The sequence below is a fragment of the Desulfovibrio sp. TomC genome, assembly GCF_000801335.2.
GTDB lineage: Bacteria > Desulfobacterota > Desulfovibrionia > Desulfovibrionales > Desulfovibrionaceae > Solidesulfovibrio.
In genome coordinates, this window is the sequence record NZ_JSEH01000005.1 from 108,250 (window position 1) to 165,920 (window position 57,671).

The window sequence follows — 57,671 nt, forward strand, 5'->3', positions numbered from 1 at the left end:
CGACGAGGACCTCGGACCGGCCTTTCCCTCCGAAGCCTCGGGCATGGACGACGTGCCGTTCTAAGGCTTTTCCGGGTGCCTCCCCTGCCAGGGCAGGGGAGGCCGGCAAATGGAGCCGGTGCGACTGCCGCTTTTGGGCTGGTCGCACCGGCTCTGTTGCGTTGGAAGGCGTTTAGGCGGCGAAGCCGCCGTCGATGGCCAGGGCTGTGCCGGTGATGTAGGCCGCCCCCGGACCGGCCAGGAAGGCGATGCCGGCGGCGATGTCCTCGGGGCTGGCGAAGCGGCCAAGGGCCGTGTTGGCCTTGAGCACGGCGGCAAAGTCGCCGGAATCGGGGCTCATGTCCGTGGCCGTGGGGCCGGGCTGGACCACGTTGACGGTGATGCCGCGCGGGCCCAGGTCATGGGCAGCGCCTTTGGCGTAGCCGGCCACGGCCGCCTTGGTGGCGACGTAATCGGCCAACCCGGGAAAGGCGGCCCGGGAGGCCACGCACGAGCCCACGATGATGATGCGCCCGCCGTCGGCCATGACCGGGACGGCGGCTCGCATGGCCGTGGTCACGCCGCCGATGTTGACGGCGTACTGTCGGGCCAGGGCGTCGGGGTCCACGCTGGGATCATCCAGGCGGCCCGGCGTCAGAACCCCGGCGTTGTTGACCAGGATGTCCAGGCGGCCGAAGTGGGCGACCACGTCGGCGATCAACCCCCGGACCTGGGCCGGGGCGGCTTGGTCGGCCTTGAAGGCTGCGGCCCGGACCCCGAGAGCGGTCAACTCCTTGACCACGGCTTCGGCCTTTTCGGCCGAGGCTGCGTAGCTCACTGCCACATCCGCGCCTTTATCCGCGAGCGCCCGGGCCGTGGCTGCGCCGATGCCGCGCGACCCGCCGGTGACCAGGGCGACTTTTCCAGTCAGTTCCTTTTGCATACGACAACTCCTGTATGCGGTTTCCAAACTTCTCCCATAGGTATGGCCGGGAGACAGTCTGTCAAACCGCAGCCGGGGCATTGCCCGCTAGCGCCGCAAGAGCCGCAGCCCATTGGCAATGACCAGCAGGCTGGTGCCCATGTCGGCAAAGACGGCCAAAAGCATGGAGCCATAGCCGAGGAAGGTCAGGGCCAGCACGACTCCCTTCAGGCCAAGGGCCAGGGCGATATTTTGCTTAAGCGTCGCAACGGTCGCCCGGGAGAGCCGGATAAAGGCCGCGATCTTGCGCAGGTCGTCGTCCATGATGGCCACGTCGGCCGTTTCGATGGCCGCGTCCGTGCCGGCCGCGCCCATGGCAAAGCCGATGTCGGCCCGGGCCAGAGCCGGGGCGTCGTTGATGCCGTCCCCGACCATGCCGATCAGGGCCGCGCCGCCGGCCTGGGCCGCCTGGGCTGCCAGGGCATCCACGGCTGCGGCCTTGTCCTCGGGCAACTGGTCGCCCTTGGCCGCGTCGATGCCGACGGCCTGGGCAATGGCTGCGGCCGTGTGGGCGTTGTCCCCGGAGAGCATGACGGTTTTGACCCCAAGGGCGTGCAGTTCGGCCACGGCCTCGCGGCTGTGCGGGCGCAGGGCGTCGGCAGCGGCAAAAAGGGTCAGGACGCCGGTGGCGTCGGCCAGGAGCACGGCTGTCTTGCCGGCGCCCTCCAGGGCGTCCAGCCGGGCTTCGATGGCCGGCGAACACAGGCCGAGTTCTTCAATGAGCCGGTGGTTGCCCAGGTGGTAGGGCGTGGCCTCAACCATGGCCCGCACGCCGCGTCCGGGCAGGGCGGTGAAGTCGGTAACGGGCAGCAGGGCCACGCCGTCCTCGCGTCCGGCCCGGGCCACGGCCTTGGACACGGGATGATCCGACCGGGCGGCCAGACTGACGGCAATCGACCGGTTGACGCCAGGGTCGCCGGCCAGATTCTCAACATCCGTAGCCACCGGCCGGCCGGTGGTGATGGTGCCGGTCTTGTCTAAGACAAGCGTGCCGATGGCGTGCCCCTGTTCGAGAAACAGGCCGCCCTTGATCAGGATGCCGCGCCGGGCCGCCGCGGCCAGACCGCTGACCACCGACACCGGGGTGGAAATGACCAGGGCGCAGGGGCAGGCGATGACCAGGATGACCAGCGCCTTGTAGATCCACTCGGCAAAGGATGCGCCAAGGACCAGCGGCGGCAGCACGGCCACGGCCACGGCGGCCGTAAAAACCGAGGGCGTGTAGAGAGCGGCGAAGCGGTCCACGAACCGCTGGGTGCGGGCCTGTTTGCCCGGCGAGGCCACAACCGCCCGGGTGATGCGGGCCAGGGTGGAATCGGTGGCCAGGGCCGTGGTCTGGTAGTGCAGTTCGCCTTCCTGGTTGACGCTGCCGGCAAAGAGCGGATCGCCCGGAGCCTTTTCCACGGGCAGGCTCTCGCCGGTGATGGCCGACTGGTCCAGCGACGACCGGCCGGCCGTGACCATGCCGTCCAGGGCCACGCGCTCACCGGGCCTCAGGCGCACGGTGGTCCCGACGGGCACGGCGTCGGCCGGGACCACGGCAAAGCTGCCGTCCGTCCGGCCCACGGTCGCTTCCTGGGGGGCCAGGGCCAACAGGGCGGTGACCGCGTTTTTGGCCCGGGTCAGCGAGGCGGATTCGAGCTTCTCGGCCACGGCAAAAAGGGTCATGACCATGGCCGCCTCGGGGAACTGCCCCAGGAACAGTGCGCCGGTTGCAGCCACGCTCATGAGCGCATTGATGTTGAGGTCGCGGTGGCGCAGGGCAATAAGCCCCTTTTTGTAGATGGGCAGGCCGCTTAAAGCGATGGCCAGCAGGGCGCATCCAGCCGGCAGCCAGGGTGTCCCCAGCCCGAACCATTCCAATAATTCCGAGGCCACAGACAGGACCAGGGCCACGGCCAGGGTGGGGGAGAGCCAGGACGTCGCCGCCCCGGCGCGGGTGGCCCCCGCCGTCCCCGGGACCACCGGCACGGCGGTCATGCCGAGATCGGCTATGGCCAAAACGATGGGCCCGGGGTCTGGCAGATCGTGGCAGACAGTCAGTTCCCGGCCAAGCAGGTTAAAGGCCAGTCCCTTGACCCCGGGCATGGGCTCCAGGGCCTTTCGGAGCATGCGTTCTTCGGTTGGGCAGTCCATGGCTTCGATGCGGTAGGTGTCGGTATGGGCGGCCTGGGGCAGCTCGGCGGACGTTGTCCCGGCGGTCGGCGCGGCGCAGGAGCCACCGCAACAACAGGGAAACGGATTGACCGCCTCAAGGCGACCCAGGACCGACGGCCCGGCAGCCGGGGCATGATCCTGGCCGTGGCTGGAACCAGGCCCCGGGCTGTGATCGTGGGCACGGTCGTGGCTGTGGATATGGCTCTGGGGCTGGTCATGGCCGGGGCCATGGTCGTGGTCGTTATGGGGCATGGACATCCTCCTTGCTACTTCGACTCCGATGAGACACCTTGGAGCTGGTACAGGGTCAAGGGATATTTTCAAGGAGGCGTCCATGCGTATCGGCGAATTGGCCAAACGGTCGGATTGTCTGCCCGAGACGGTGCGGTATTATGAGCGCGAGGGCCTGCTCCCCAAGCCGGACCGGTCGGAAGGCAACTACCGGCTCTATGCCGAGGGGCATCTGTCCCGGCTGCTTTTCATCCGCAACTGCCGGGCCTTGGAGATGAGTCTGGGGGAAATCCGGGCGCTTTTGGCCATAAAGGACGGGGCCGGGGCGGATTGCCGGGAGGTGTGCGCCCTGCTCGAGGCCCATATCGGCCATGTGACCGAGCGGCTGACGCGTCTGGCCGATCTTCGGGAGCAGCTTGTCGGGCTGCGGGACCGGTGCGGCGGGGTGACGCCGGTTGCCAGCTGCGGCATCCTGCAGGGCCTGACCGAGCCTGTGCCCGGGGGGCGTGTTGACGCCAGCCCGGCCGAAGGCCACGTCTGTCTGGGGGATAGCGGCAGCTTGTGCGGCCGGGGGCGCTGAGGTCCGGGCGTGCGGCCAAAACCCTGGTTCGCCGTCCAGGCGTCGGCCATAAAAAAAGGCGGGACCAGTTGGTCCCGCCCGGAAAAAACCAATGCGGCTGCGGAAGGGACGTTACTCGCCCAGGGCCTTTTTCACGGCCACGAGCACCGCTTCCGGCTCAAAGGGTTTGCGGATGGCGGCAACCGCCTTGCGGATGGATTGGTCATGGCCGTCCAGTCCGCTGATGACGATGACCGGAATGTCCTTGAATTCTTCTTTCTGCGAATACTTGCGGTAAAAGCGCGGCCCCCACTCGTTGGGCATTTCCAGGTCCAGGGTGATGCAGTCCGGGCGTTCTTTTTCCAGGACTTTGAGCGCGACTTCGCCGTCGGACGCGCTGCAGGTGTCGTAGCCGTTGTCGGAAAAAAGGGTCGTCAGATACGCGATGATCTGCGGATCATCGTCGACCACCATGATTTTCTTCGCCATACCCGCCTCCTTGTGGAATTGGCCCGGAGGATGGCTTCGTCCCGGGCGTGCCGTATCGCATCCTGTTGGTATCTACCGCGAATCACGTCTGTTGCCAACCGTGAATTGCACCGATCCCCCAATCCAGGCCTGACGCCGTTTTTAGACCTCGGGCGGCCCCAGGATGTCACGGAGTGCGGCCAGAAGGGCCAGCCGGTCGATGGGTTTGTCAAAGACTGCCCGAGCGCCGGGAATGACATATTTGAGGCCAGGATGGCCGGTGATGACCACAATGGGGATGTCGCGGCCGGATTTCTCCAGGGCACGGTTGAATTTGGGACCGGTCATATCCGGCATCTCCAGATCCAACGTGATGGCGTCCGGGCGTTCGGATTCAATAGCGGCCAGGGCCAGCCTGCCGTTTCGGGCGGAGATGGTGTCGTAGCCTTCGTCGGAAAATACGTCTTCCAGGTAGGCGACAATATCCGGATCGTCGTCCACGATCAGGATTTTCTGAGCCATGATGGGGGCCTCCGGCGGCGTTGGTGTGCCTTGCCGTTATGGAACGGATTGCCGGCGGCAGGCAAGGAAAAAACGTCGGCGTCGGCAGGGGAATGCCTCAGGTGCGTGTGACTCCGGGCTCCTGCCAGACCGGCAGGCGGATGGTGAACATCGCGCCGCCTTCGGGACCAGGGGCGGCCACAATGTCGCCGCCGTAATCCTTGATGATTCCGTAGCTGATGGACAGCCCCAGGCCGGTTCCCTTGCCCACTTCCTTGGTGGTGAAAAACGGCTCGAAGATGCGTCCGAGCACCTCCGGGGGGATGCCGGCCCCGTTGTCGGCGATGCTCGCGGTCACGAATTGCCGCTCCCCGATCGTTTCGACGCCGGCCGTGATGGCGATGCGCTTTTCACCCGGCCGGCTGGCGGAGCCGTAGTGCTCGTCCACGGCGTCGCGGGCGTTAAGGAGCAGATTCATAAACACCTGTTCCAGCGGGTTGGCCTGGGCGGCAACCGTGGGCAGGCCTTCGGGAATGTCGAAGGCGACCTCGATGTTGCGTACCTTGAGCTGCTGGGAAAAAAGCTCGAACGTGCGGTGCAGGACCGTCCCCATGTCCACGGCGGTCAGGTTGCGGTCGGCTTTGCGGCCAAATTCCCGCATGTGGTTGATGATGCCGGTGGCCCGGGCGATGTGGCGGCTGATCCCCTCGGCCATTTCGGTGAGCGTGGCCTGATCCACGCACTGGCCCTTGCGCACCTTGCGCACCAGCAGATCGGAAATCGTCTGGATGACGGTCATGGGCTGGTTGAGTTCGTGGGCCACGCTGGTGGACATTTCGCCAAGGGTCGCCATCTTGCTGGCCTGGATGAGCTGCTGTTCGGTCTCCAGGCGGTTGGTGATGTCGGTGACCGAGGCCAGATAGACCTGGCTGCCGGGAAAGGCGGCGGTGGAGACGCGCAGCGCGGCAAAGAAATGCTGGCCGTTCTTGCGGCGGTGGCGCGCCCGGTCGATGGGGCGTTCGGCCCGGATGGCCGCCTCAAAGGGGGCAAGGTCGGGTTCGTCGAAAAGGGCCAGAAACGACGTGCCGAGCAGTTCTCCCGGTTCGTAGCCGTACAGCGCCTGGGGCCGGGTGTTGCATTCGAGGATGGTCAGGTCGTCCAGGCTCAGCACGAAAAGGGCGGTGGGGATGCAGCTGAAGATGGCTTGGTATTTCTTGCGCGAGCGTTCCAGTTCCTCTTCCAGGAACTTGCTTTGGGAAATGTCCAGGCTGATTTCCATGACCGAGGTGACCTTGCCGGACTCGTCGGTCATGGGCGAGGTGCTGACGAACAAGGTCCGTTTGCAGCCGTCGCGGTCGAGGGTGATCTCTTCGGTGGAATGGGGCAGGCCGTCCTCAAAGGTGCGGATGACCGGGCAATTGTCGCACGGCTCCTCGCGGCCCTTGTAGGCCTTGTAGCAATACTGGCCGGGATGGACGTGAAACTCGTCGGCAAAGGCCTGATTGTAGCTGAGAAGACGCAGGTTGCTGTCCTGCACCGTGATGGTGCAGGGCACGTGTTCGAAAAGATCCTGGTAGCGGTTTTTCTGGCGCACCAGCTCGGCCTGTTTGGAGAGGACCTCCCGGCCCATGCTGTCGATGGCCCGGCCCAGCTCGCCCAGCTCGTCGGCCTGGCGGATGTCCACCCCCCGGAAGGTGCGCCCGGCCGCAATGGTCCGGGTGGCCTGGATCATGGCCCGCACGGGGCGGTTGACCAGCAGGTGGGTAAACAGAAACAACACCAGGAAGGTGCCGCCGGCCACGGCCAGGGCAGCCAGGAAGTTGCGTTCGGTGTAGTTGGCCAGGGTGGCCTCGTTGGCGGCCTGGGACACGGTGATGTCGAGCAGCCCGAGAATTTTCTTGTCGGCCGGGTGGACGTGGCAGGCGTCGTTGACGCAGGCCGGTTCGTTCTCGATGGGTCGCAGAATGCCGATGCAGGGCTGGCCGGATTCATCGGTAAAAAAACGGGTGCGTTCGCGCAGGGCCAGATGGACCTGGGGCGGGGCCGTGCGGTGGCAGACGTAGCAGCCCTCTTCCTTGATGTCGGTGAGCTCGTCGATCTCCGAGATCAGGTTGGAATACTTGATCTGGCCCTTTTTATTGTAGACGCGGATGGACAGGATGCCCTGCTGGGTGCCGATGCTTTTGATGATTTCCCGGATGGTGTCCGGGGCATAGGTCAGCATGGCGTAGTGCAGGCCAAGATTGATGGTGTTTCCCAGCCGGTTCATGTCCGACATGGTGGCTTCGGTGGTCAGGGTCTTCATGGCGTTGATGTTGAGCGACGACCACAGAAAAAAGAAAAACATCAAGGCCACGCCGGAGACGATGGCCAGCTTGGTAATGAGCGAACAGCGGATGGTGCGCAACAGGCGCGGCAGGGCCTGGGCCAGATCGGCCAGCCCCAGGGGCAGGAAACGGGGCCTCATGGCGCAACCCTCCTTGTCCTTCAGACGGCCGAGGGGCGGCGTCCACCCCGGTATGGACCGGCCCGGGCGGGTCCGGCCTTGGGACGCCGGACGTCAGCCGGCGGCCACGATCACGGAAAAGGCGCTGGCCCCGGCCCAGACGCCGTCGCCTTGGCCCAGATGCATGTCGCGCAAGGCATCCAGTCCCACCGTGGCGGAAAGCTTGGTGCCGTCGGTCAGGACCACCACCACTTCAGCCGCGTCCCCCCCCTGAGTCACCCGTTCCACCACCCCGCGAAAGCGGTTTTCCGCCCCGGTTGCATCTTCGGCCGGCGCGGCGTCCAGGGTCACCCACGGGGCCTTGATCCGGGCCGTGGCCAGTCCCCCCTCCCGCAGGCCGAGACTCTCCAGACTTTTGGTGGAGATGATGGCGGTCAGCAGATGGCCGCCCAGGGTGCGCACGGTCAGGCGCGACTGGATCTCGCCGATCTCGACCGTGGCCACTTTGCCGAAAAAGGTGTTGTGCACCCCGGCCGAGCGCCGGTTCTCCCGGTCCAGAAAATGCTTCTCCATCCGTTTTTGTTCTTCCTCGGGCAGATCGAGGAAGGCGGCGGTGGAGTTGGCGGTCAGATGCCCCAGAATGCGCTGGACAACGGTGAGCGGCACGCCGTTGTGCAGCAGTTCCACGGCCCTGGAACGGCGCAGGGTGTTGGGGTTGGCCAGATGCTTGGGGATGCCGGCCTCACTGGCCCGGTCATAGATGACCCGGCGCATGTAGCCTTGGTCGAGATGGAAAATACCCCCGCGGTGGGGGGTGTAATCCGGGTCGCGCAACAGCTGCTTGAGTTCGGCGTGCAGCTCGCCCGGCAGATAGACCTCGCGCCGGGGTTTGGCGTCCTCGCCCTTGCCGCCGCCAAGGAGCACCTTGCGGTAAGCCAGGACGAAGTCGGTCCGGTCATCGATGGCCAGGATTTCTCCGAGTTTGGCCCCGGTTGCACGCAACAGTAAAAAGACCAGTCTGGCTCGGTTTCGGGAGACGACCGAACGTTTGCCTTTGGCCTTGGACACCCAGGCGGTGAAGGCGGCGTCGAGGCGCTGCATCTGTTCGGCCGAGAGGAAATTCGGCTCGTGCGGCTCGGCCGGGGCCACGGAGGAGTCATCGTGCATGGGCTGTCCCATATCATCCAGGATATGCTCAAGGTCAATGCCGCTCAACGGGGCCTCCGGGTTTCGTTTATCACGAAATGAAAAAAGAAGGTGACAATTTTCACAAAAGCGGTTAGTTTTATTGTCACGCAAGTTTTGCAACTCGTGACAAGTTTGGCTGACACTGTCAAGAGACAGTTTCTGCCAAAGCTGCCTGCGGGTTGTGTTGGGCAGGAACTCACGCGACCACGGACCAAGGGAGGTGCGCGGGCAGGAGCACGACGTCTATTGCCAACCGGGGAAGGGCGAACGCAACACGTAAGCAGAGGGTCGAAGAAGGTATGAAAAACGGAAAACGGCGCATGAGACAGCTGCTGGCCGTCCTGGCCATTTGTGGCGTGGGCGGTTTGTCCGCCTTGCCGGCCAGCCGGGCAATGGCCAGCCAGCCAGGTAGCGACAAACAGCGGGCCGACATCGTCACCATTGACGGAATGCAGGCCTATGGTTCCCTGTCGCAGCCCAAGGTGGTCTTTCTCCACGACAAGCACACCACAGCGTTGGGCAAACAAAAAGATTTTTACAAGAAAGAATGCGGCACCTGCCACACGTCCGACAAGGACGGCGTGATGCAGCTGGGCTTCAAGCGCGACGGTGCGCCTGTGTCCGGCGAAAAGCTGCGCGACGTCTATCACAATGGCTGCATCAGCTGCCACAAGGACATGGCGGCCGCCGGACAGAAGACCGGCCCCACCGATGTCCAGTGCAAAGGCTGCCACAACGCCACGCCGGATGTCGCTTCCAACTGGCAGCCCATCACCGTGGACAAGCGCCTGCACTACCGGCACGCCGCCACTCAGGAAAAAGCCGAGAACAAATGCGGCTCCTGCCACCACATTTACAGCGAAAAGGCCGGCAAGACCATTGCCGCCCCCAAGCCGGAAGACGTCCCCGGGTCCTGCTCCTACTGTCACGGCGAGACCACGACCGTGGACGCCAAGCGTCAGCCCAAGGAGATCCGCTCCCTGCGTCTGGCCGCTCACGGCGAGTGCGTGACCTGCCACAAGGCCACGGCCGCTGCCGGCAAGGATGTGGCCACCGGTCCGGTCACCTGCGCCGGCTGCCATGGCCCGCTGGACCAGAAGGCCATTGCCGAAACGTCGCTTAAAAAGGTTCCCCAGGGAGCCGATCTGCGCATCAAGCGCGGCCAGCCCGATCTGGTCATGGTGCGTCCGGCCGTGGCCGAAGCGCCCCTGATCGTTGACGGCAAGCCGGTCAAGCCCTACGCCGGCATGCCGGCCGTGCCTTTTGACCACAAGTCCCACGAAGCCCAAAACGAGACCTGCGTTTCCTGCCACCATGCCTCCCTGACGTCCTGCGCGGCCAAGTGCCACACGCCGGCCGGCAATAAGGACGGCGGCTTCGTCACCCTGGAAGCGTCCATGCACAAGGTCGGCGCCTCCCAGAGCTGCGCCGGCTGCCACGCCGTCCTCCAGAAGAAGCCCGAGTGCGCCGGCTGCCACGACTCCCGCGTCAAGGGCGTTGGCGACGTTGCCCAGTGCGGGTCCTGCCACGTCAAGCCCGAAGGCGACCTCAAGGAAGCCGCGGCCGTCATGATGGCCAAGCCGGCCGCCAAGGAAACCGCCGCCGCCGAAGCCGACATGGCCAAGAAGCTCCTGGCCGGCAAACGCGACGTCACGGCCACCTTCCCGGCCGAGGACATCCCCGAGACCGTGACCATCGGGTCGCTGTCCAAGGACTACGAGCCGTCGGTCCTGCCGCACCGCAAGATCGTCCTGTCCATGCTCGCCGGCATGAAGGACAGCAAGCTGGCCGGGGCCTTCCACGCCGCCGATGCGGCCGTCTGCCAGGGCTGCCACCACAACAGCCCGGCTTCGACGACTCCGCCGCGGTGCAGCAATTGCCATCAGGCCGTCGAAACCACCACTGCTTCGGCTCGTCCGGCGCTCAAGGCCGCCTACCACACCCAGTGCATGGGCTGTCATACGTCGATGGGAATTGCCGGCAAGGTTGTGGACAAGGCTGCGGATGCCAAGCCTGTTCCTGTGGCCACGGATTGCACCGGTTGCCACAAGGACAAGAAGAAATAGGACCCAAACCAGCAGAGGTCTCGCTACGATGAAACGAAGACACTTTCTGGGCTTGCTGGGCGCAGCCGGGGTGACCATGGGCACGGGCGTTTCGGCCCAGGCCGCCTCCAGCGCCGATGTCAAGGGCCTGCCCAATGCGGGCGGCGTGCTCTTTGACGCCACGCGCTGCATCGGCTGCCGCAAATGCGAAGCGGCCTGCAACCAGGTCAATGAGCTGCCCAAACCGGCTAAGGCCTTTGACGATCTCTCGGTGCTCGATACCATTCGCCGCACCGATGCCAAAACCTATACCATCGTCAACAAATACGTTCCCGAGGCCGGCAAGCCGCCGGTCTTTCGCAAGAGCCAGTGCAACCACTGCATGGAGCCGGCCTGCGCTTCGGCCTGCTTCGTGGCGGCCTTTAAGAAGACGGAAACCGGCGCGGTCGTGTACGACGAGTCGGTCTGCGTCGGCTGCCGCTACTGCATGGTGGCCTGTCCGTTCAACATCCCGACCTACGAATACGACAAGGCGTTTACCCCGCGCGTGATGAAATGCACCATGTGCTACCCGCGCCTGCTCGAAGGCAAACTGCCGGGTTGCGTCGAGGCCTGCCCCAAAGAGGCGTTGCTCTTCGGCAAGCGCCGCGAACTGCTCAACATCGCCTGGGACCGCATTGGCGGGACTCCGGGCCGCTACGTCGAGCATGTCTACGGCGAGCGGGAGATGGGCGGCACGAGCTGGCTCTACATCGCGCCCAAGCCGTCCTTTGCCGCCATCGGCATGGATGAGAACCTGGGCACGGCCTCGGCTCCGGAACTGACCTCCGGGGCGCTGGCCGCCGTGCCGGCCGTGGCCGGCATCTGGCCGGTGCTTTTGACCGGCCTGTACGCCATCACCAAGCGCAAGGACAAGATCGCCGAGGCCGAGAAGCAGGCTGCCGTGGCCGCTGCCATTGCCACGGCCAGCGCCGATGCCGCCGCCAAACTCTCCGAAGAGCTGGCCAAGGCCGAGGTCGCCAACAAGCGGCGCATCGAGGTCGAGGTCACAAAGGCCCTTGAAGCCGCCGCCAAGGCCGCCGAAGAAGGGGAGGACGCCTAATGTCGACGGAACACACCAAAAGCGGTACGCTGTTTACGCCGTGGAACATCCTGGCCGGCATTATCCTGGCCGCCGGCGTCGTGGCCACCATCATGCGCTTTACCATGGGCATCGGCTCGGTCACCAACCTCTCGGACAACAACCCCTGGGGCATCTGGATCGGCTTTGACCTCCTGTGCGGCGTCGCCCTGGCCGCCGGCGGCTACACCACCTCGGCCGCCTGCTACATCTTCGGGTTCAAGCGCTTTCACGGCGCGGTGCGCCCGGCCATCCTGACCGCCTTCCTGGGCTACGCCCTGGTCGTCTTTGCCCTCAACTACGACGTGGGCCGGCCCTGGCGGCTGCCCTATCCGATCTTCTACCAGCAGGGCACCACGTCGATCCTGTTTGAAGTCGGCCTGTGCGTGTTCATCTACCTGACGGTGCTTTTCCTCGAATACCTGCCGGTCGCTCTCGAGTGGAAGCGGGGCTTTGACAAGTACCGGGGCATCCTTATCAAGCTCACCATGGGGCTGACCATCTTCGGCGTCATCCTCTCGACCCTGCACCAGAGCTCGCTTGGCGCGCTGTATCTCATCGTCCCGTCCAAGCTGCACCCGCTCTGGTATACCCCGTACCTGCCGGTGATGTTTTTCATGTCGAGCATGTTTGCCGGCATGTCCATGGTCATCACCGAGGGCACGATCTCGCACAAGTACTTCCATCATAAGATGGACGGCGAGTACAACGAGGGCTACCTCGACCTGCAGTTCGCCTTTGCCAAGGCCTCGGCCTGGGTCATGGCCGGCTATCTGGCCATGAAGGTGCTCGGTCTGGCCATGGACAACCGCTGGCCCTACCTGTTCACCGGTTACGGCGCCTGGTGGCTCTTCGAGGTCGTCGGCTTCGTGGTCCTGCCCTGCTACTGCTACGCCGTGGGCTACCGCGATCGCAACATCGGACTGGTCCGGGTGGCTGCCCCCTGGACCGTTATCGGCATCATGCTCAACCGTTTCGACGTGAGCCTCATTGCCTTTAACTGGCAGTTGCCCAGCGCCGATCGCTACTTCCCGAGCATTGGCGAGATCACCATCTCACTGTTCGTGATCACCCTTGGCATCATCGCCTTCCGGTTCATCGTCACGCGGATGCCGATCTTCTACGTCCACCCGGCTTATAAAGACTCGTCCCACTAGGATAGGGGAACTACGCCATGTTTAATACGCTGCAAGACCTGATGCTCCACAACAAGAGCATCACCTACGTGCTCATGGGCGTGCTGCTGATCTGCTTTGTCGGATTCTGGCACTTCCTCACGGACAAGGAAGAGCGTAAACGCCGCTACTAGGCTGATCGGACCGCGATCACCAAGGAGAACACCATGTATGCATTCCTGACGGGTCCGATGCTGTGGCTGTCGTTTGCCATATGCATCCTCGGCTGCGCCTGGCGCGCCTACAAATACGTCAAGGGCTTAAGTTGGCAGCTTGACCGGGTGGCCTACGGCCACTACCCCGATCTGGCCTTCAAAGGCGCGATGAAGTCCATCTTCCATTGGCTCATCCCGTTCGCCTCGTGCAGCTGGCGGGCCAAGCCGGTCTTTGCCACGGCCTTCTTCCTGCTGCACATCGGCCTTGTCGTCGTGCCGCTGTTCCTGTTTGGCCACGTCATGATCGTGGCCGAACGCTTCGGCCTGTCCTGGCCGACCATGCCGGCCGGACTGGCCGATGTCCTGACCATCCTGGCCGTGTTGGCCGGCGTGTTCATCCTGCTGCGCCGCTTTGCCTTAAGCGAAGTGCGCATCATCACCACGCGCCACGATCTGATGATCATGGCCATCAGCCTCGCCCCCCTGGTGACCGGCTTTGTGGCCGCCCACCAGTCCGGCGACGGCAATGGCTGGCTTCTGGCCCATATCATCACCGGCGAAATCTGGCTGATTGCCGTGCCCTTTACCAAGCTGTCCCACGCGGTGCTGTTTTTCTGCTCCCGGGCTCAGATCGGGATTGATTTCGGCGTCAAACGCGGCGGCCAGCGCGGCAGCGGCATCGTCTGGTAAACCGGCCGGCGGGACATCGCCAAGGAGTGAAACGTCATGCCTGAAGGGATTTTTTGTAATAAGCGGCCGATCAACACGGAGGAGGAGCTCAAGGCTCTGCTCTCCGATACGCGCGGCACGAAATACTACGAGGAAATGCTGTCGCTGGAGGTTGACCGCGAGAAATTGTGGGCCACCATCCAGAAAACCTGTAAATCGCGCACCCAGACCTGGCTCGACGTCTGCGCCCGCTGCGGGTTGTGCGCCGACTCCTGCTTCCTGTATCTGGTCAACGACTGCAAGCCCGAGCAGGTGCCGTCGTACAAGATCCAGTCCACGCTTGGCGAAATGGTTCGCCGCAAGGGCGATGTGGACAACGAGTTCATGCGCCATGCCATGGAAGTGGCCTGGTCCCAGTGCACCTGCTGCAACCGCTGCGCCATGTACTGCCCGCACGGCATCGATATGGGCGTCATGATGGGCTACACCCGCGGCCTGCTCTATTCCCAGGGCTTTGTTCCCTGGGAGTTGAAGATTGGCGCGGGCATGCACCGCGTCTACCGCGCCCAGATGGACGTCACCACCGAAGATTGGGTGGAGACCTGCGTGTGGATGGAGGAGGAGCAGCAGGACGATTGGCCGGGCCTTGAAATCCCGGTGGACAAGGAAGACGCGGACATCATGTACACCTGCAATGCCCGCGAACCCAAACACTATCCCGAGGATCTGGCCGAAGCGGCCATCCTGTTCCATATTGCCGGCGAGAATTGGACCGTGCCCAGCGAAGGCTGGGAACAGACCAGCCTGTCCATGTTTGCAGGCGACTGGGAAGCCTGCAAGCTGCAGGTGGAAAACGTCTACGCCGCCATCGACCGCCTGAAACCCAAACGGGTCATCGGCACCGAATGCGGCCACGCCCACCGGGCCACCGTCATCGAAGGCCCGTACTGGGCCGGACGTCCCGACGGCCAGCCGCCTGCGCCGTACATCCACTACGTGCAGTGGGTGGCCGAGGCGCTTCGCACCGGCAAGCTCAAGATCGACCCGGCCAAGCGGATCAAGCAGACCGTCACCTACCAGGACTCCTGCAACTACATCCGCAACTGGGGTCTGGCCGAGACCGCCCGCGAGATCCTCTCCTACCTCGTGGAACCGGGCTATCTCGTTGAAATGACGCCCAACAAAGAGCATAACTACTGCTGCGGCGGCGGCGGCGGCTTCAACGGCATCGGCAAGTTCCGGCCCCAGCGCAACAAGGCGCTGTTGACCAAGCGCGATCAGATTTTGGCCACCGGAGCCAAGCTGGTCATTGCGCCCTGCCACAACTGCTGGGACGCCATCCGCGACCTCGAGGAAGAGTACCACATCCACATTGACTGGTCCTTCCTCAAGCCCTTGCTGATCAAGATGGTCATCGTGCCAGACCACCTCAAGCCCCAGGAAGAAGCGGGCGACGAGGAATAGGACGGGGTGCGCCAGTGCAGGCAACCTCCACCTCTAACCTGAAATAGGGGTTTGGAATGTTTGAAAAGATACTCTTTGCGACCACAGGTTCGCCAGGCTGCGACAGCGCCGCCCGCGTGGCCTTCGACATGGCCCGCCAATACGGCTCCAAGCTGACGCTGTTCCACGTGCTCGGCATTCCGGGCAAGGGCGACAGCAATGTGGTGATCGATATCCGCAGCGGTGAAGAAGTCGACGTCGATGCCGAGTACATCGAGGGCGTGGCCGAAGAGCTGCGCACCACCTATGCCAAACAGCTCGAAGGCCTTTCCGGCGTCGAACTGGAAGTGGCCGTCGGCGTGCCGTCGCGCGAAGTGCTGCGCATCGCCCGGGCCAAGGACGTCGATATGATCGTCCTGTGCGGTCCGGCCGAAGGCCAGGAAGCCGGCTTTTACAAGCGCGGCGTGGTCGGCGACACCCTGCGCAAGGTGGCCAAGGCCGCCCGGTGCCCGGTTTTGACCGTCAGCCGCCCGTCGGCCTCCTTTTGGGGCGGGTTTTCCAATATCGTCTTCGCCACGGACTTCTCCAAGGCGTCCGAATCGGCCTTCCAGTTCGCCAAGACCGTGGCCCAGGCCGTGGACGGAGAACTGCACCTGTTTAACTGCGTGGATTTGAGCCGCTTCCAATCGGCCATTGCGCTGACCCAGGATGGCATCGAGGCCAAGCTGGCCGAAGCCCGGCGTCGGCTGCACCACGAATATGCCTTGCAACTTGGGGATTTCAAACGGTTTACTTCCGAGGTATGGGAAGGCACGCCGTACGTCGAAATCGTCAAGTTCGCCCGTGAACGCCAGGCCGACCTGATCGTTCTGGCCCACCACGCCCGCGACGTCGATCCCGACGAGCGCCCCTTCGGCAGCACGCTTGAGCAAGTCATCGTGCGGGCTTCCTGCCCGGTGGTGAGCGTCAACCGTCCCGACAAGCTGCCCCAGGCGGCCGAGGCGTAAGCCCCCACACCTCCCGGGGACGCAAAAGGAGAAAGGGAACCATGCCCAAGACCATCCTTATCGTGGACGACGATCCCAATATCCGGGAATACCTGGAGACCCTGCTCACCGACAACGGATACGAGACCATCGTGGCCGAGAACGGGGAAAAGGCCCTGGAAGTGCTGGCCGCCCAAACACCCGACCTGATCACGCTCGACATCGAGATGCCGGACAAGACCGGTCCGTGGTTCAACCGGGCGCTGCAGCGGGGCAAGACCTACGCCAATATCCCGATCATTGTCATTACCGGCCATACGGGGCTTAAATACGTCATCCCCAACGCCGTGGGTTCGCTGGGCAAGCCCTTTGAACAAAAGGAACTGCTCGATCTTGTGCGCGAAACCATAGGCTCGTAATCCCGATTCCCCGGGGCGCGGCAACCGGCCGTGTCCCGGGGAAACGGATCATGAGCCACAAAACGCGGCTTGGCCCGCCCTGACCGCACACGCGGTCCAGGCGACGCCGGATCGTCCCGGGCTGTACTGGGGACGTCGGACGCCTGCCGGTTCCGGTCTCACGACTGCTGCCGGCGAAGCGGCCAAGGCGACACAGGACCCACGGCCATGAGCGAACGCCTTTTGCTCGTCGATGACGAGGAAGATATCCGCCGCTTCCTCGGCATGTTCCTCGCCGACCTGGGCTATGAGGTCCATGCCGCCGAGAACGGCGCCCAGGCCCTGGAAATGTTCGATGCCGTCGATCCGGCCATTGTCCTGACCGACATCAAGATGCCGGGCATGGACGGCCTGGAGCTGCTCAAACGCATCAAAGCCCACGCCCCGGAAACCGAAGTCGTCATGATCTCCGGCCACGGGGACATGGATCTGGCCATCGGCTGCCTGCAGTACGAAGCCGCTGATTTCGTCACCAAGCCCATCAATCACGACATTCTGGACGCGGCCTTAAAGCGCATCGAAGAGAAGCTGGCCCTGCGCCGCCAACTCAAGCAGTACACCCAGAATCTGGAAAAACTCGTCCAGGAAAAGTCCCACCGCGTGGTCGAACTGGAGCGGCAGGTCGCTGCCGGCCAGATGGTCGAGACCATGTGCCAGGCCATCTCCGGCCTGTCGGCCGATTTTGGCGACAAGGCCGGCTACTTCAATGAAATGCCGTGCTTTGTGGCCGTGCATAACCGCTCGCTCGAAGTCGTGGCCACCAACCAGCTCTACAAGGACCGCCTGGGCGAAATGGTCGGGCACCACAGCTGGGAAGTCTACGTGGGCCAGGCGCTTCGCGGCTTTGACGGCCCGGTCTGGAAGACTTTTGAAACCGGCAAGGGCCAGCGTTCCCGCGAGACCATGCTGTGCAAAAACGGCCGGGAACTGCCGGTCATGGTCCACACCTCGCCCATCAGCACCGTCGACGGCAAGCCCGAGCTGGTTCTGGAAATGGCTGTTGACGTCAGCGAAATCAAACGCCTCCAGGAAGAACTGCGGGTCACCCAGCAGAAGTACATGGACCTTTTCGAGGCCACGCCCTGCTATATTGCCGTGCGCGACCGCGACTACCGCATTGTGGCCAACAACACGCTTTTCAAGGAAGATTTTGGCGAAGGCGTTGGCAAACTGTGCTATGAAATTTTCCGCCACCGCGACGGCCCCTGCCCGGATTGCCCGGTGGACGCCACCTTTGCCGACGGCGCGCCCCACACCCTGGAAGCCGTGGTCACCTGCCTGGACGGGCGCACCAAAAACGTCCTGACCTTTTCCGCGCCCATCCGCAACGGCAACGGCGACATCACCGAGGTCATGGCCCTGTCCTCGGACATCACCCGCATCCGCGAACTCCAAGACCATCTCACCTCCCTTGGTCTCATGCTCGGGTCCATTTCGCATGGCGTCAAAGGCATGCTGACCGCCCTGGAAGGCGGCGTCTACCGCCTGGAATCCGGCATCAAGCGCAATGACGCGGCCCGCATCGCCGACGCCGGCGACACCATCAAGTCCCTGGTCGGCCGGGTGCGAAACCTCGTTCTCAATGTCCTGTACTACGCCAAATCCCGGGATATGGCCGGCGATCCCGTGGATATCAGCCACTTGGCCACCAACGTCGCCCAGGTCGTCGAACCCAAGGCCGCCCGGGAACACATCGCCTTTGCCTGCGACATCCCCCCCGATTTGGGGCTGGTTTCCCTCGATACCGCCAACCTTTCGGCCGCCCTGGTCAACATCCTGGAAAACGCCATCGACGCCTGCGTGGCCGACACCGCCAAGGAGTCCCACGCCATCAGCTTCAAGGCCACGGCCACCAGCGAGGCCATCCTGTTCGACATTGCCGACAACGGCATGGGCATGGACCAGGAAACCCGCGAAAAAGCCTTCACCCTGTTCTTCTCGTCCAAGGGCCTCAAAGGCACCGGCCTCGGCCTTTTCATCGCCCACGACGTGGTGAAAAAACACGGCGGGGTGATCGACCTGACCTCCGAGCCTGGGGTGGGGACGCAGTTTCATATAGTCATTCCGAAGGGATAGGCAGGAAGAAAAGGCGAAGAGTGCCTCCGGCGGCCGGGGGGGATCATCCCCCCCGGACCCCCTGAAAGGGGGCGCGGGAGCGCTTGGCGGCTATGCCGCATGGTTGGTCGCAATTGGGCCGCCGACACTCCCCGCGAAGCGCGGGGAGCACGGCGGCCCCAATTGCGTCCAACCGGTTCGCCCAGAAAGACAAGAGATGAGTGAAGGTAAGGCGGTGATTGGCTTCACTCTGTCTGGTTGCTCTTTTTCCAATGAAATGCGGCCACGCCTGTAACCCGCTTCCCAATTCTCCACCCCTTTCGAAGGGTCCGGGGGGGCATCCCCCCGGTGGGGTTCGGGGCAACGCCCCGATTCTCTACGATTTTCCCCCTCTTCCCTTTTATCGCCCCACATCCCTCAAAACGCATACGGCTCCTGCTGCCGCCATTCGAACATGTACGCTTCTTCCGGGACAAGCTCCTTGGTTTCCACGGCGTCAGCCGTCAGCAGAGCGGCCGGGGCGACCGAGGAAAAGCTGATGCCCGGGACCGTGACGTCCTGGCGTTGGGCTTCCGGGATTTCGGCCAGCGGGCCATAAGCCACGACCCAGCTTTTGTCTGCGGGCGCGGGTGTTCCCTTGGGGAGTTTGACCCGAAAGCCCACGGCCGTGCCGTCGGCGAAGCAGCACCACACCGCCAGCCGGTAGAGGACGAACTGGCTCTGGACGTCGAGTTCCGGGCTGCGGTGGACAAAGCCGCGCACGGCAAAGGGGCGGTCCAAGGAGGCGGAGGGGCCTTTGGCGGCGATATCGTAGAGTTCGCCGGTATTGATGGGGATATAGTCCTTGCCGCCAATGGTCAGGCGAGCGGCCGTCGGTGTTTTCTCCGGGGCCGGCAGGGAGGCGGGTACGTTGAAGGGATCGCTGTCGATGCTGGCGGAGAGGGTCTGGAAGCCGCCTTCGGTGAGTCCGGCCATGGCCAGGAGCAGGAGATAGCACAGGCTGCGCCCCAGGTTTGGCCGGGTGACGGGCCGGGCGGCGGCATAGGCGCCAAGCACGGCCAGGACGACGGCGGCGGCCAGGGTCACGGGTTTGAATTTGGGATTTAAATACATCCAGTAATTGCCGGCCAGGGCCAGCCAACCCATGAAAGCGGCCAGGACCAGCATGGCCAGGCCGTCGGTGCGGCTGGCCAGGCGGCGCAGGGTGTTTTTCATGGTGCGGCTCCGGTCATGACGCCGAGGATGATGCAGGCGACCAGGACAATGGCGGCCGGGACGACGGTCAGGATGGCGACGAGGCGCGGGGCGAAGACCTGCCGCCACATGAGCATGAGTTTGAGGTCGAGCATGGGGCCAAGGGCCAGAAAGGCCAGCTTGGCCGCCTGGGGGAAGGTGGAAAACGAGGCGGCCACGAAGGCGTCGGCCTGGGAGCACAGGGACAAGACGACAGCCAGCCCCATCATGCCCGGAATGGCCAGGGCCAGATCGTTTTCCATGGCCATGACCACGGTGACGGGCACGTAGGCCTTGAAGGCCGCCGCCACCATGGAGCCGAGGATCAGCACCTTGGCCATATCCAGAAAATCAGCCATGGCGTGGTGCATGGCCGAAGCGATTTTTTGGCCAGGGCTGGGCAGGAAGGCGGCGAGAGGCACGGCGTCGGCCAGGGAGCCGAAGGGCGATCCCGGGACGGTTGGCGCGGCGACGTGGCTATGGTCCAGGCCGTGGTCCTGGCCGCAGCCGCAGGCCGGGACCGGGGCGGCGACGGACAAAAGCAGGGCCGAGGCTTTGTTGCCGCCGGCCCAGTAGCCGACGACCAGCCCGGCGACGATGACCAGGGCGCAGCGCCACAGGGCCATGGTCGGATCCCCCCGGAAGGCGACCAGGGTGGCCAGGATGGAGACCGGATTTATGACCGGCGCGGCCAGCATGAAGGCCACGGCAGCCCCGGGCGGCACGCCTTTGCCGATCAGCCGCCGGGCCAGATAGACCACGCCGCATTCACAACACGGGGTCAATGCGCCAATGCCAAGGCCGGCCAGGGTCGAGGCCAGCCGGCCCTTGGGCAAGAGGCGCTCCAGGCGGTCCTTTTGAACAAAGGCTTCCACCAGTCCCGAGGCCACCGACCCCAGCAGCAGGAAGGGGATGGCCTCTAAGACGATGGAGAGCGTAGCCTGGGCAAAGAGGTCGAGGTTGTGCAGGGCGTTCATGCGGGCATAGGGGCGGCCTCAAGCCGGAACCCGGCGTCCGGGTTGTCGGCGCTCAGGTTTCCGGCCGCCGGCACAAAGCGCACGATGCGGTGGTGGAAAACGGCCAGGGACGGGCGGTGGGCGATGCTGACGATGGAGGCCTTGGGCAGCCGGGCGGTCAGCAGGGCGTAGAGCTCCATCTGCGAGGCCTCGTCCAGGGCCGAGGTGGCCTCGTCGCAAAAGAGCCAGTCCGGGGCCAGCAGGATGGCCCGGGCAAAGGCCAGACGTTGCTGTTCGCCGGCCGAGAGTTCCTGGGTCCAGTGCCGCTGTTCGTCAAGCAAGGTGGTCAGGTGGGGCAGACCGCAATCGGTGAGCGCCTGGGCGATGCGTTCGTTGCCATAGGTTTCCGGGGCGTCGGGGTAGGCCACGGCCGCAGCCAGGGAGGCAATGGGCAGATAGGGCCGCTGGGGCAGAAAGAGCGTGCGCTGGGCTGCCGGCATGGCCAGGGTTCCGGCGGCAAAGGGCCACAACCCGCCCATGGCCCTGAAAAGCGTGGATTTGCCGCAGCCGGCCGGGCCGGCTACCATGACCCGTTCGCCCGGGGCCACGGTCAGGGCGGCGTCGGCCAGAAGCGTGCGCCCGTCCGGCAGGGTCAAGCTGGCGTCCGTCAGGGAGAGGCCGGCTCCGGCCGGGACGTCGTGACGGGAAAACCCTTCGTTTTTCCTGGCTTCGAGGTCGGCCAGGGCGGCGGCAAAGCCGGTCAGACGATCGACCGTGGCGCGCCACTGGGCCAGCCGGGTGTAGGCGTCGATGAACCAGGACAGGGAATTTTGCACATGGCCGAAGGCCGAGGCGGTCTGCATCAGCCCGCCGAGTTGGATGGCCCCGGAGAAATAGCGCGGCGCGGCCACCAGGAAGGGGAAGATGACTGCTGCCTGGGAATAGCCGGCGGAGAACCAGGTGAGCCGCTTTTGCTGGATCATGATCGCCCACCAGTTGGACACGACGTGGGTGAACCGGTCTCCCAGTCCCCGGGCTTCCTGGGCCTCGCCGCCATAGAGGGCTATGGGTTCGGCGTTTTCCCGCACGCGCACGAGCTGGTAACGGAAATCGGCCTCGTAGCGCTGCTGCAGGAAGTTGAGGCGAATAAGCGGGCGGCCGATCAGGTGGGTGAAAAACGACCCGAAGCCGGCGTAGAGCACGGCGGCCCAGAGCATGGAGCCGGGAATCTGGATGTCCAAGATGTGGATGTCGCCGGACAGGCCCCAGAGGATGACGGAAAACGAGGCCAGACTGACCACGGATTCGAGCAGCCCAAGCGTCAGGGCCAGGGTTTGTTCGACAAAGCCGCCGATGTCTTCGCTGATGCGCTGGTCCGGGTTGTCCGTGCCGTTTGTTTCAAAGCGCAGCCGGTAGTAGTTGTGGTCGGCCAGCCAGGTCTTGGCGTAGCGGTCGGTGAGCCAGCGCCGCCAGCGGATTTGCAGCATCTGGCGCAGATAGATCTGGTAGACGGCGACGATGATGAACAGGACGGCCAGGATGGTAAAGCGGCCGAGGAGCCGGAAGAATGCGTCGACGTTTTTGTCCTGGAGGGAGTTGTAAAAGAGGTTGTTCCATTCGTTGAAAAGCACGTTGAGATAGACGATGCCAAGGCTCATGCCGATGATGACGGCAAGGAGCAGGCCGGATTTCACGCGCTCTTCGCTTTTCCAGTAAGGCTTGGTCAAAGCCCAGAGGTCGGAAACAAACTGCCGCCTGGATGCGGGCATGGGGACGCTCCTGTTTGGGGGTGAGGTCAGGGCCGGGGCTGCCCCGGCAAGGGGGCGGGCCTGCGACCAACGTCGCAGCGACGGGCGTGACGGGCGCGCCGGGCGGACCGTATCCCTCTAGTCACTGGCGCGGCGGGAAGCAACCGAAGCGGCAGAAAAGGCCCATGAAATTTCAGACAGACTTGGCCGTGAGGACGTCTGGCGCAACGCAACGGGCCGGCTCCCGAAGGAACCGGCCCGTTGTCGTTGGCGCGAAGCGGTGCGTCGGGCCTAGAAGCGGTAGGTCAGGCCGAAGGACACCTTCCAGGTGTCGCTGCCCTCGGCCTTGTTGACCAGACGGCTGCCCCAGACGCTTTTCTGGAAGTTGCCGTGGGCCCAGCCGGTTTCGACCCGGGCGTCGAGGTTTTCGTAGATGGCGTACTTGGTGTCGAAGTTGGCCCCAAGGACATGCTCGTTCCAGGTCAGGTCGCGGCCCATCTGGAAGTACGGGTTGGAACCCAGGGCGGCGTTTAAGTCGCGGATGGCCCGGGGCGAGTTGTTGCCGTGCAGGTAGGTGAAGCCCAGGCGGTGTTCGAGCTTCTGGATGAAGGTCATGTTGACCAGGGCCGCGCCAACGCCCATGGCCCCGACCGGGTCGATGCCCATGTTGGAGTTGCGGGCAAACACCTGGCTGTCGTCAAACAGGAACGAGCCGCCCGGACCCCAGTTGGGCCGGGAGTGGGGCATGCGTTCGGAACCGTTGCGGGTGGAGCCGTCTTCGCCGGTGGACCACCAGCCGTAGATCTGGGGGGTCAGCACGTCCCAGCCGGTGTATTCCGCGCCGAAGTCAACAAACCAGCCGTGCCGCTTGCTCTTGCTGCGATCGTCCATGGCGCCCTGGCCGTAGATCACGTCGCCGTAGAACTTGATCGGGTCAAGGGCCGTGATTTCCAGGGCGGAGCCGGCCCAGAGATAGGGGTTCTGGCTGTTCTTCCACTTGGTCGGGGCGATCAGGCTTCCGGCCGAGAGCAGATCCTCGGCGTCGGTGGCTTCGCCGAAGGAGGAGGCAAAGGTCGTAAAGTAGTTGGCGTCTCTGCCGGCCACGATGGCGGCCGCCCACGGCGTGGCCTTGAGGCCCGTGACGGTGATGGGCAGGGCCAGGAAATACATATCCAGTTCGTCGGCGACCTGGGTGGTGGTGGGGTCGTAGGTCCGGTTGCTGTCGATGAGACGGGCGAAGCCGGCCTGGACGTTTAAGGTGTCGGGGATGAGGTTGCTGTTGACGACCAGTCCGGCGGCCCAGTCGGTGAAGACAATGCTGTCGTTAAACAGTTTGCTCTGGGGCAGGGCGATGGGCTGCAGGCCGGCCGAAACCTCGACCTTGGTCTCGGGAATATTGAACTGGAGGAAGGCCTGGTAGACCTGGATGGCCACTTCGGGGTTGGCGGCGGTGTAGGTGCCGTTGCCCCAGGTGTTGTCCACCTTGGTGGCCAGACGGAAGCGAAGGTTTTCGTTGGCGATAAAGTCCGTGCGCACCCGGATGCGTTCCCAGATCTCGAAGGTGTCTTCGGTCTTGGTTCCAGCCTTGTTCCAGGTCGGGGTGTTGGACGTCCAGCTCGGGTCGTTCCAGCCGGTGAAGTTGTGGCCGGTAAAAAAGACGCCGTAGACGCGCGAATCACCGGTCATTTTCACTTCGGTCGCGGCCTTGGCGACGCCGGCGGAAACCGCCAGCAGGGCAACCGCCAGGATCAGCAGGGACAAACGTCTCATGGCTCCTTCCTCTCGTTGCAAAGTGACAAAACACAGGGACTTGCTGCGGGAGCCGGCCCGATTGCCGGATCACTTTTGCCGCGGGCCGGCCGCAAGGACCGGACCCGAGAGACGGCGGGCTGTCTGGCGAAGACGGCGGGCGGTCTCTTTGGGCAGGCGCGGCAGCTGCAATCGCGGCGAATCTTGGGCGAGTCCCGAAGCACAAACACTGGGGCGGCGCTCAAACATCGAAGGGAAGCGCGTCTTGCGATACGCGGCGATGTTTCTTTGCCGTCTACACCATGCCGACGCACAGACTTCCGGCAAAGTCACCGGATGGTGAACGACTGGTGTGTCCGGAGAGCGGACGCCGGCGGCGGCAGGAAGGAGATGTTGCTGCGGTTATCGTAAATACTGCAACTATTCCAGAGTCCAGCCTCGCTTGGGAAAAATTTCCTAATAGAGAAACGCTGCTTCGTAAAGGGCTCTTTTCCCGGAGCGGAGCAGGCCTGGGCCGCGGGCGGCGTCGGGGCCGTCCTGTGGCGGGGTCGGGGAAGCGGCGACGAAGACGATCGGCCGGGCCAGGGGAGGGCCAGCGGCAAAAAAACAGGGACCAGCCAGGCAGCCGGTCCCTGGAACAGGACAATGGCAGGCGTGGAGGCTAGACGTCCACGCCGGCGGCCTTGACCGCAGCCATGCCGCCCTCGACGCTGACCACCTGATGGAATCCGGCGTCGGTCAGGATGACCAGCGCCTCGTAGGAGCGCGCCCCGGTGTTGCACATGAGCACAACCGGCTGGTCCTTGGGCACTTCGGCCAGGCGCTGGCGCAACTGGCCTTGGGGAATGTTGTGCCAGCGGCCGGGATGCTTGTCTTCCAGCGGACCGCCCTGGGTGTTTTCCCGGCAGTCGATGACGTGGATGCCGCTTGCGGCGTCATCCCAGAGCTGGGCGAATTCCGTCACCGAGATGCCCTTGTTCTGGCCGGTCAGAATGTTGTCCGCGGCGTTGCCCACGGTATTTAAGATGTCCATGGCTGCGGCAAAGGGCGGCGAGTAGGCCACTTCCACGTTGGAGATGTCCGACACGGTCGGGGCATAGGGCAGCATGGCGGCCACGGTGTTGATCTTGCCGATCAGCGCATCGCCCATGACGCTGACGCCTTGCAGGCCAAGGACCCGCCGGGTGCCGCGCTCGGCCACCAGCTCAAGGGACATGAGGCCGTGCTCGGGGTAGAAATGCGCCCGGTCCACGGCCGTTATGTGGGTGGCCACGGCGTCGTAGCCGGCCCGCGTTGCCCCGGCCAGGGTCAGTCCGGTGCCGGCCACGCCCAGATCGAAGAGTTTGACGCACCACGAGCCGACCACGCCGGCAAAGCGCGAGGAGGCGCCGGCCAGATTGTCGCCGATGATGCGGCCTTGCCGGTTGGCCATGGACCCGAGCGGCAGGTACATGGGCTGGCCGGTGACCAGATTTTTGACCTCGATGCAGTCGCCGCCGGCGTAGATGTCCGGGTCGGAGGTGCGCATGAATTCGTCCACCAGCACGCCGCCGCGCTCGGATACGGCAATTCCGGCCGCCTTGGCCAGCTCGGAGTTGGGCACGACGCCGACGGACACAATGACCATGTCGGCTTCGATGACGCCCTTGTCCGTCACCACCCGCTCGACCTTGCCGTCGCCCTCAAGGCGGGCCACCTGCTCGGACAGGTGAAAGACCACGCCCTTTTCCTCCATGTGCTTGCGGGCCATGGTGGACAGCGCCGGGCCGGTGACCCCGGGCAGGATCTGGTCGAACAGTTCGATGACCGTGACGTCCAGGCCCCACATGTCGGCAAAGGCCACCGCCATTTCCAGGCCAATGAATCCCGAACCGATGATGGCCACCGAGCCAACGCCCCCGGCCGCCACCGCCGCCTTGATGGATTCAGCGGCTTCCAGGCTGTCCACGGTATGCACGCCGGCCAGATCAAGCCCAGCGATGGGGAGCTTTCGCGGCCGGCTGCCCATGGCCAGAACCAGCTTGTCGTAGGGGATGGTCTCTTCGCGGCCGGTCGGCAGATGTTTGGCCGTCACGGTCTTGGCCGCGCGGTCGATGGCCGTCACCTCGGTCTCGTTGCGGGCGTCAACATCCTTGACGTCGTGGAAGAATTCCGGATTGCGCACCATATGGAAGGCGGTCGATTGCAGGCCGGTGATGTCGCTGACTTCGCCGGAGACGTAATAGGGAATGCCGCAGCCGCCGTAGGAGATGCGCGGACTGCGGTCGAGCATGATGACGTTGCTTTCCGGCTCAAGGCGCTTGAACCGACAGGCGGCCTTGGGGCCAAGAGCCACGCCTCCGATGATGACGACTTGCTGCGGCATGATGTGTCCTTGTGTTTCGTGTTGTGGTCCAATCAGGCGTACGGCCCGCTGCGGGGCCGGAGTCGGAAAAAAACATACGCGCCTGCTCTGAAACACTGTTGTTGCAGGTGCGTACCAGAGGGCGGCGTCGTGGGCGAAACAGGAATAAATTAGGCCAAAGTACGGCCATGTCAATGGTCGGGCCTTGCCGGGAGCGGCTGGGGACTGTACCCATGGGGAGGGAAAAGGAGGGGTTTTTTCGTGGAGCAAGCCCTGGACGCAACGCTTTTCATCGTGGCGACGCCGCTTGGCAACGCCGGGGATTTTTCGCCCCGGGCCGCGGCCGTGGTGGCCGGGGCCGACGTGGTGCTGGCCGAGGACACCCGGCGCACCGGACAACTGCTCAAAACCCTCGGCATTTCGGCCAAACGGCTGATCAGTTTTCACGAGCACAACGAGGAGGCCCGACTGCCCCAGGTCCTGGCCATCCTGGCCGAAGGGGCGACGGTGGCCCTGGTCTCCGACGCCGGCACGCCGCTTTTGGCCGACCCCGGCTACCGATTGGTGCGGGCCGCCCGGGAGGCCGGCTACGGCGTCTCCCCGGTGCCCGGACCCTCGGCCGTGCTGGCGGCCCTGTCGGCAGCCGGCATCGCCCCCTATCCGTTTTCCTTTCTGGGCTTTGTGCCGCGTTCGGCCTCCGAGGCCCGGGCCACCTTTGCCCGGTTTGGGGCCACCGGGGCCAGTCTGGTCTTTTTCGAGCGCAAAAACCGGCTCGGCGTGACCCTGGCCGCCGCCCTGGAGGCCCTTGGCGACCGGGAGTGCGTCATCTGCCGCGAACTGACCAAGACCTTTGAGGAGTTCCTGCCGGGTCGGCTGGCTGATTTTGCCGGGCGCGATCTTGAGCTCTTGGGCGAGGTGACGGTGGTCATCGGGCCGGGCAAAGCGGGCAGGTCGAGCGAAGACGAGGCCCGGGCCGTTGCCGCCGAGGAGGCGGCAGCCGGGCTTCGACCCAAAGAAACGGCCAGACGGGCGGCGGCGCGGCTTTCGGGATGGACCCTGAAAGAGGTTTATGCCATTTTGATGGACCAGGAAAACGGGTAAACCGGGAGGACGCGGCCGCATGGCGCAGCACAGGGGGGATTTTCCGGAATCGTACTGCGTGATCGACGCAGACGACCGGGAGTATCTGGTCGGCGTGGTGGGAACCGGCCCGGGGTTCGACACCATCCTGGAGATCGTGGCCGGCGAGGAGTTTCATGAATTTCTGCCGCCCATGCATCTGGCCGGCGTGGTGGGCCTGGCCCCGGACGATCCCCGGCGCAGTGGGGCGCTTTTGGCCGGCGTGCCGGTCTATGCCGGGTATGCCGAACTTTTTGCCGCTTTCCCGGACATCAATCTGGTCGTGGAGCTGGGCAGCGGGTTCCCCCCCCGGGAGCTGGCCGCCGCCATGCCCCCGGGGGCTTCGCTCCTGGACCGCACGGGTTCGCTGTTCCTGTGCGCCCTGAGCAATGCCGTGTCGGTCGGGGCCCATTGCCGGATGCGTCTGGACCATCAAAAAGTGTTGCTCGAAGCCATTGTGGACGAGGTCCAGGAGGACATCGCCCTGCTGTCCGCTGCCGGAACGGTGGTCGATCTCAACCGCAATATCCTGCGCCGCCTGGGCAAGGCCAAGGACGAACTGGTGGGGCAGCCCTGCCGGGTCCTGCAAGCCGGTCCGGATGATCCGCCGCTGTGCGATCCCGACGATGTGGCCTGCCCCTTCCGGATAGCCCTGGCCACGGGCAAAAAGGCCGAGCGCCTGCATACTGCCGTTTCGGCCGACGGCCGGCTGCGCTACTACCGCACCTACACCTATCCCATTGCCGACCCGACCGGCCGCATCGGCCACGTGGTGGTTTTTCGCCGCGACATCACCGACCGCACGGTGGGTGAAATAAGCGCCCGCCAAGCCGAACGCATCGAGACCATGGGCCGGTTGTCGTCCTATCTGGCCCATGAACTGCGCAATCCCATGTTTGCCGCCGCCGGCTTTGCCCGGCGTCTGGCCGGCATGGAGGCATTGCCCGAGGCGGCCCGGGAGCGGGCCGGCATCGTGGTGGAGGAACTGACCCGCATGGAGGCCATGCTCAAGCAGTTCCTGGAATTTGCCCGGCCGGTGGGGCAGGTCACGGGCGAGGCCGATGCCAACCGGGCCGTTGTGTCGGCGGTGGAGGCGGTGCGGCCCGAGGCCGAGAGCCGGGGCGTGGGCATCGCCGTGGCCCTGGTCCCGGGCGTGGCCGCCGTGGGCTTCGACCCGGCGCTTTTAAAGCAATGTCTGGTCAATTTGCTGCGAAACGCCGTGGACGCCATGCCGGGCGGCGGGCTGGTCACCGTCACCAGCGGCCGCGACGCCGACCGGGTCCGGGTGCGGGTGGCCGACAGCGGACGCGGCATCACGAGCGAGAACCTCGAAAACATGTTCAGCCCTTTTTACAAGGCCGAACATTGCGAATACGGCCTGGGGCTGGCCATGGTCAAAAAAGTCGTGGATGATTTCGGCGGGGCCGTGGAAGCCGTGGGCCAGCCCGGCGGCAGTTGCGCCATCACCTTGCACCTGCCGCCGGCCCTGGCCGGCTCGCCGGTCCCCGGCGAAACCGTGTTTCCTGCCCCCGCCCCGTCAGGAGGCCCACAATGAGTGAGCACAGCCCGGATTGTATAGATATCCCCCGTCTGCGGCAGCGCTTCGATGATGATGAAGCGCTGTTGGCCGAGATTTTTGAAGTCTTTACCAAGGAGACCCCGATTCGCCGGGCCAGCATCGAAGCCGCCCTGGCTGACGGCGATCTTGAGAGGCTGACCGGCCTGGCCCATTCCCTCAAGGGTGTGGCGGCCACGCTTTTGGCCGAGCCTTTGCGCCAGGCCGCCCAAACCCTGGAAAAGGCCGCCCGGGCCGGCGACGAACCGGCTGTCCGGGCCGCCGTCGGTCCTGTCCTTGATCTGCTTGAGCGCACCATGGCCTGCCTGCCCTGACGTTGCGTTCTGGGTTTCTTGGTCAGAGGCATACGCCCCGTACCGGTCCGGTACGGGGCTTTTTTCTGTTTTCCCTCTGGGTTGTGTCTCTGAATACGTGTAAGTGAATCATTTTATGAAGCGAAACATTTAACTGTTGTAGCGTGATGCGATTTGCGATACCGGCGAATGAGTTGATCGTTGTCGTCGGCCTGCTCCACAGTGCCTGCAAGAGAACGGCACGCGGTGCGGCAGGGGCAGTCCATCGCTCTTTCTGGCCCGGGGCGTTGTGCCGGTTGCTCATGTTCTTTGTCTTCGGGCGGATGTCGGCAGCAAGGCGAACGCGTTATTCCGGAATGTTGTGGCGGTGTCTGCATGGGGCAGGAGAAACCGGGCTTTGGCCAAGCCGGTTGGGCACACAACGGAGGGGGTATGGAGATACTGCGTTTTGTCGCACTGGCAACGGTGGTCGTGTTGGGTTGCTTTGGATGTGCCATTAAAAACGAGGGGGCAATCTATTACCGCAAGACCGTGTCGCAACCGGTGGGCCAGACAAGCAAAGCAGGCGGTTCCGATGAGCTGGTGTTTGCCAAAAAGTATGCGCTTTCCGGAATTGGCAACGACACCTTGAGCAAGGATGATACGATCTCAATTTTTTTGAACCATGCCTGCATTGCCTCCTTTGCCGAGCTCCCCAATGTGGGGCAACTCGAAACGTCTAAGACGACGCGGGGGGAAATCGCTATCGTGGCCAAAGTCACGGAGATGGCGACCAGCACATCCATGGATTTTACCAGCAAAGCTTCCGATGCGGGACGGCTGGTCTACTACAATGACGACGTGCGGCGGCATCAGCCGCTGAATCTCTCCTTCCTGCCCATCTACGGACCACAGAAATACAATGGCCATCCGCTGGCCATTCAACTCTACATCCTTGAACTCGATGAAGGAAACAAGGAACAGTATGCCGGGCTGCTCGGCACCCTGGCCGGCCTTGGCTCCACGATCAATCCGGCGGCGGCCCCGATTCTGGGTGTTCTGGAGAAACTCGGCACCGCCTTTTTGCAAGGCAACCGCAACGATATTATCTTCCGTTATCACTTTATTTTGCTCCCGGAAGGGAACTCCCAACGTGTTGCCTACCCTGTGTTGGAGGCTGGAAACTACGTCCTGATCCGCAAGGAAAATCGCCAGACTGCGCCGAACTGGGACGCAATGCGCTATGACCAGGGCAGCGGATTGGTCCATTGCCTGGGTGCGCAGGCCCTTCCGGCCGACGCCGGCTGCGTCAGCCCGCAAAACTGCGACGACACGTATCTGACTCTGACCATTCTCAAAAACGTGGCCAAGGACACGAACATCACAGAAGCGGCCAAGACGCTCTCTGAGTTCATCACGGCAGAGTATGCCGAGTCCCAGGGACTCAAAGGCGTGAAGGAGGCCCTGGACGGCCTGAAAAATTTGCAAATTGCAAGCGGGCACCAGGCGCGCCTCGACGATCTCAACGCCCAGCTCCGGCTCATCGGCTCCCTTGACAGCGCAACCAATCGGCTTGGTTTCGCCCAGGCCTGTTGGAAGCTTGTGAATCGGCTGGACAAGGAGATCACTGCCACCGCCAGAGCGGAATCCAGCCAGACGACCACCGCCTCAGACACCCTGAAAAAGGCCGAATTGGAAGCGATCATCACCAAGACCAATGCCTTGAAGTGTTCGACTTCCACAGTTGCGTTGGACACGTTCAACGCCGGTACGCTGCTCAAAGAGATCCAGGCCAACTATGGGGCGGCGGTTGGCGCCAGCCAGTAGCTCTGCGATTGTCCGCCATCCTCTCCAAGCCCGCCTCGGCTCTGTCTGAGACGGGCTTTCAATTATTCAAGGATGTTAGGGTTGTTTTCTTGAGGTCGATTACGCTTTCGTAATCGAACGCGCAATTTTCGTAACCAGCCGCCTCTTCCGGGGTCGGTCAAACCCGCCAGCCCGCCCGGAGCCTGCTTCTCCGATTGTGGCACGATACCTGCTATAAGAGGCCCGCGAGCAGACGGCCACCCGGCCGAAAAATCCTGGAAATATCATTATATCCCGGGTGGTTGAAAAGGCTGCTGCACAGGCTTTGAAAAGTACGTCGCCCCATCCGGTTACCGGAACGGCAGACAGCACAATCGGGCGAAGATTCGCCCAACCCAAGGAGAAGGGGAGCTATGTTCCAGATCGAAGAAGGGCTTGCCGGCGTCACCACCTTCCCGCGCATCCGCGCCAGGGGACGCTACCTGTTTGCCGGTGAGGACAAATTCTTCATCAAGGGCGTCACCTATGGTCCGTTCCCGGAAAACTCCCGGGGCGAACCCCTGCCCGAAGACGAAACCGTGGCCCATGACTTTGAACTCATGCGCCGCGCCGGCATCAATTCCATTCGTGTCTATTACGTGCCGCCGCGCCACTTCCTGGACATCGCCGCCCGGTTCGGCATCCGGGTCATGATCGGCGTGCCCTGGCCGCAGCACCTGTGCTTCCTCGACCAGTGGGAAGTCAAAGAAGACATCAAGAAGACCATCCGCGAGTCGGTTGCCTCGCTGGCCGGCCATCCGGCCATCCTGGCCTGGCTGATCGGCAACGAGATCCCCAGCCACATCGTGCGCTGGCACGGCGCGGGCAAGATCGAGACCTTTCTCGAAAAGCTCGCCACCATCGTGCGCGAGGAAGACCCCGAGGGACTGGTGACCTACGCCAATTACCCCTCCACCGAATACCTGCGCCTGCCGTTTTTGGACTTCCTGTCCTTTAACGTCTACCTCCACGACGAAAAGGCCTTTCGCTCCTACGTCAAGCGCCTGCAAAACGTGGCCGGCGAACTGCCCCTGGTCCTGTCCGAATTCGGCATGGACTCCATCCGCAACGACGAGGAGCACGTGGCCGAGACGCTGGCCTGGCAGCTGCGCGCCTCCTTTGAACTCGGCGTGTCCGGCACCATGGTCTTTGCTTGGACCGACGAATGGTTCACCGGCGGCCATCTGGTCGAGGACTGGAAGTTCGGCATCGTGTCGGAAGTGCGCAAGCCAAAGCCGGCCTACAAGGCCGTGGCCGACGTCTACCGCCAGAAACTGCCGCATCTGCCCGCCGACGCGCCGTTTATCTCGGTGGTCGTTTGCGCCTACAACGCCGATTCCACCATGGACGGCTGTCTGGCCTCTTTTGCCAAGGTGGACTACCCCAACTTCGAAGTGATCGTGGTCGACGACGGCTCCACCGACGCCACCGGCGAAATCGCCGACCGCCACGCCGCAGCCGCGCCCTATATCCACGTGATCCACCAGCCGAACCTGGGCCTGTCCGCCGCCCGCAACGTCGGCATGAACGCGGCTCGCGGCCCCATTGTGGCCTACACCGACTCCGACTGCTACGTGGACCCGCACTGGCTCCACTACATGGCCTGGGCCTTTGAAGACCCGCGCTTCGTGGCTGTTGGCGGCCCCAACCTGCCCCCGCCCGACGACAACCGCACGGCCGCCTGCGTGGCCGTCTCCCCTGGCGCGCCGACCCACGTCCTTCTGACCGACGAGATCGCCGAGCACATCCCGGGCTGCAACATGGCCTATCGCAAGGAATATCTGGCCGGCATCGGCGGCTTTGACGCCACCTACCGGGCGGCCGGCGACGACGTGGACGTGTGCTGGCGGCTCCAGGACCAGGGCCATGTGATCGGCTTTTCCGCCGCCATGTTCGTGTGGCATCACCGCCGCTGCACCATCTCGGCCTACCTGAAGCAGCAGAAGGGCTACGGCCGGGCCGAGGCGCTCCTTATTCCCAAGCACAAGTTCCGCTTCAATATGCTCGGCAACTCCCGCTGGGCCGGCCGCATCTACGGCGACATCTCGGGTGCGCTGTTGGCTGCCCGTCCCATCGTCTACCACGGGGCCTTCGGCATGGGCCTGTTCCAGACCCTGTACGAACCCAAGGGCAGCCTGGCCGCCTATCTGCCCCTGTCCATGGAATGGATGGCGCTGGCGGTTGGCCTGCTGCTGGCCACGCCGTTCTCCTTCGTGGCCGGAGCCGTCGGGCTGTCCATGGTCGCCGCCACCCTGGCCTTTGTCGGCTACCGGGTGAGCAAGGCCCGCCTGCCCAAGCGCCACGACAACCTGGCCTCGCGCCTGACCATCGCCGCCCTGACCCTGGCCCAGCCCGTCCTTCGCGGCTGGACCCGCTACGCCACGCTCATGACCCTCAAGCGCAGCGCCGGCGTCAACGCCTGCCCGCTGCCCCTGGCCGATACCGCCGGCTGCGATGAGTCCAGCCTGCCGCGCATCGGCATCTTCCGCCGCCTGACCGGCACGGCCGGCATCCTGGCCCACCGTCTGGCCTTCCATCGCTTCTTCTGGAACAACAAGGGCCTGGAGCGCGATGAGCTGCTGGGCTCCATCATCGGCCTCTTGCGCACGCTCGGCGTCTCCTACGCCATGGATTCCGGCTTCTCCGCCTCCTCCAACACCCCGCCCTGGGACCTGTCCGTGCGCACCTCGCGCCTGACCACGGCCTGGCTGCGGGTGACGGTCGAGAACCACGGCGGTGAGAAGCGGTTCGTGCGCATGGCCGGTTCGGTGCTGCCCTCCGGTCTGGCCGGCACGGTGCTTGTTGCCTTGATCGCCGCCGGCGCGGCCCTGGCCCTGGTCAAGCCCGTCGCCGCCCTTGCGGCCGGCGCTGCGGCCCTTGGCGTCGCCGGTTGGATGAGCCTTGGCCTCTACCGCGCCGCCGCCCTGATCGCCACCATCACCCAGTACGTCATGGTCACCCGTCCGGGCTGCTCGGCCGGCGAACCCAAGGACGAGCGCGTGGTCAAGGTGGTGCGTCCCCAGACGGCCGTGGTTGCCGGCGAAGACGACGCCCTTCCGGCCGAGCCGGTGGTGGCCGCGTCCGAGGCCGAGACCGCTGCCGCCTAAGCAACTGACCAAGCGCCGCCCCCGGTTCCTGTCTGGCCTTCCAGGCCAGGCGGCCGGGGGCGGATTGCGTGATGCCGCCCGGCTGCGCCGGCTGCCGGCCAACCGTCGGGACTTCTCTGACGCCTCCCGGCTGCCCGGGGGAGTGGACAGGACCAACGCCGTCCGGCGGGCGGCCGCGAAGCCCGCGTCGTCCCCCCGGCCGCCGGGGCAGCCTGTCTGCCAAGGATTGATCCCATGAGCATGTTTCGGACCCTGCTTAAATATCTGCGTCCCTACCGGCATCTGTTTTTTCTGGGCCTGGGGCTGGTCGGACTGGCCAGCACCATGGAACTCCTCAAGCCCTGGCCGCTCAAACTGGCCGTTGACCAGATCATCGGCCACCAGCCCCTGGACGTTTTCGGCTGGACCCCGAATCTGGCCGCCATCTCCGTGGGCGTCCAGCTGGCCTGCGTGGTCGGCCTGCTGGTCGGGGTGCATTTTCTGGTCGGCTTCGTCCAGCTGTGCAACAACTACCTGACCATCCGCATGGGCCAGGACATGGTCCAGGACCTGCGCTGCGACCTGTTTGACCACCTGCAGCGCCAATCCCTGCTCTTTCACCAGAAATGGCCCACGGGCGATCTCATCTACCGCATCATGGGCGACACCTACGCCGTGCAGACCCTGCTCATGAACGGCGTCTTTACGACGCTGACCAGCTCCGCCCTCCTGATTGGCATGCTGGTGGTGTGTCTGCGCATGGATACGGAGTTGACCCTCTATTCACTGTGCGTCATCCCGTTTCTGTTTCTGGCCATCTCCCGGGTGTCGCGCAAAATCGGCGACATGACCACCGAGACCCACATGCAGGAGTCGCAGGTCTACACCACGGTGGAACGCATTTTTTCCTCCATCACCCTGGTCCAGGCTTTTGGCCGCGAAGACGAAGAGCGTCTGAAATTCGTGACCGAATCCCAGCACTCCTTTGACCGCAAACTTTCCCTTTATGCCCTGCAGACCGTCTACGGCTGGCTGGTGTCGGGCATAACCGCCACCGGCACGGCCCTGGTCCTCTATATCGGCGTGCGCCACGTGCTGGACGGCGCGCTGACCACGGGTGAGCTGCTGGTGTTTATTGCCTACCTGGCCTCGCTTTATACGCCGCTCAATAGCTTAAGCGACACCGTGGCCGGCATCCGCGCCTCCCTGGCCCGGGCGCGCCGGGTCATGGACGTGCTGGCCGTCAACGAGGCCGTGCCGGAAAAGCCTGATGCGCCCAAACTGGCCGTGGCCAAGGGCGAAGTGCGCTTCACCGACGTCAGCTTCGGCTACACGCCGGAGAAAATGGTCTTATACGACGTGGACTTCACCTGTCCCGGCGGTTCCACCGTGGCCATCGTCGGCCAGACCGGGGCCGGCAAGACCTCGCTGGTCAGCCTGCTGCTGCGCTTTTACGACCCCCAGAAAGGGACCATCAGCATCGACGGCCAGGATCTGCGCGACGTGACCCTGCGCAGCCTGCGCGACAACATCGCCATTGTCCTCCAGGATACCCAGCTTTTTCCCATGAGCGTCCACGACAACATCGCCTACGGCAAACGTCAGGCCAGCCGCGAGGAAGTCATCCAGGCGGCCACCCTGGCCAATGCCCACGACTTCATTGCCGCCTTGCCCGACGGCTACGACACCATCCTGGGCGAAAAAGGGGCCAACCTGTCCGGCGGCCAGCGCCAGCGGCTGTCCATTGCCCGGGCGCTTTTAAAAGATGCGCCGCTGTTGATTCTCGACGAGCCGACCTCGGCCCTGGATGCCGAGACCGAGGCGCTGATCATGGAAGGCCTGGATCGGCTCATGCAAAACCGCACCACCTTTGTCATTGCCCACCGCCTGTCCATGATGCGCCGGGCCGACATGATTCTGGTCATCAAAAACCAGCGTATCCATGAGATGGGGGCCTTTGACGACCTGATGGCCCGAAACGGCGAATTCGCCCGGCTCCATGCCATCCAGATGGGCACGGGCCGGCCGGAGAGGCCCACGCCTGCGCCGGTTTTGGCCTGATCCCCGGACGCTTTGCGGACCACGTCTGCCCATGGCCATTGTCGCGCCCTTTTGCCCCTGCGGCAAAAGGGCGCTTCCCACAACCGGCTGCCTGGAGGCTCCATGAAAAAGACCACGCGCTTTCGTGAACTGGTTGCTTCTCCCGAGATCCTCATGCTGCCCGTGGCCCATGACGCCCTTTCCGCCCTGGCCATTGCCGAGGCCGGCTTCTCCGCCTTGTGCGTGGCCGGCTACGGTTCCTCGGGGAGCGCCCTTGGCCTGCCGGACATCGGGCTTATGACCGCCACGGAGATGCTCACCCATTACAGCCGTATCATCGAGCGGGTGGATGTGCCGGTCATGGTCGACATCGACACCGGCTTTGGCGACGTCAACAACGTGATCCGCACCGTCCGGCAGGTCGAACGCCTGGGCGCGGCCGCGCTTTTTCTCGAAGACCAGACCTTTCCCAAACGCTGCGGCCACATGGCCGGCAAGTCCGTGGTGGCGGTGGAGGACTATCTGCCCAAGCTCAAGGCCGCCTTGTGGGCCAGGCAGGACCCCGACTTCGTCATCATGGCCCGCACCGACGCCGCTGCCGTGTACGGCCTTGACGAGGCCATCCGCCGGGCCTGTCTCTATGCCGCCGCCGGGGCGGACATGGTTTTTGTCGAGGCCGTGACCTCGGTTGCGGACATGCGCCGGGTCAATGCCGCCGTGCCGGTCCCGAGCATGGCCAACATGATCGAGGGCGGGCGCACGCCCTTTCTTTCGGCCCCCGAACTCCAGGAACTGGGCTATGCCGCCGTGGCCTATCCCTGTGCGTCGGTTTTTACCGTGGTCAAAGCCTTGCGGGCCTGGGCCGGACACCTTAAAGCCAAGGGCACGAGCGCCGGTCTGGCCGGCCCGGACACCATGATCGATTTCGAGGAATATTTCCGTTTTATTGGCGCAGCCGATATCCGGGAGCGGGAAAAGCAATTTTTCCCGGCCCCGACGTCAGATGAGAAAAAGGCAAAAGAGTGAAGAGGCCTACGGCGGCCGGGCTGGAGTGAGAGAGAGAAAGCATGCCTCCGGCGGCCGGGGGCCTGAGGCCCCCGGACCCCCCAACTGTTTTAGGGAAGATGGCGTTGCCGCGACCCTGGACGGAAGCGGGAAAAAGACATTTCGTCGGTCCAGTGGAAGCTTGACGGGAACAAGCGTTGCTCCGGCGGCCGGGGGGTGTGACGCCCTCCGGACCTCCCCGACGGCAATTGGGGAGAGAGTGGGCCGTGTCAGATCGCGCGGCTTGTGAAGGTAAACGGGCGGGTTGTCGTCCGAGGCAAATTTGAGCATGAAAAAACGCACCATCATCGTCTCCGGTCTGGCTGCCACCTATCCGCTTGGCGGCGTGGCCTGGGATTATATCCAGTACCTCCATGGCTTTTATCGCCTTGGCCACGATGTCTATTATCTCGAAGACACCGGCGGCTGGGCCTATGACCCTTTCAACGTCACCTTTGTCGATGACCTGACCTACCATACCAAATATCTCGGTGATTTTCTTGAACGGCTCAGTCCGGGCCTGGAAAAACGCTTCTGCGTCATCGGGCCGGATGAACGGCACTGGGGCATGTCGGCCGAGGAATTGGCCGGAGTCGTGGCCCGGGCCGACGTGTTTTTCAATATCTCGACCACCTGCCAGTTGCGGGAAAGCTACGCCAAAATCCCGGTCAAGGTGCTCATCGATTCCGACCCGCTCTACACCCAGTCGAGCTTCCCGGACTTCCTGGCCGGCACGGCTTCTGCGGAAGAAGTGCGAAACATCGAGAACATGCGCCGCCACGACGTCTTTTTCTCCTTTGGCGAAAACGTGGGTCAGGATTTTTGCACGGTTCCCAAGGGGGTGATCGACTGGATTCCCACCCGCCAGCCCATTGTGCTCGAAAGCTGGGCCGGGGCCGCCCCCAAGCCGGCGCGGGAGGTCTTTACCACTGTGTTGTCCTGGCAGCCGGCCCAGAAGGGGCCGCTGGTGGCCGGGGTGCAGTACGGCGGCAAGAACCTGGAATTTGAGAAGATGCTCGATCTGCCCCAAAAAACGGCGGCCGTGCTGGAATTGGCTTTGGGCGGCGGCAAGCCGCCGCGCGAACTTCTGGAAGAGAAGGGCTGGCGGCTTCGGGACGGCTTTTCCATGTCCCAGACCCCCTGGGTCTACCGCGACTATATTTGGGACAGCCTGGCCGAATTTTCCACGGCCAAAAACGCCTATGTGGCCACCCAGAGCGGCTGGTTTTCCTGCCGCACCGCCTGCTACCTGGCCTCGGGCCGGCCGGCCGTGGTCCAGGACACCGGCTATTCCCGGTTCATGGAAGTGGGGGAGGGCGTCGTGGCCTTTACGAGCGAAGCCGAGGCCCTGGCCGGCATCGAGGCCGTGCGGGCCGACTGGGACCGCCACAGCGCCGCTGCCCGGACCTTTGCCGCGCGCTATTTCGATTCCGACGTGGTCCTGACCAAACTCCTGGCTGACGCCCTGGCCTAGCCCGGACCACTCCGGCAACCACCACACGCTCATACTCCATGCGCATATTTTTCAAATTCCTGCTGGCGACGCTTGTGTGTCTGGGCCTCGGCGCGCCGGTTGCGGCTGCGCCCTTTGGCGCGGTGTCCGACAATGGCGTCTGGTGGCTGACCCTGCCCGGCGGCCCGCGCTTTTTCTCCATCGGCGCGGACACCGTCAACGGCGGCGATAAAACACTTCGCGACCGGGGCTACTACTTCGAGAACTTCTATCCAACCGAGGCGGCCTGGGCCGCAGACACCCAACAACGCCTCTACGCCTGGGGCTTCAACACCCGGGGCGGCTGGTCCGATCCGACCACGGCCATGACGCTCCCCATCGTCCCGGAGATCGACCTTGGCCGCAACGCGCGCCTGCACTGGTTCGATCCCTTCGCCCCGGAAGCCCTGGAGAAAACCATTGCCACGGCCCGGGTCGTGACCGCGCCCTACCGGGACAATCCGGCGGTCATCGGCTATTTCACCGACAACGAAGTGGGTTGGTGGAACGCGCCGCTTTTCAAGTGGTATCTCGGCAACGAATGGGCCATCTATGCCAAGCGCCATGTCTGGCGCATGATTTATGACCACTACGGCGGCAAATGGAACCGGCTCCTGGCCGACTTCGTGCCCGCGCCCGGCTGCAACTCGTTTGAGGATCTCAAAAAAGGCGGCGCGGAACTGAAACTGCGCCCCGGCGGCCAGGGCATCCAGCTGATCAGCAAGGTTACGGCGGCCTGTGCCGGGCGCTACTACGAACTGGTCTACAAGGCCCTTCGCGCCGTGGACCCCACGCGTCTGGTCATGGGCGACCGGTTGCCGCTGTATTACAACCAGGACGCCGTCCTGGCCTCCCGGGGCCATCTCGACGTGCTCTCCACCAACTACAACGTGGACACGCCCGACGGCTGGGTAGCTCCGTATTATTTCGAGGGCCTGGCCAAGCTTACCAATACCCCGGTGCTCATCTCGGAATTTTTCTTCGCGGCCAATGAAAACCGCTCGGGCAACGTCAACAACGGCCATTTGATGCACGTGGCGACCCAGGCCGAGCGGGCCGTTGGGGCGGCTGCGGCCGTGCGCCACTTCGCGGCATTCCCAAACGTGGCCGGCATCCACTGGTTCCAGTACTACGACGAACCCCACGGCGGTCGCGGCGACGGCGAAGACTTCAACATGGGGCTGGTCGATATTCACAACGCCCCCTACGAAAAGCTCCTGGCCGCCATGGTCCCGGCCAACCGCGAGGCCCCGGCCATCCATGCGGCCAGTGCCGCCAACCGGCCCGCGCCCCAGCCCGAGGTCGTCCCCATCCATCCGGCGGCCCAGCCCCTGTCCCTGACCGACGGGTCGCTGGCCGACTGGCCGGACAAGGCCGGCACGCGCCTGCCCTGGTTTCGCCTGCCGGCCCCGTACGTGCCCTTTGGCGACGTGCACATGAGCTGGGACGCCAAGGGACTGAACCTCTTTCATCTGGCCCAGAACTATGCCGATCTTTTTTTATTGGCTTATGAGGGCGAATTTCCGATATCGGAAACCTATCAGCTGCAGATTGCCGTGGACGCCGGGGCCGGGGTGCGCCGGTTCGCCGCCTGCCTGCTGCCGCGCCCCCACAGCAAGTATTCGGGGCGCTTCGAGCTGTCGCCCAGGCTCTTTCGCATCGAAGACGACGGCAGCTTAAGGCGTATCGACGAAACGGGACTGGTGCAGGTGCTCGACAAACCCCTGCCGCACATTGCCCTGGAAATGACCCTGCCGGCCAGCGAACTGGGTGTTGCCGCGCTGACCCCCGGCATGCCCCTGACCATGCACATCGGCGTCACCACGTTTTATCGGGAAATGACCATGCGCCTGGGGGCCGCCCCCCGGGGATTTGGCAAATCGGCTATCGACCGCCCCGTCAAAGCGGTCCTCGCGGACAAGTAACCCAAGGAAGAACGGACCATGGCAACGAATATTCTGGTTACCGGCGGCGCTGGCTACATCGGCTCCCACACCTGCAAGGCCCTGGCCGCAGCCGGATTTACCCCCATCACCTTCGACAATATGGTCTATGGCCACGACTGGGCCGTGAAATGGGGACCGCTGGTGCGCGGCGACATCCTCAACCGGGGCGAACTCGACGAGGTCTTTGCCGAGTTCAAACCCGTCGCGGTCCTGCATTTCGCCGCCTTTGCCTATGTCGGCGAATCCGTGACCGACCCGGAAAAATACTACCGCAACAACGTGGCCGGCTCCCTGTCGCTCCTGTCCGCCATGCGCCGGGCCGGCTGCCGCCATATCGTTTTCTCCAGCACCTGCGCCACCTACGGAGCCCCCGAGCGCGTGCCGCTGACCGAAGACCACCCGACCCGGCCGATGAGCCCCTACGGTACGAGCAAACTCATGATCGAGCAGATGCTCAAGGACTTCGACGCCGCCTACGGCCTGACCTACACGGCCCTTCGCTACTTCAACGCCGCCGGGGCCGACCCGGACGGGCAGATCGGCGAAGAGCACAAGCCCGAAACCCATCTCATCCCGCTGGTCATCGCCGCTGCCCTGGGCCATATTCCCCACATTGAGGTCTTTGGCACGGACTATCCCACCCCCGACGGCACGGCCGTGCGCGATTACATCCACGTGGCCGATCTGGCCGAGGCCCATATCCTGGCCGTCAAACGCCTGCTTGGCGGTGCGCCGAGCGCCACCTACAACCTGGGCACCGGCACGGGTAATTCCGTGCGCGAAGTCATCAAGGCCGTGGAAGCCGTGTCGGGCAAAGCCGTGCCCGTGGTCGAAGGACCGCGCCGGGCCGGGGATTCGCCGGGACTCTACGCCGACTCCGGGGCCATTATCCGCGAATTGGGCTGGAATCCTCGCTACATGGATCTCAAGGCCATCGTGGAAACCGCCTGGCGCTGGCACGAGCAAGGGCTGCCCGGCAAAAAACATTGCAATCTGCGTAAACCAGGGTAACAACGTACCAAACAGCGGCACTCTGCGGAGGTACTATGGACTTTGGCGCACTGGGGCTCGATTTCCATTCCATCCGCAATCGCAATGAAGAGCGGGTTCTCCGTCTCATTCCCGAGGTGCTGGCCGAGTTTCGCCACTATTGCCCGTCGTCGACGGATATCGAGGATATCTACGCCCTGACGCTCAACAAGCTCCCGGCCCGCTACGCCCAGGCCGTGTCCCTGGTCATCCAGGAGCCCGTCAGCGACGAGATGATCCGCGAAACCTTGCGCGACGCCGTCTGCACCGTCAGGAGCCGGCCGAATTGTTGAAGCCGCTCGGGGCCTAAACAGCCGCCCGGTCCGGGAGATTGGCCGGACCCCGAAAGCGGCGATGCGCCTCGCGCGGGGACAGCCAAGCGGCCGTCCGGTCCGGGAGATTGTCCGGACCGGACGGCCTGCCGGACCCGGCCTGCCGGACCCGGCCTGCCGGACCCGGCCTGCCGGACCCGGGCAACCAGACCCCGGCAATCAGACCCGGGCGACGGGCTGCGTCCCCCCCGCCGGCCATGGCTGCGCCTTCCTCTGTTTCATCCCGTCTTCCGGCCGTTTCTGACGCCGTCACTCCGAGGGGCTGTCCGGCGTCTGCGCTGGCGGCTGTTGCCGGTTGATGCGCAGCACGGTGCAGGCCGCAGCCAGGGGGCGTCCATCCTTCGGGGCAAAGGTCGCCTGCGGGCTGTCCGGTTGTTGATTCCACTTGTCAAAACGCAGTTCCAGCACATTCTCCCCGGCCTGTCCCAGGGCCGTTATGGTCTGTTCCGTGAATCCGGCGAGCCAGGGCTGGGCCGGCAGGTCCTTGGCGGAGGCTATGGGTGCGCCGTTTAGGACATAGGCGACGCCCTGCCCCGGGATGGGGTTGTTGCAGGCCGCCTCGATGGTGATGGGTTCAGGGGCCGAAAGGGTAAACTGAAAGCGGGTGGCCGGACCGGAGGCCCACCGGTAGGCCGTCGTCCCATCGTGTTCAAGTGCCCCCAGCGTTGTATCGATGACCAGGCTGCTCGAAATGAATCGCTCCGTGGCGACGTCATTGGCGTACAGGGTCAGGCCGGTCCATTGCAGCGTGTCCATCGAGGGGCCGGTCATGCCGGCCGGCGGGGTGGGATTGTCCAGTTGCAGGCGAAGCCGCAGCCGGCTGTAGGGAGCCTTCCTGACAAGAAGGAAGCTTTTGCGGGTGGAGCCGTCCGGTCCGGCGCTGACAACAACAGGGGTCAGGGGCTCATCGTCAAAGGCGCAGGCGGCGGTCAGGCGGCCGCCTGCGGCCGCATTGCGATACGACAGGCTCCCGGCCAGCAGGGACGGGGCTTTTTGGGCATCGGCGCAGGCAAACTCGTATTCCACGATGCCCGGCCGGGCCGGATCAAGGACCCGGACCCCTTTTTCAAAGTACGGGTGCAGGGTCACATTGTGCAGGCGGCTGGCCTGGCTGAAAAGCTCCCTGGGGGCGCTTGTCAGGGTGCGGGTGGTCGGCAACTCGGCCAGGGCCGGCAGCGGGCTGTGCGGATAGTGGAAGCTGTAGCGGGTCAGGGGCTGCAACGGGGTGATCGGGACGGCGGCAACCGAGGCGGGTGGGCCGAAGTACTGGAGGAATTCCTGCTCGGTGGCCCCGAAATGGGCAAAGTCGCCGAAACTGACAAAGGTCACGTCAACGGGCGTGTTGGCGGCCAGATCGGGAGAATGCGTGAAGGGATCGGGGACGGCATACTGTTTTGTGTACCAACCGATGCAGTCCGCCAGGGAGCCGTCGGAAAAGACCGTGACGGCCTTGGGATCGATATAGCGTCCGGCAGCCTGGGCCAAGGGCTGATAGCTTGCGGTGTAATGGTATTGCTTTGAAAAGACCGCGCTGTTGGCCGTGAAGAAGTACACGGTCCCAGCCAGGGCGATCACGATGGCCGCCGCCGGGCCTACGGTTGGGCTTTTGGTCGCCTTTTCAAGGAGGGCGCAAAGTCCCGTGGCCGCGAAAAGCAGCAGGACGGGGCTCAGAAACAAAACATGCCAGGGGTTGAAGTAGGATGCGTAGCGTTTAAGCGTCAGGACAACGATGGGCGTTGCAATATAGATGAGACAGGCAAGGGTGAGACGTCTGTCGACCCGGTATGAACGGAACATGCCGACAACGATGCAAACGATGAGGCTGCTGCTGACCGCAAGGCTGGAATGAAAGGACAGGTCCTTGGGGAACATCGTGGCCGGACCAAGGCCGTTGGCAATGTTTTTCAGGCATTCCAGAAACGTGGCAGCCATCGTGGCCTGGGCGGGTGCGGCAAAGCCTGCGACATGGGCCAGGAAAAAGGGGGCGAGCAGGCCTGCGACCAGGACGCCAAATCCCGCCGCAGCAATCCCTTCAGACCAGTTCGTTCGTCTGTCGTAGGCCAGCCGCCAGAACAGGAAGACGCACAGTTGGGCAAAAAGGATGATCAACCCGGAGAAATGAAACAGCACAAAGCCCAGGTTGCAGGTCAGCAGGGCAAGGCCGTCGCGGCGCGCGCCGCCTTTGAGGTAGCGCAGGAGAAACCCAAAGGCCATGCAGGAAAAGAGCACGATCAAGGCATAGGGGCGCACGCTCCGGGAGACGAACAGGTTCATGGCGCTGACGGCCAGCAGAGAGGCGGCCACCAGACTCGGGCCTTGGCCGAACAAGGGAGCGAAGTACCGGCCGACGGAGGCCACGAGGGCCACGCCGCACAGGGCCGGGATCAGGCGCAGGGCCAGTTCGCTTGTGCCCAGGCCGAGGAACAAGGTCCCCAGCAGCGTGAAATAGGGCGGATGGAAGTCACAGCGCAAGGCGCGTTCGATGACCGAGGCAAAACCATATTGGGCATTGAGCGGGACAAGGATTTCGTCCCACCACAGTGGGCAGCTGTCCAGATGGTAGAAACGCAGGACCAGGGCCGCCAGCACGGCGACCCCCAGGGCCAGGGCCGCGGGATTGGCGGAAAAGCGATTTGATGTGGGCATAGCGTGTTGCGGGTAGCCGAGCCGGGTTTGAGGGAGTGGACGCAGACAACCGAAGCGAACCCGGAAGCCGCCGCCAGGGGAACGGTGCACCAGTGGGCGGGAGAAAACCGGCGCTTAGCGCGGTTTTGTCGCCTGGCGTCTGTCGTAGACGGCGCGGATGGCCCCTTCCAGTTCGTCGGTCGGGCAGGGTTTGAGCAGGTAATCGGCTGCGCCGCCGGCGATCATGGCCGAGGCGATGTCCACCGAGGCATGGCCGGTCAGGACCAGGACTTCGGCTTCGGGGCAGGCGGCGCGCAACAGCGGCAGGGCCTCCTGGCCGGACAGGCCCGGCATTTTGACATCCAGGACAATGACGTCGCAAGGGGCGTCGGCCAGCAGGGCCAGGGCTTCGTTGCCCCCCCCGGCCGTGCGCACGGTAAAGCCGTGCCGGCCGAGCAGCTTGGCCAGGGTGTCGCGGAATCGTTCTTCGTCGTCGACGATGAGGACGCGGATGGAATCGGCCATGGGACGTCTCCGTGGGCGGTTGCGGATTGGCGGCATTGTTCGGGCGGGCGTACAACGAACAGCGGCAAATCCACAGGCGGTTGCGGTTGGTTTACAAGGGCAGGGCCACAGTGAAGGTTGCGCCCTGGCCGGGGGTGCTTTGGGCGGTCAGGCTGCCGCCCAGGCGGGCGACGATGCCGTGGGAAACGGACAGGCCAAGCCCCGTGCCTTTGCCGGGTTCCTTGGTGGTGAAAAAGGGGTCGAAAATTTTGGCCATGTTTTGCGGCGGGATGCCGCAGCCGGTGTCGCGCACTTCGATCACGGCCTGTCCGTCCCGGCGGCAGGTGGCCAGGGTGATGGCCCCGCCTTTTGGGGTGGCGTGCAGGGCGTTGGTCAGGAGATTCAAGATGACCTGTCGCAACAGCGGCACGTCGGTGCGCACCGGGGGGAGGGCAGCGTCGTAGTCGCGGACAATGGCCACCCCCCGGCCCAGGGCGTCGCGTTCGACCAGCAGGGCCATGTCCTCGATGACCCGCTCCAGGGCTTCTTCCTGGAGGACGGGTTCCATTTTGCGGGCGAAATTTAAGAGCTTGTGGGTGATCTGCCGGCAGCGCGCCACCTGCTTGCCGACCTGATCCAGGCTGTCGCGGATATCGGCCAGATCGCTCGGGTCGGGGCAGCCGGTTGGTCCGAAGAGTTCCCGGGCCAGATCAATTTCCTGGGTGATGATGGCCAGGGGGTTATTTATTTCGTGGGCAATGCCGGAGGACAGTTCGCCGATGGCGGCGAGTTTTTGGGATTGCAGCAGGCGCAGGTCGAGGTCGTGGAGCTTTCGCTCGCCGCGGCGCACCCGCCGGGCCAGGACCAGGGCCGAGCCAATGCAGACCATGCCGGCAAACAGGGCCAGGGCCACGCCGGCCAGGGGCGGAGCGGCCAGGGCCGAGAGCACGGCCGCGCCGGCCAGGAGCGGAGCCAGCAGGGTGTGGGGCCACAGCGGCGGGCTGGGGTCTTCAGGACGGGCGCTGGGATTCATGGAGGGTTTTTCGCTCGTAGGCCTTGTTGGCCTTTTCCAGCAGTTCTCCGAAATCCACGGGTTTGAGCACGTAGTCGTAGGCCCCAAGCGACATGCCCTGCATGCCGGCTTCCACCGAGGCGTGGCCGGTCAGGATGATGACCTCGACCAGGGGGTGCCGTTTTTTGATCTCCTGGAGCACGGTCAGTCCGTCCATGCCGGGCATCCGCATGTCCAAAATGACCACGTCAAAGGGCTCCCGGTCGAGCAGGGCCAGGGCGTCGGGGCCGTTTGAGGCGGCGGTCACCGGGATCTGGCGGTAGGTGAACCGTTTGACCAGGGTTTCGATGAAGTCGGTCTCGTCATCCACGGCCAAGACGCGAAGTCCCATCTGTACCTCTCTCCAGGCGGTTGGCTGTTGCGCCTGCGGCGTCGGGCTGTTTGCGTGTTGCATGGGTATAGGGCTGCGGCGTTGGTTGCAGGTGGCGTCCGGGGTTGGGCAAAATGGTCATCCGCCGATGGGCAGGGTGATATGGAAGGTGGTTCCCTGGCCTTCCTGGCTGTGGACGTTGATGTGGCCGCCCAGCTTCTCGATGATGCTGTAGCTGATGGTCAGGCCAAGGCCGGTGCCTTCGCCGACTTTCTTGGTGGTGAAAAACGGATCGAAGATCTTTTCCAGGGCTTCCCTGGGGATGCCCTTGCCGGTATCGGTGATGGCGATTTCCACCTCGCCGGCGTCGGGCACGGCGCTGGTGGTGATGGTGATGGAGCCGTTTTTATCGATGGCGTCGATGGCGTTGTCCAAAATGTTGAGAAAGACCTGCTGGAGCTGGGAGGTGTCGGACTCGATGTGCGGCAGGTCGCTTTGGTAGTTGCGCACAAAGGTGATGCCCCGGAAGTTGGCCTCGTTTTCCAGAAAGGACCGGGTCTGCTCCAGGAGCAGGTTGACGTCGAGGTTTTCCTGGGTGGGTTCCATGCGGCGGGCAAAGCCGAGCAGGCGGTGGGTGACGTCCTTGGCCCGGCGCACGTGGAACTCGATCTTGTTCACGGCATCGGCGAATTCCTGGAAATTGGGACTGGCCTTGATGTCTTCCTCGCTTAAGAGATCGCGCATCCAGCCGGCCTTTTCCATGATGATGGCCAGGGGGTTGTTGACCTCGTGGGCCACGCCGGCGGCCAGTTTGCCCAGGGCCGCCATCTTGCTCGACTGGGTAAGCGAGGCGTCCAGGCCGGCCTTTTCCCGTTCCGCCCTGATCAGCTGGCGCACGGTGCCGTTGGCGATGACCACCGCGCCGGCAATGATGAGCAACGAACCGCCCGAGAGCAGCACGATAAGCAGCCAGCGCGCCCGGTACAGCGGCATCATCTCTTCGGCCGGATCATCCTTGATGACCAGCAGCCAGTCTTTGAGATTGAGCCAGGTCATGGCGTAGAGCGACACCTGGCCGCCGACGGTCATTTCCTCCACCCGGGTGCCGGAAAAACGGGGAACGTCGGGGAAGGGGACGGTGTCAAACATGTCGTGGCCAAAGCGGGGCTTGGTTTGCAGCACGTGCTGGGCGTTGAGCAAAAAGGCGTCGCCGGATTTGCCGAGGTGGATGACGCGCACCAGGGAATCGAAGATGTCGGAATCGATGGCTGCGCGCAGGACCCAGGTCTTCTCGCCTTCGCGGCGGCTGATGGCGATGTTGAAATGGGGGTATTTGCGAAAGCCCAGGAACACGTCGCTGACGTGGATGCCCTTGGCCATGACGGTGCGGAACCAGTCCTCACGGCTGTAGTCGATGCCGCGCAGCTGGTAGGGGCCGACGTAGGAGACGCAGATGCCGTTCTGGTCGATGACCTGCAAATCGAGGAAGGATTTGCTGTGCAGCTGGAGCACGCCGAAGATGCGCTCGAGGTAGGCGTCGCCGGAGAGGTCCTGGTAGGATTCGGTCAGGGCCAGATTGGAGAGCTGGGCCACGCGCTCGGACAGAAAGAGGTCGAGGGTGACCTTCTTGTTGTCCACGAGGTTGCGCAGGTTGTCGTAGATCTTGTCGGTGTAGGTGTCGTAGAACCTCGTGTAGAGGCCAAGGCCGAGGCTTAGCAGCGGAATAAAGGAAAAGGCCAGGGTGATGGCGACAAGTTTCAGGCGGAGCCGGCTGAATTCATCCTGGATCATGGTATGGCCTCGTGGAGTTGTGAACGCGGGAGCAATGATAGCCCAGGCGAGTTGGAGACGCAAAGGCTCATGCGGCCGCCTGGACCAGAGGAACGGTGATGCTCACAGCGACGCCGCCGCCTTGGCGGTCGTGGATGTGGATGGTCCCGCCGTGGTGTTCGACCACGGCCCGGGAGGCGGCCAGGCCGATGCCCAGGCCTGGCATCTTGCCGGTGGTGACATCGCCAAGCTGGTGGAATTTTTCAAAAACAGCCTCGCGCATCTCTGGCGGAATGCCCAGGCCGGTGTCTTCGATGGAGATGACGGCCATGTCGCCGTCGCGTCGGACCCGGCAGGCGATGTGCCCGGAGGGCGTGAATTTGACGGCGTTGGACAGAAGCTGGCCCAGGACAAAGAGCAGCCGCTCGCGGTCGCAGCGGAGGAGCGGAAAATCGTCCGGGATGTCGCGGACAAAGACCAGTCCTTTGTGGGCCATGGCGCCGGCATGGTCGGCCGCCGCCTGATCCACCACTGCCGCAGCCGGGACAGCACCCAGGGACAGGGGCATCTCGCCGGATTCCAGGGCGGCCAGTTCCAGCAGGTTGTCGATCAAGCCGGACAGATGACGGCCCTCGTCCAGCATGATGGTCAGGTTGGCCCGGGAGCGGGCGATTTCGGCGGCCAGTTCGGGTTCGGCCGCGATCATCTGGGTGAAGGCGTCCCGTTCCAGGCGCTTGCGCATGACCTGGGCAAAGCCGACCATGGAGGTCAGCGGGGTTTTAAGCTCATGGGAGATCAGACTCAGGAAATCGGATTTGACCCGGCTTAAATCTTCGGCCCGTTTCCTGGCCTGACGGGCTTCGCGTTCCTTGGCGGCCAGATCGGTGATGGTATTGCGCAGATGGCGCTCCATGCGGGCCAGATCAGCCGCCACCTCGCGGAATTCCCCGTCATAGGCGGCAGGATCGAGGTTGCCGGCCTCGCCCCGGGCCACCCGGCGGGCGTGGCGGCCAAGCTCGGCCAGGGGTGAGGCCACGAAGCGGAAAAGCCCCCAGGCGGCCAGGGCCACCAGGGCAAGGACCGTCAGCTGGATGGCGGCCACGACCAGACTGGTGGTCCGGCTGATCTGGAGGCGTTTGGCTTCGTAGCGGGCCCGCAGGTCCTCGGTGACCGGCTCCAGAGCCCGGGCGGCGGCCACAAATCCGGCCTTGGGCGAACTGTCGTCCGAAAGGCGGCCGGCATAGGCGGTCAGGGCCGCCAGATATTGCGACAGCACCCGATCTGCCTCGCCAGGCGGATCACCGGCCGCCCGGGCGGCGTCGCGCAGACGTTCGACGTCTCGCTCCAGGCGTTTGTAGTCGTCGGGAGTGCCCGAAGCCAGCCAGCGTTTTTCCAGGCGCTCCAGGTGTTTGATTGCCGCTGTCAGAGATGGCTGGAGAGCGGCCAGATTTTCCAGGGCCTGGGAGCCTTCCAGGTAGCGGGTGGCCGGATCGTCCGGCACTGTCGCCTGGGGGCTGCCGGCCATGGCCACAAAGCCGGTCAGATAGTTGTGCAGATGGGTCAGGGCGGCATCGCACAGGGGATCGTGGTCGGGGTCCAGGCTGCGGATGGTTTCGATGGCCGCGACGGCGGCCTGCTGGTGGCGGCGCACGGCGGCCAGGGCCTCGGGATCATGGCGCAGAAAGTAGTTTTTTTCCTGCCGGCGCATCTCCAGGGCTTCGATGCGGGCGGCGACGGCCAGTCGCTCCAGGGTCAGGGTGCGCTCGGTGAGGCTGGTTTCCAGGAAATCCACGGCAAAGATCAGGATGAATCCTGCCACAATACAGCCGCACAGCGTCTTGAGCTTCCCTTTGACGCTTAGGGCCACGCGCGCTCACCAGTGTTTGGCACGTCCGTCTCCCTGGCCATGGCAGGCCGTTTTCGGTTGGCGCACAACAGGCGGTAGCGGCCCGCCAGCGGATCCGTCGGACGGGATGCCTCAACTTAGCTGATGCCGGCCGGGTTTGCCAGTCTATTGTGCCGGGTTTCACATATACAGGCGGCCCAGGCAGGAGTCCTGGCAGGGACGAACCCTGCCAGGACCGGGTGAGGCGGGAAAGGGAGGCAGGCGGGGACGCTTACTGGATATCGTTTACGTATTCGCCGTATCCGGCCTGAACCATGGCGTCAGCCGGAATGAAGCGCAGGGCGGCGGAATTCATGCAATACCGTTGCTTGGTCGGTGGGGGGCCGTCGGGGAAGACATGGCCGAGATGGGAATCGGCCAGCCGGCTTCGCACTTCGGTGCGGCGGGAGAACAGGCTCACGTCGTCGTGTTCGACCACGGCATCCGGGCGGATCGGCTTGGTGAAGCTTGGCCAGCCCGTGCCCGAGTCGTACTTGTCGCGGGAACTGAAGAGCGGTTCCCCGGAGACCACGTCCACGTAAAGCCCCGGGGCCTTTTCGTTCCAGTAGGCGTTGTCAAAGGGGCGTTCGGTGCCGTTTTCCCGGGTGACCTTGAAGGCCAGCGGCGACAGTTGCTTGCGCAGGGCGGCATCGTCTGGCCGGGTGAAGTCCTTCCAGGACGCCGTCTTGGCCGGGACCTCGGCAGCCTTGGCCTCATCGCCCCAGACCTTGGCCAGAAACTGGTCGCGCCCGGAGAAACTGCGGTAGGTCTTGTATTGCAGCGCGTGGGTGCGCCAGTAATCCTGGTGGTACGATTCGGCCTCGGTGAACACGGTAAACGGCAGGATTTCCGTGACGACCGGCCGCGGGAAGCGTCCCGAGGCGTTGAGATCCGCCAGGGCCTGCCCGGCTTCACGCTTTTGCTCCTCGTCGTGGACGAAGATGGCTGTGCGGTACTGCCGCCCGCGGTCGGCGAACTGTCCGCCCGGGTCTGTGGGGTCGATATGACGCAGGAAGACGTCGAGGACCTGCCGGTAGGTGACGCGCTTCGGGTCGAAGTGGACCTGTACGGCCTCGTAGTGCCCGGTGGTTCCGGACGACACCTGCTCATAGGTGGGGTGGGGTTCGCTGCCGCCGGTATAGCCGGAAATGACGGCCGTTACGCCGGGCAGCTTTTCCATATCCGCTTCCACGCACCAGAAACAGCCGCCGGCCAGCGTGGCCACGGCCTGGGTTGCAGTTTGGCGCGACATCGTGTCCTCCTTTCCGGTAACAGACGCCCCGGCGGCGGCGTCGCCGACTCGGGGGGATGCGCTGCCCCAGGCCAGGAGCAGGGCCAGCGCCAACAGGATGCGATATGTGGTTGTCATGGTGTCCCCCTTGGACCCAGAGCCGGGTCCAAGCCGGCAGCGCGGTCGAGCAGTCCCTCGGCAAGCGGGGAAACGACATCGGGAGCCCCAAGAAAATCCAGGAGTGCCGCAATGTCGCCGAAGGAGAGGGCGGCGGCCAAAGGACGATCCTGCGGTCGTGATCCGCGCATGACGGTCTCTAGAATATAGCCGCCGACGCTTGTTTTGTGCAATGTTAATTCCCAAAAACGAGTACCGTGTCCGGCCACCTCGCGCTCGTCGAAATGGGCCAAGCGCATGGGAGGCTGGGCTGGCGAGCAGACGAGAGGCGATGCAGGGCCGTTCATGGCAATACTCCTTGCCTGCAGGTTGGACTTGAGAACCATCATCAAGAATCGGGCCATGTTGTCTGATCCATGATGCCCTGGAATTGCAGGATAAATTTGAAATGAGCCGAGCCGGTTGTGAAAAATTCCTGATAAAGAGGAGTTGTTGGAGAGGAATCAGGCAGTCGGTCGGCGGACCGAGGCGTGCTTGAGGGGACGGGGGAGAGGATGGCTGCGGCCGGAAGCTGTCGCCTGGCTGCAACTGTGGAGACCAGGGGCGCAGGGCGGATGCCCGGTCGGGGGCAGGCCGGGAGGCATTGGACGCCGTCACGGACCGCCAGGGCCAGGGGCGAAAGGCGGATGCCCGGCCGGGGCTAGGCCGGGCGGCTCAAGGAGGAGCGTCCCCGAGGCTGCAACGAAGCGTCCGCCAGTCGCCGGGTTCAGGGCGACTGACGGACGCGGACGTATCGGAGGGCTCTTAGGGCCGGGCCGTTTTGGGGTCGGTCGTACTGCCGGCTGCGGGCGGGGCGTCGGCGGGAACAGTGAAGGCGGGATCGGCGGCGGTGCCGGTCAGGGTGGCCCGGGTGACGTTTAAGGCGCCGCCCTGGGCGTCATACAGGCCAAATCCGACCTTGCCGGAGGTGTGGGTGGCGTCGGTCGTGGTCAACACCTGGATGCCGTTGATGTAAAAGGTCAGGGTTGTGCCGTTGGCCACAGCCCGCAGTTCGTTGACTCCGGACTGGTTGATGGCGGTGCTGCTGGTCCAATCCTGGAGCTTTGCCCAGGAGTAGCCGCTCACTTTCCAAATGCTGTAGGTTCCGCCGTTGCGGTAAGCCATCCAGTAGCCGCTGTAGAGGTCTCCGGTAGTGTCTTGCGGCGTGGGGACGGACCGCATGAACAGGCAGGCGGCGTCAAGGGATGCGGCATTGCCGGACAACTGCATGGTAACGCGGTAGTCAAGATTGGCGAAATTGGCGTTGGAGCGGTGCAGATAGTGGTATTTGGCGCTTCCAGTGCCGATGGTGGTCGCTCCGTTTAACGTGGACCACAACCCGAACGTATTTGCCGTCCAGTTGCCAAGGCCGGCTGTAAACAGTTCGGTGAAGCTCGTGGGTGAAGACGTGCTGGCAATGCCGATGCTGGCCGGGAGACCAAGCGGGAGCAGGTTGACGCCGGCAACTGGAGGCGGTTTCAGGGTGCCGATGGCGGCCTTGAGGTTGACCCGGGGTTTGGTGACGGGCGTCTTGCCGTCGGTGACCAACGTCCCGGTGGTGGTCAGGGTGGAGCGCACCTGGGCCGGGGTGAGGTAGTTGCCGGTGATGGCCTTGGCCGCGCTTTGCAGGGCGGCGGCCGCGCCGGCGGCATAGGGACAGGCGGCCGAGGTGCCGCCGAAGGACGTGTTGAACGTGCCGCCCTGGTAAGCGCATTGCAGGGTGTAGGCCTGGTTGGACGGCGCAAACAGGGTCAGGAAAGACGTGGAGTTGGAATAGGCCGTGACCTTGTCGGCGGCGGTTGGGTCGTTCACGTACCAGCCCGTTGTGCAGCCGGTGGTGGAGAGTCTGTTTGCACACGATTCCCCGCTGACGCAGGGGGTGTAGTTGCCGAAATTGGCGTCGTAGACCGCACCCACGGAGACGACGTGGGAGATGCAGGCCGGCCAGCCCATGGCGGTGCAGTAGCCGTCATTGCCCGAGGAGGCGAAGAGGGTGATGCCGGCGGCCACGGCATTGGCCGCTGCCGTGGTCATGGCCGGCACGACGGCATCGCAGTTGGCCGTGTACTGGCCACCGCCAAAACTGGTGCTGATGATGCGGATGGGGTTGGCCGGGGAATCGTTCTGGTGGGTTACGGCCCATTCCCAGGCGGCGATCATGGAGGCGTTGCTGGCGCTGCCGCCGGTGGCCGTGCTGGAAATTTTCAGGGCATAGAGCTTGGCTCCCGGGGCCACGCCGCCGATATAGTCGCCGGTGTCGGCGAGATCGCCGGCCACGATGCCGGCGCAGGCCGTGCCATGGCCCTGGCGGTCCAGGGGATCGGCTTTGCCTTCGCCCGTGTCGTAGCCGCCGAGGACCTTGGCGTTGGGAAAGCTGCCGTTGCCGAGATAAAGATTGGTGTAGTCGATGCCGGTGTCGCAGACGGCCACGCTCACGCCGGATCCGTTGTAGCGCGACCGGGTGGCCAGGGCGTTTTCCAGGGGAATGCCCTGGCGCAGGTGGGGTTCAAGGACGCCGTTTTCCTCCACGCTGGCCACAGCGTCATTGGCGAGCAGGGCGGCGAGCTGTCCAGCCGTGGCGGTGACAACGAAGGCCGGCATGTAGCTGAATTGCCGGGTGACCGTGCCCAGATCGGCCGCCTGGCGTCGGTTGAAAAAGGCGTCCAGGCTGGCCTGGGTTTTGGCGCGCACCTCGGCCTTGCCGGCCTCGGTGGTGAATTCCGAGGGGCTATGGCCCCGGGTCTGTTTGAGCATGACAATGAAACTGCCGGCAGCGCCTTCGGCGGCCAGGGGAGCCAATGCTGTTTGTGAGGCATGGAGCTTGGAGTCGGTTTGGATCTGGGCGACGATTTGCTGGGCGCTTTGTTGGGCCGAAGCCTGGACGGAAAAAATGAATACGATGTGAATGGTTGCAAGGGCAATAATACGTTTGGACAACTTCAACATACGTCCGCCTTTTTTTGTTGATCTTGTGTAGAAATGTCTATATGGCGTATTTTTTGATAGTACTATGAGCTTGTTTGTCTCTATGTTGGTTCTATTGCATAGGCATTATTTGTATAACGTCGAAATTGTCTGGTACTCCCGTGCAGGGAAGGTCTCTTGTAAGTCCAACGATACAAGACGATTTGCATGCTTGTCCAGGGAGTATTTGGGCTGTCACAAAAACATGTTGTGCCAGGACCAAAAGGCCAGGCGCATGTTTTCGGCGGGCTGCTGGTCTGCTGCGGCGGGTGAGCGGTCACAAGAAGGACGGGCCTAAGAGCAAAATTGCGCTTTGGCCGAACCGGTTGGTCCTTTAACGCAGAGTCAGGCCGTGTTTGCGCAAAAGGCCGTAGAGGCGCGACTGGCTTAAGCCCGAGCGGTTCATGGCCGTGCGGACATCGCCGCCGCTGACGCCAAGGAGGTGTTCGAGGTAGGCGCGCTCCACCCGGTCGTGGGCTTGGCGCTTGTAGGATTCCCAATCCAGGTGTGCACCGTCGCTTGGGGCGTCGATCATGCGGCACAAGGGGCCGGGATCCGTCGGCCCTTTGGCGGGCCGGGCGCGGGCAGCCCGGGAGCGCACCAAGCGGGCCCGGGCCTCGCGGGGCAGATGCGACGGCAGGAGCTCCGGTTCAAGCGGCGCGGCCGTCATGAGCGCTTCCAGCACGTGCACCAGTTCGCGCACGTTGCCCGGCCAGTCGTAGCCGGCAAACAGTTCCAGGAGTTCGCCCGAGAGCTGAGTCAGGGGCAGCTTGCCGGCCCGGCAGATGCGGGTGAGGTGGAATTCGGCGATATCCGGCAGATCGTCGGCCATTTCGCGCAGCGGCGGCGGGGTGATGGTCACGGCCCGGATGCGGTAAAAGAGGTCCTCGCGGAAGGTCCCGGCCGCGACCATGGCGGCCAGATCACGGTTGCTGGCGCACACCAGCCGGAAATCGACCTGGATCTCGCGGTTTTCGCCCAGCGGGCGATAGGTGTGGCCTTCCAGCAAGCGCAAAAAGCCTTTTTGCATCTCAAGGGACAGCTCGCTGATCTCGTCCAGAAACAAGGTGCCGCCGTCGGCCCTGGCCAAGAGGCCGGGCTTGTCCCCGGACGCGCCGGTAAACGCCCCCCGGCGATGGCCGAACAGTTCGCTGGCCATGATGGTTTCCTGGAGGCCGGCACAGTCCACAATGACGAAATCGGCCTTGGCCCGGGAGCTGTTGTCGTGGATGGCCCGGGCAAAAAGCTCTTTGCCGGTGCCGGTCTCGCCAACGAGCAGGACATTGGCCTGGCTTCTGGCCGCCCGGCCAAGCTGGCGCAAGGCCCGCTCCATGGCCGGGCCGCCGCCGATGATGCCGGGGCGGCGCACAGGCAGGGCGTCCTGTTTTTTCTCACGAAAGCGCAACGCGCGCAGACAGGCCAGACGCAGGGCCTCCTGGCTGGCGGATTTTTCGATATAATCCCAGGCCCCGCTCAAAATGGCCAGTTCAGCGCCGTCCGGGTCGCCGGCGCCGGTGATGATGATCACTTCAGGTTCGCTTGGCAGGACGCGCAGTCTGGGCAGCAGGTCCAGGCCCGACCCATCGGGCAGACGCACGTCGAGAAAGACCAGATCGAATTCCGCGGCCCGGGCCAGCCCGTCGGCCTCGGCCACCGAGGCGGCCCGGGCGGTTTCGTGGCCCTCGGCAGCCAACAGGCGACCCAGGAATTCCCGGAAAAAGGCGTCGTCGTCGATGACCAGGATGTGCGCCATGGGGATCGGGGTCAGGCGTCCTGGATCAGGTAGGGATGGGCGCGCACCACAGCGAGTACGGCCGCCAGTTCCAGCTTGGCCTGGATGTGGCCTTGCCGGCAGGCCGCGACATCGCCGCGCCGGCAGGCTTCCTGCAAGGCGCGCATGGCCAAGCCAAGGCGTTCGGCCCGGATCGGCCCGGCCATGCCGGCCAGGTCGTGGGCCAGACCCAGGGCGGCGTTGGCATCGCCCCGGGAGATGGCCTCGGCCAGGGCCAGTCCCTTGGGTTCGGCCAGTTCCAGGAACAGCGCCAAGAGTTCGGCAGCGAACTCCTGGCGTCCTTTCCGGGAAAATTCCGACAGATCAAGAAGGGCCGGTTCGAGGGCAGCGACCGGCCGGGGCGGGGGCAGGATTTGGCTGATTGCGGCAAACAGGTCCTGGCCGCGTACCGGTTTGGGCACATGGGCGTTCATGCCGGCCGCCAGACAGCGTTCCCGGTCGCCCGGCATGGCAAAGGCGGTGAGGGCCAAAATGGGCACCTGCGGCGAGTTGGCCGGGGAGCATCGGCCCTCGCGGATGGCCCGGGTCACGGTCAGGCCGTCCATGTCGGGCAGCTGGATGTCCATGAGAATGCAGTCCACGGGCTGGGACGCCGCGACTTCCAGGGCCTGCCTGCCGTCGACCGCCGGGATCGGGGTGTGGCCGTTTTTGCGCAGCAGGTGGAGCATGTAGATCCGGTTGACGTCGTTATCGTCGACGACAAGCACGGTCAGGGAAGGCAGGTCCTGAGCCGGACTCGAAACATCCATGGCACGCCCCTTCTTGAAGTGGAAACGCTGCGAGGTTGGAGCTGACCCTTTCCAGTATGCGTGCAATCTCTTACCATGGCCCCAAGTGAATGACAAATCTGGCTTTGAGAGTGACTCCATAAATAATGGATCGAACGGTTCGGCCGCTGCGCCCGGGCTCCGGTCGCCCGGGCTTGCGCTCCGGT

At 64.2% G+C, this 57,671-nt stretch carries 44 protein-coding genes (1 of these 44 running past the window's edge); 22 read left to right on the forward strand and 22 right to left on the reverse strand.

Annotated elements, in window-relative coordinates; genetic code table 11:
- A protein-coding gene (locus NY78_RS06385; protein ID WP_043633206.1) for a single-stranded DNA-binding protein crosses the window boundary here: on the forward strand, positions 1-64 show its 3' end. 527 nt of this gene lie to the left of the window's left edge; the window shows 64 of its 591 coding nt (coding positions 528-591); its start codon lies beyond the left edge, outside the window; its stop codon occupies positions 62-64.
- Positions 65-172: 108 nt separating this feature from the next.
- Here the strand turns inward: NY78_RS06385 and NY78_RS06390 are convergent, their stop codons facing one another.
- On the reverse strand, positions 173-922 hold the full coding sequence (locus NY78_RS06390) for an SDR family NAD(P)-dependent oxidoreductase (protein WP_043633207.1): 750 nt from the start codon (positions 920-922) through the stop codon (positions 173-175).
- An 87-nt stretch (positions 923-1,009) separates the two neighbouring features.
- The gene (locus NY78_RS06395; protein WP_043633208.1) at positions 1,010-3,370 is read right to left on the reverse strand and encodes a heavy metal translocating P-type ATPase; all 2,361 of its coding nucleotides are present in this window, start codon (positions 3,368-3,370) and stop codon (positions 1,010-1,012) included.
- An 82-nt stretch (positions 3,371-3,452) separates the two neighbouring features.
- On the opposite strand from NY78_RS06395, the gene cadR reads away from it, so the two are divergent.
- The gene (gene cadR, locus NY78_RS06400) at positions 3,453-3,929 is read left to right on the forward strand and encodes a Cd(II)/Pb(II)-responsive transcriptional regulator (RefSeq protein ID WP_043633209.1); all 477 of its coding nucleotides are present in this window, start codon (positions 3,453-3,455) and stop codon (positions 3,927-3,929) included.
- Positions 3,930-4,040: 111 nt separating this feature from the next.
- Here the strand turns inward: cadR and divK are convergent, their stop codons facing one another.
- The 4 genes from divK to NY78_RS06420 all read right to left on the reverse strand — a co-directional run bounded on the left by divK (position 4,041) and on the right by NY78_RS06420 (position 8,538).
- A complete protein-coding gene (divK, locus tag NY78_RS06405) occupies positions 4,041-4,397 on the reverse strand; it encodes a DVU0259 family response regulator domain-containing protein (protein ID WP_043633210.1) in 357 nt (118 codons plus the stop codon).
- A gap of 141 nt (positions 4,398-4,538) precedes the next feature.
- Complete coding sequence (locus NY78_RS06410; protein ID WP_043633211.1) at positions 4,539-4,898, reverse strand: response regulator; 360 nt, start codon at positions 4,896-4,898, stop codon at positions 4,539-4,541.
- A gap of 97 nt (positions 4,899-4,995) precedes the next feature.
- Positions 4,996-7,344, reverse strand: a complete 2,349-nt coding sequence (locus tag NY78_RS06415; protein ID WP_043633214.1) for a PAS domain S-box protein — start codon at positions 7,342-7,344, stop codon at positions 4,996-4,998.
- A 93-nt stretch (positions 7,345-7,437) separates the two neighbouring features.
- Complete coding sequence (locus tag NY78_RS06420) at positions 7,438-8,538, reverse strand: TOBE domain-containing protein (protein WP_043633216.1); 1,101 nt, start codon at positions 8,536-8,538, stop codon at positions 7,438-7,440.
- A 272-nt stretch (positions 8,539-8,810) separates the two neighbouring features.
- Here NY78_RS06420 and hmcA point away from each other — a divergent pair, with 272 nt between their 5' ends.
- The 9 genes from hmcA (at position 8,811) to NY78_RS06460 (ending at position 18,638) form a co-directional block, all read left to right on the forward strand.
- Positions 8,811-10,577: a sulfate respiration complex hexadecaheme cytochrome HmcA gene (gene hmcA, locus NY78_RS06425; protein WP_043633219.1), complete on the forward strand. Its 1,767-nt coding sequence runs from the start codon at positions 8,811-8,813 to the stop codon at positions 10,575-10,577.
- Between the two features lie 28 nt (positions 10,578-10,605).
- Positions 10,606-11,658, forward strand: a complete 1,053-nt coding sequence (gene hmcB / locus NY78_RS06430; protein WP_043633221.1) for a sulfate respiration complex iron-sulfur protein HmcB — start codon at positions 10,606-10,608, stop codon at positions 11,656-11,658.
- Positions 11,658-12,833 (forward strand): sulfate respiration complex protein HmcC, encoded by a 1,176-nt coding sequence (hmcC, locus tag NY78_RS06435; protein ID WP_043633226.1) that lies wholly within the window; start codon positions 11,658-11,660, stop codon positions 12,831-12,833. The genes hmcB and hmcC overlap by 1 nt, the downstream gene beginning before the upstream one ends.
- 17 nt (positions 12,834-12,850) lie before the next feature.
- A complete protein-coding gene (hmcD, locus tag NY78_RS25730; RefSeq protein WP_269430863.1) occupies positions 12,851-12,985 on the forward strand; it encodes a sulfate respiration complex protein HmcD in 135 nt (44 codons plus the stop codon).
- Positions 12,986-13,018: 33 nt separating this feature from the next.
- Positions 13,019-13,696, forward strand: a complete 678-nt coding sequence (gene hmcE, locus NY78_RS06440) for a sulfate respiration complex protein HmcE (protein WP_043633228.1) — start codon at positions 13,019-13,021, stop codon at positions 13,694-13,696.
- 36 nt (positions 13,697-13,732) lie between these two features.
- The gene (hmcF, locus tag NY78_RS06445; RefSeq protein WP_043633230.1) at positions 13,733-15,139 is read left to right on the forward strand and encodes a sulfate respiration complex iron-sulfur protein HmcF; all 1,407 of its coding nucleotides are present in this window, start codon (positions 13,733-13,735) and stop codon (positions 15,137-15,139) included.
- Positions 15,140-15,195: 56 nt separating this feature from the next.
- Positions 15,196-16,125, forward strand: a complete 930-nt coding sequence (locus tag NY78_RS06450) for a universal stress protein (RefSeq protein ID WP_043633232.1) — start codon at positions 15,196-15,198, stop codon at positions 16,123-16,125.
- Between the two features lie 41 nt (positions 16,126-16,166).
- Positions 16,167-16,523 (forward strand): response regulator, encoded by a 357-nt coding sequence (locus NY78_RS06455; RefSeq protein WP_043633237.1) that lies wholly within the window; start codon positions 16,167-16,169, stop codon positions 16,521-16,523.
- A 207-nt stretch (positions 16,524-16,730) separates the two neighbouring features.
- The gene (locus tag NY78_RS06460; protein WP_043633239.1) at positions 16,731-18,638 is read left to right on the forward strand and encodes a hybrid sensor histidine kinase/response regulator; all 1,908 of its coding nucleotides are present in this window, start codon (positions 16,731-16,733) and stop codon (positions 18,636-18,638) included.
- Positions 18,639-19,034: 396 nt separating this feature from the next.
- Here the strand turns inward: NY78_RS06460 and NY78_RS06465 are convergent, their stop codons facing one another.
- The 5 genes from NY78_RS06465 to NY78_RS06485 form a co-directional block, all read right to left on the reverse strand.
- On the reverse strand, positions 19,035-19,832 hold the full coding sequence (locus NY78_RS06465; protein WP_043633240.1) for a TIGR03943 family putative permease subunit: 798 nt from the start codon (positions 19,830-19,832) through the stop codon (positions 19,035-19,037).
- Complete coding sequence (locus NY78_RS06470) at positions 19,829-20,827, reverse strand: permease (protein WP_043633246.1); 999 nt, start codon at positions 20,825-20,827, stop codon at positions 19,829-19,831. Before NY78_RS06470 ends, NY78_RS06465 begins: the two co-directional genes overlap by 4 nt.
- On the reverse strand, positions 20,824-22,575 hold the full coding sequence (locus tag NY78_RS06475) for an ABC transporter ATP-binding protein/permease (protein WP_043633248.1): 1,752 nt from the start codon (positions 22,573-22,575) through the stop codon (positions 20,824-20,826). Before NY78_RS06475 ends, NY78_RS06470 begins: the two co-directional genes overlap by 4 nt.
- Before the next feature lie 270 nt (positions 22,576-22,845).
- Positions 22,846-24,324, reverse strand: coding sequence for an outer membrane homotrimeric porin (locus NY78_RS06480; protein ID WP_043633251.1), 1,479 nt, complete (start codon positions 24,322-24,324; stop codon positions 22,846-22,848).
- A 640-nt stretch (positions 24,325-24,964) separates the two neighbouring features.
- The gene (locus tag NY78_RS06485; RefSeq protein WP_043633254.1) at positions 24,965-26,668 is read right to left on the reverse strand and encodes an FAD-dependent oxidoreductase; all 1,704 of its coding nucleotides are present in this window, start codon (positions 26,666-26,668) and stop codon (positions 24,965-24,967) included.
- Positions 26,669-26,908: 240 nt separating this feature from the next.
- Here NY78_RS06485 and rsmI point away from each other — a divergent pair, with 240 nt between their 5' ends.
- From rsmI to NY78_RS06540, 11 genes are all read left to right on the forward strand, one after another.
- A complete protein-coding gene (rsmI, locus tag NY78_RS06490) occupies positions 26,909-27,748 on the forward strand; it encodes a 16S rRNA (cytidine(1402)-2'-O)-methyltransferase (RefSeq protein WP_047960060.1) in 840 nt (279 codons plus the stop codon).
- A gap of 19 nt (positions 27,749-27,767) precedes the next feature.
- Positions 27,768-29,321: a sensor histidine kinase gene (locus NY78_RS06495; RefSeq protein ID WP_047960061.1), complete on the forward strand. Its 1,554-nt coding sequence runs from the start codon at positions 27,768-27,770 to the stop codon at positions 29,319-29,321.
- Positions 29,318-29,656, forward strand: a complete 339-nt coding sequence (locus tag NY78_RS06500) for an Hpt domain-containing protein (protein ID WP_043633255.1) — start codon at positions 29,318-29,320, stop codon at positions 29,654-29,656. The genes NY78_RS06495 and NY78_RS06500 overlap by 4 nt, the downstream gene beginning before the upstream one ends.
- Before the next feature lie 411 nt (positions 29,657-30,067).
- The gene (locus NY78_RS06505) at positions 30,068-31,441 is read left to right on the forward strand and encodes a hypothetical protein (RefSeq protein ID WP_043633257.1); all 1,374 of its coding nucleotides are present in this window, start codon (positions 30,068-30,070) and stop codon (positions 31,439-31,441) included.
- A gap of 392 nt (positions 31,442-31,833) precedes the next feature.
- A complete protein-coding gene (locus NY78_RS06510; RefSeq protein ID WP_043633258.1) occupies positions 31,834-34,566 on the forward strand; it encodes a glycosyltransferase in 2,733 nt (910 codons plus the stop codon).
- Between the two features lie 234 nt (positions 34,567-34,800).
- Positions 34,801-36,606, forward strand: a complete 1,806-nt coding sequence (locus NY78_RS06515) for an ABC transporter ATP-binding protein (RefSeq protein WP_043633259.1) — start codon at positions 34,801-34,803, stop codon at positions 36,604-36,606.
- Positions 36,607-36,708: 102 nt separating this feature from the next.
- Positions 36,709-37,611, forward strand: a complete 903-nt coding sequence (locus NY78_RS06520) for an isocitrate lyase/PEP mutase family protein (RefSeq protein ID WP_043633260.1) — start codon at positions 36,709-36,711, stop codon at positions 37,609-37,611.
- A 307-nt stretch (positions 37,612-37,918) separates the two neighbouring features.
- The gene (locus NY78_RS06525; protein ID WP_043633293.1) at positions 37,919-39,103 is read left to right on the forward strand and encodes a hypothetical protein; all 1,185 of its coding nucleotides are present in this window, start codon (positions 37,919-37,921) and stop codon (positions 39,101-39,103) included.
- A 38-nt stretch (positions 39,104-39,141) separates the two neighbouring features.
- On the forward strand, positions 39,142-41,046 hold the full coding sequence (locus tag NY78_RS06530) for a hypothetical protein (protein WP_043633296.1): 1,905 nt from the start codon (positions 39,142-39,144) through the stop codon (positions 41,044-41,046).
- Between the two features lie 18 nt (positions 41,047-41,064).
- A complete protein-coding gene (galE, locus tag NY78_RS06535) occupies positions 41,065-42,078 on the forward strand; it encodes a UDP-glucose 4-epimerase GalE (RefSeq protein WP_043633298.1) in 1,014 nt (337 codons plus the stop codon).
- A 35-nt stretch (positions 42,079-42,113) separates the two neighbouring features.
- Entirely contained in the window at positions 42,114-42,389 is a 276-nt protein-coding gene (locus tag NY78_RS06540) for a late competence development ComFB family protein (protein ID WP_043633301.1), read from the forward strand.
- A 288-nt stretch (positions 42,390-42,677) separates the two neighbouring features.
- Here the strand turns inward: NY78_RS06540 and NY78_RS06550 are convergent, their stop codons facing one another.
- The 11 genes from NY78_RS06550 to NY78_RS25735 all read right to left on the reverse strand — a co-directional run bounded on the left by NY78_RS06550 (position 42,678) and on the right by NY78_RS25735 (position 57,486).
- Positions 42,678-45,074 carry a glycosyltransferase family 39 protein gene (locus NY78_RS06550; protein ID WP_043633305.1) on the reverse strand — a complete coding sequence of 799 codons (2,397 nt, stop codon included), beginning with the start codon at positions 45,072-45,074 and terminating at the stop codon, positions 42,678-42,680.
- 114 nt (positions 45,075-45,188) lie between these two features.
- Positions 45,189-45,578, reverse strand: coding sequence for a response regulator (locus NY78_RS06555; protein WP_043633308.1), 390 nt, complete (start codon positions 45,576-45,578; stop codon positions 45,189-45,191).
- A gap of 91 nt (positions 45,579-45,669) precedes the next feature.
- Positions 45,670-46,590, reverse strand: a complete 921-nt coding sequence (locus tag NY78_RS06560; RefSeq protein WP_043633311.1) for a sensor histidine kinase — start codon at positions 46,588-46,590, stop codon at positions 45,670-45,672.
- Positions 46,568-46,960, reverse strand: a complete 393-nt coding sequence (locus NY78_RS06565; RefSeq protein ID WP_043633314.1) for a response regulator — start codon at positions 46,958-46,960, stop codon at positions 46,568-46,570. Before NY78_RS06565 ends, NY78_RS06560 begins: the two co-directional genes overlap by 23 nt.
- Before the next feature lie 117 nt (positions 46,961-47,077).
- Positions 47,078-48,730, reverse strand: a complete 1,653-nt coding sequence (locus NY78_RS06570) for a sensor histidine kinase (protein ID WP_043633317.1) — start codon at positions 48,728-48,730, stop codon at positions 47,078-47,080.
- A gap of 67 nt (positions 48,731-48,797) precedes the next feature.
- Positions 48,798-50,576, reverse strand: a complete 1,779-nt coding sequence (locus NY78_RS06575) for a sensor histidine kinase (RefSeq protein WP_043633318.1) — start codon at positions 50,574-50,576, stop codon at positions 48,798-48,800.
- A 250-nt stretch (positions 50,577-50,826) separates the two neighbouring features.
- On the reverse strand, positions 50,827-51,963 hold the full coding sequence (gene msrB, locus NY78_RS06580; protein WP_043633322.1) for a peptide-methionine (R)-S-oxide reductase MsrB: 1,137 nt from the start codon (positions 51,961-51,963) through the stop codon (positions 50,827-50,829).
- Entirely contained in the window at positions 51,960-52,289 is a 330-nt protein-coding gene (locus tag NY78_RS06585; protein WP_156180877.1) for a hypothetical protein, read from the reverse strand. The genes msrB and NY78_RS06585 overlap by 4 nt, the downstream gene beginning before the upstream one ends.
- A gap of 457 nt (positions 52,290-52,746) precedes the next feature.
- Positions 52,747-54,927, reverse strand: a complete 2,181-nt coding sequence (locus NY78_RS06590) for a S8 family peptidase (RefSeq protein ID WP_043633328.1) — start codon at positions 54,925-54,927, stop codon at positions 52,747-52,749.
- 352 nt (positions 54,928-55,279) lie between these two features.
- Positions 55,280-56,698: a sigma-54-dependent transcriptional regulator gene (locus NY78_RS06595; RefSeq protein WP_043633330.1), complete on the reverse strand. Its 1,419-nt coding sequence runs from the start codon at positions 56,696-56,698 to the stop codon at positions 55,280-55,282.
- Between the two features lie 11 nt (positions 56,699-56,709).
- Positions 56,710-57,486, reverse strand: coding sequence for a response regulator (locus NY78_RS25735; protein WP_043633333.1), 777 nt, complete (start codon positions 57,484-57,486; stop codon positions 56,710-56,712).
- Positions 57,487-57,671: the final 185 nt, after the last annotated feature.

Excerpts from the sequence above, each read along its gene's own strand:
- NY78_RS06390 (WP_043633207.1), bottom strand. The coding sequence starts at position 922 with ATGCAAAAGGAACTGACTGGAAAAGTCGCCCTGGTCACCGGCGGGTCG.
- NY78_RS06395 (WP_043633208.1), bottom strand. The coding sequence starts at position 3,370 with ATGCCCCATAACGACCACGACCATGGCCCCGGCCATGACCAGCCCCAG.
- cadR (WP_043633209.1), top strand. The coding sequence starts at position 3,453 with ATGCGTATCGGCGAATTGGCCAAACGGTCGGATTGTCTGCCCGAGACG.
- divK (WP_043633210.1), bottom strand. The coding sequence starts at position 4,397 with ATGGCGAAGAAAATCATGGTGGTCGACGATGATCCGCAGATCATCGCG.
- NY78_RS06410 (WP_043633211.1), bottom strand. The coding sequence starts at position 4,898 with ATGGCTCAGAAAATCCTGATCGTGGACGACGATCCGGATATTGTCGCC.
- NY78_RS06415 (WP_043633214.1), bottom strand. The coding sequence starts at position 7,344 with ATGAGGCCCCGTTTCCTGCCCCTGGGGCTGGCCGATCTGGCCCAGGCC.
- hmcA (WP_043633219.1), top strand. The coding sequence starts at position 8,811 with ATGAAAAACGGAAAACGGCGCATGAGACAGCTGCTGGCCGTCCTGGCC.
- hmcB (WP_043633221.1), top strand. The coding sequence starts at position 10,606 with ATGAAACGAAGACACTTTCTGGGCTTGCTGGGCGCAGCCGGGGTGACC.
- hmcC (WP_043633226.1), top strand. The coding sequence starts at position 11,658 with ATGTCGACGGAACACACCAAAAGCGGTACGCTGTTTACGCCGTGGAAC.
- hmcD (WP_269430863.1), top strand. The coding sequence starts at position 12,851 with ATGTTTAATACGCTGCAAGACCTGATGCTCCACAACAAGAGCATCACC.
- hmcE (WP_043633228.1), top strand. The coding sequence starts at position 13,019 with ATGTATGCATTCCTGACGGGTCCGATGCTGTGGCTGTCGTTTGCCATA.
- hmcF (WP_043633230.1), top strand. The coding sequence starts at position 13,733 with ATGCCTGAAGGGATTTTTTGTAATAAGCGGCCGATCAACACGGAGGAG.
- NY78_RS06450 (WP_043633232.1), top strand. The coding sequence starts at position 15,196 with ATGTTTGAAAAGATACTCTTTGCGACCACAGGTTCGCCAGGCTGCGAC.
- NY78_RS06455 (WP_043633237.1), top strand. The coding sequence starts at position 16,167 with ATGCCCAAGACCATCCTTATCGTGGACGACGATCCCAATATCCGGGAA.
- NY78_RS06460 (WP_043633239.1), top strand. The coding sequence starts at position 16,731 with ATGAGCGAACGCCTTTTGCTCGTCGATGACGAGGAAGATATCCGCCGC.
- NY78_RS06465 (WP_043633240.1), bottom strand. The coding sequence starts at position 19,832 with ATGAAAAACACCCTGCGCCGCCTGGCCAGCCGCACCGACGGCCTGGCC.
- NY78_RS06470 (WP_043633246.1), bottom strand. The coding sequence starts at position 20,827 with ATGAACGCCCTGCACAACCTCGACCTCTTTGCCCAGGCTACGCTCTCC.
- NY78_RS06475 (WP_043633248.1), bottom strand. The coding sequence starts at position 22,575 with ATGCCCGCATCCAGGCGGCAGTTTGTTTCCGACCTCTGGGCTTTGACC.
- NY78_RS06480 (WP_043633251.1), bottom strand. The coding sequence starts at position 24,324 with ATGAGACGTTTGTCCCTGCTGATCCTGGCGGTTGCCCTGCTGGCGGTT.
- NY78_RS06485 (WP_043633254.1), bottom strand. The coding sequence starts at position 26,668 with ATGCCGCAGCAAGTCGTCATCATCGGAGGCGTGGCTCTTGGCCCCAAG.
- NY78_RS06495 (WP_047960061.1), top strand. The coding sequence starts at position 27,768 with ATGGCGCAGCACAGGGGGGATTTTCCGGAATCGTACTGCGTGATCGAC.
- NY78_RS06500 (WP_043633255.1), top strand. The coding sequence starts at position 29,318 with ATGAGTGAGCACAGCCCGGATTGTATAGATATCCCCCGTCTGCGGCAG.
- NY78_RS06505 (WP_043633257.1), top strand. The coding sequence starts at position 30,068 with ATGGAGATACTGCGTTTTGTCGCACTGGCAACGGTGGTCGTGTTGGGT.
- NY78_RS06510 (WP_043633258.1), top strand. The coding sequence starts at position 31,834 with ATGTTCCAGATCGAAGAAGGGCTTGCCGGCGTCACCACCTTCCCGCGC.
- NY78_RS06515 (WP_043633259.1), top strand. The coding sequence starts at position 34,801 with ATGAGCATGTTTCGGACCCTGCTTAAATATCTGCGTCCCTACCGGCAT.
- NY78_RS06520 (WP_043633260.1), top strand. The coding sequence starts at position 36,709 with ATGAAAAAGACCACGCGCTTTCGTGAACTGGTTGCTTCTCCCGAGATC.
- NY78_RS06525 (WP_043633293.1), top strand. The coding sequence starts at position 37,919 with ATGAAAAAACGCACCATCATCGTCTCCGGTCTGGCTGCCACCTATCCG.
- NY78_RS06530 (WP_043633296.1), top strand. The coding sequence starts at position 39,142 with ATGCGCATATTTTTCAAATTCCTGCTGGCGACGCTTGTGTGTCTGGGC.
- galE (WP_043633298.1), top strand. The coding sequence starts at position 41,065 with ATGGCAACGAATATTCTGGTTACCGGCGGCGCTGGCTACATCGGCTCC.
- NY78_RS06540 (WP_043633301.1), top strand. The coding sequence starts at position 42,114 with ATGGACTTTGGCGCACTGGGGCTCGATTTCCATTCCATCCGCAATCGC.
- NY78_RS06550 (WP_043633305.1), bottom strand. The coding sequence starts at position 45,074 with ATGCCCACATCAAATCGCTTTTCCGCCAATCCCGCGGCCCTGGCCCTG.
- NY78_RS06555 (WP_043633308.1), bottom strand. The coding sequence starts at position 45,578 with ATGGCCGATTCCATCCGCGTCCTCATCGTCGACGACGAAGAACGATTC.
- NY78_RS06560 (WP_043633311.1), bottom strand. The coding sequence starts at position 46,590 with ATGAATCCCAGCGCCCGTCCTGAAGACCCCAGCCCGCCGCTGTGGCCC.
- NY78_RS06565 (WP_043633314.1), bottom strand. The coding sequence starts at position 46,960 with ATGGGACTTCGCGTCTTGGCCGTGGATGACGAGACCGACTTCATCGAA.
- NY78_RS06570 (WP_043633317.1), bottom strand. The coding sequence starts at position 48,730 with ATGATCCAGGATGAATTCAGCCGGCTCCGCCTGAAACTTGTCGCCATC.
- msrB (WP_043633322.1), bottom strand. The coding sequence starts at position 51,963 with ATGACAACCACATATCGCATCCTGTTGGCGCTGGCCCTGCTCCTGGCC.
- NY78_RS06585 (WP_156180877.1), bottom strand. The coding sequence starts at position 52,289 with ATGAACGGCCCTGCATCGCCTCTCGTCTGCTCGCCAGCCCAGCCTCCC.
- NY78_RS06590 (WP_043633328.1), bottom strand. The coding sequence starts at position 54,927 with ATGTTGAAGTTGTCCAAACGTATTATTGCCCTTGCAACCATTCACATC.
- NY78_RS06595 (WP_043633330.1), bottom strand. The coding sequence starts at position 56,698 with ATGGCGCACATCCTGGTCATCGACGACGACGCCTTTTTCCGGGAATTC.
- NY78_RS25735 (WP_043633333.1), bottom strand. The coding sequence starts at position 57,486 with ATGGATGTTTCGAGTCCGGCTCAGGACCTGCCTTCCCTGACCGTGCTT.